Source organism: Kineococcus auxinigenes, from assembly GCF_050871525.1.
Taxonomy (GTDB): Bacteria; Actinomycetota; Actinomycetes; order Actinomycetales; family Kineococcaceae; genus Kineococcus.
On record NZ_JBKBCT010000013.1, the window covers coordinates 1 to 57110 of the forward strand.

Below are 57110 nucleotides of genomic sequence, written 5' to 3' on the forward strand. Positions count from 1 at the left end.
CCCGCACCAGGTCGATGGTGGCCTGGTGGGGCGGGCCGCGGCGGGGGACGAGGTTGATCAGGGGGGGGCTGCCGTGGGCGGTGGCCACCGCCGGGGTCAGCCCCACCACGTCGTCCAGGCCCTGGATCCGCTCCGCGGTCGTCGCCGCGGCCGCGGCGACGGTCTGCGGGTCGGCACCGGGCTCACCGTTCACGACGACGACGAGGGTGGACTGCGCCCCCTCGCCGAAACCGGCCACCAGCAGGTCGTAGGCCTGCCGGGCGGAGGAGGCGGGGTCCTCGTTCTCGGCCGAGGGCAGCGCGGTGCGCATGGAGGCGACCGGGACGGCGATCACGCCGACGGCGAGCACCGCCGCCAGCAGGGCGATCACCGGGTGGCGGGTCACACCGAGCGCCCAGCGGCCCAGCACGCCGGGGCCGGCGAGGGTCCGCTCGTCGGCGTCCTCGTCGTCGTGGGCGTGGGCCGCGGCCGACGCGCGCAGCTCGGCGGGGTCCAGGCCGCGCTGCGCCCTCGGCAGGACCCTGGCCCCGAGCACGGCCAGGAACGCCGGCACGGCGGTCAGCGCGACCAGGACGGCGACCGCGACGGTGACGGCCGCGGCCAGGCCCATCTGGGTCAGGAACGGGATGTTCACCACCGCCAGGCCCACCAGGGCGATGATCACGGTGGTGCCGGCGAAGACGACGGCGGTGCCGGCGGTGCCGGTGGCCTTGGCGATCGCCTGCTGCAGGGGGGCGCCGGCACGCAGCTCGGAGCGGGTGCGGGCGAAGACGAACAGCGCGTAGTCGATGCCCACCGCCAGGCCCAGCATCCCGGCCAGGGCCGGGGTGGTGGAGGACAGGGAGACGACCCTGCCCAGCGCGGTGATGCCCAGGACGCCGACGCCGACGCCGACCAGGGCGGTCAGCAGGTTCGCCCCGGCCGCCGCCAGTGAGCCGTAGGTCAGCACCAGCACCAGGAAGGCGACCGCCACGCCGATGGCCTCGCTGGTGTGACCGACCTCGGTGGTCACCAGCGGGGAGGTGACCTCCACGCGCACGTCCCCCCCGGCGGCGGCCAGGCCCTCCTCGACGGCCGGGTCCGTGGCCGCGGCGAACGCCTCGGCGGTCTCGTCGGAGACGTCACCGGCGGTGCCGTCGAAGGTCACGGTGGCCGCGGCGATGCTCTGGTCCGCCGACAGGCGCGGCGCCCGCGCGTCCAGCGGGTCCGACACCGAGACGATCCCCTCGACCGCGCGCACCTCGGCGAGCAGGCCCTGCAGCGCTTCGGCGTTGGCCCCGGTCAGCGTCTGCCCGGCAGGGGCCTGGAAGACGACGGTGGCGGTGGCGTTGTCCGCGCCCGCCGCCGAGAACTTCTGGCCCACCACGTCCAGGCCCTCGCTGGCCTGGGTGCCGGGGATGGAGAAGCTGGTGTCCTGCGCGGCGGTGCGCGGCAACCCCACGGCCAGCGCCGCCAGCACGGCGAGCAGCAGCGCCCACACGGACAGCACCAGCCAGTGGCGGCGGGCGCTGAACCTGCCCAATCGGTACAGCAGCGTGGCCATCGGGTACTCCTCGGTGGGGGCGGGTGCTGCACGCCGACGCCGCTGACGACCGTGCCTCCCGGTGCATCGACCGGGAACGCCCCGACGGTAAGCCTGCCGATCGGCTAGGCGCAACCCTGCCGATCGGCTAGTTCTCATGATGGGGATCGGACTACAGTCGGACCCGCGGCCGGTGCACGGGCCGGCACGGGTCGGCGACGGGAGGGCCATGGCGACCGCGCACGAGGAGCGGCACGGCGAACGGCACGCGGGCGCCGGGCGCGCCCGGCTGCACGAGGCCGCGCTGCGCCTGTTCGCCGAGCACGGCGTCAGCGGCACCTCCCTGCAGATGATCGCCGACGCGCTCGGGGTGACCAAGGCCGCTGTCTACTGGCACTACCGGACGAAGGACGAGATCGTCCTGGGGGTCCTGACACCCGTCGTCGAGGACCTCACCCGCGTGGTGGAGGCCGCCCGGGCCCGGCGCGGCCCGCGGGCACGCACCGAGGCGCTGATCACCGGCCTGGTCGACGTGGTCGTGCGCTCCCGCATGGTCTACGTCGTGCTCGCCGGCGACCCCTTCATCAGCGAACTGCTCGGCAAGGACGAGCGGCTGCGCGCGGTCGTGCAGGAGATGACCGACCTGGTGGCCGGGCCCGAGCGGGACGAGTCGCAGCGCGTCAGCGCCCTGATGTTCCTCGCCGGGCTCGTCGGCCCCCTGAACCACCCCGCCTGCGCGGTGATCGCTGACGACGACCTGCGACGGCACCTCGTCGACGGCGGGCGCCGACTGCTGCTGACCCGCGCGGTCGCGAAGGGCTGACGCTCCGCGTTCGCCGGTCCTGGTCGCAGCTGTTCCCCGAGACCTGGACTCGTTCTTGGGTGCAATTGGCCGCGATAATCGAATGTTCGCCCAGCACGGCGCGGAGAGGCGGGCCGGTGGCCGCCAGGTGGTGCTGGCGGACGGGGTCGCAGCCCGCACCGGCGAGGTCCCAGCCCACCGGGCCGCGGCACCCGCGGTCAGCTGGTGCCCTCCCCGCGCGCCGCGGCGTCCTCCTCGGCCGCCCGGTCCACCAGGGCGACGGCGTCCAGCAGGCTCAGGCGCCGATCGGCCCGGCGCAGCTGCCGGACCCGCTCCACCCGGGTCGCACCGGCGACGCCGGCGCCGGCCAGGACCTCACGCACCCGCGGCAGCGGCCACTCCTGCGCCGCGTCCAGTCCGCGGCGGCTCCGGCGCGCCGTGCTCAGCACGGCGACCCCGGCCAGCCACACGAGGACGCCGGGCGCCCAGTGCCCCTGGAGCACGAGCACCACGCCGGCCACGACGGCGAGCGCGGCCGCGACCCGCCCGGCCCGCTGCACCAGGAGCAGCGTGGTCGCCGGGGACACCACGGGATCACCTGCGCTGCGCCGGATCACGTCTTCGACCCCAGCGAGGGATGAGGCCGCTGGATGGACGAGGCCCTGAGCTGCACGGGGATCACCCGATCACGCCACCGTCGCGTCCGCATGTCTCAACAGCAGGCCGGTGCCTGCCGATGACCACCCGGGCGCCTCCACGGGGCGCCGTCGCCGTCCACCGCCTCGGGAGGGGTCCGCTCGTGCTCGTCCTCGTGGACCAGGACCAGACGCTCGCGGACTTCGGCGACGGCTTCGACCGCCGCTTCTCAGCGACCCACCCCGACGCCCCGCTGGCCCCGCGAGCGCAGGCGGGCTCGTACTGGATCGAGGACAGCTACCCCGCCCGGTGGCACGAGCGCGTCCGCTCCATCCCCACCCAGGAAGGCTTCTTCCGCGGCCTGAACCCTCTGCCCGGCGCTCGCCAGGCGCTGGAGGCGATGCTCGACGCAGGTCACGACGTGCGCATCTGCACCGCCCCGGTGCGCGCCTACCGGCACTGCGTGCGCGAGAAGTACGAGTGGGTCGAGGAGCACCTGGGGCTGCACTGGACGGAGCGCATGATCGTCACGCGGGACAAGACCCTGATCGCCGGTGACGTCCTCATCGACGACAAGCCGGAGGTGGTCGGAACCTTCGCCACGCCGAGCTGGACGCACGTGTACTACCGCACCGGCTACAACGAGCACCTTCCCGGAGCGCACCTGGACTGGTCGAGCTGGAGCGAGGTCCTCGACGCCGTCGAGGCGGAGCGCACCGCACGCAGCACCCTGGTGCTGCGACGCCTGGCCGACGCTCGCACCCCGGCCAGCACCCACCGACCGGAGCCGACGACCGAGCACCGGTGAGCAGCGCGCAGCCGGAGCCACCCCCGGGCGAGGAGCGATCGCCGGGTTGCCGGCGCCGACCGAGCGCGAGGCGGCCGCTCCCCCGGGTCGCGGCGCCGGAACGGGCCCTCCGGTGCTCGCCCAGCTTCCGCCGGCTCGCAGCGTTGGGGCTTCCGCTGACGAAAAAGGCCCTGACCTGCACGAATGCTGGTCAGGGCCGATCTCGTCGCTGTCTCAACGAGTGTCCGAGGGGGGACTTGAACCCCCACCCTCTATACGAGGACTAGCACCTCAAGCTAGCGCGTCTGCCTATTCCGCCACCCGGACGAGTGGTCCGCGCACACCTCTCGGCGCGCTCAGGACGAGGAAAACCGTAGCACGGCGCCGGACGGCGGCGAGCACCGCGCGATCCACCCCGTCGAGCGCCCCGGCACCCTCGGGGACGACCTCGGGAGGCGCACTCGCGCGAGACGGTTAACCTGATCCCTCGCCGCGACAGCCGCGCCGGCCGGTCCCCGCGGGGACCGAGGCGCCTGCCCACCGGGCGGCGCAGGACCGAGGATGTGGGGAAGCCCTTGAACGACACCACCGGCGGGGACGCGCTGGGCAATTCGACCTTCCGTCCGGCCAACGCGGCCCTGCTGTCGGTGTCGCACGTCGAAGCGCCGGTGGTCGTGCCGTCGTCGTACTTCGACGACGTGCTGGCCCCGACGCTGCAGCGGCTGCGCATGCAGCCCGGCCTGCTGGAGAAGGTCGCCGGCGTCAGCGAGCGGCGGTGGTGGGCCGAGGGGCAGAACGCCGCCGACGTCGCCGCGGAGTGCGGCGTCAAGGCCCTGTCCGAGGCGGGGGTGGACGCCAAGGACGTCGGGCTGGTCATCAGCACGACCGTCACGCGCCCGCACCTGGAACCGGCCATCGCCACCGCCGTGCACCACGGGATGGACCTGCCGCCGTCGGCGATGAACTTCGACCTCACCAACGCCTGCCTGGCGTGGGTGAACGGCGTGCAGGTCGCCTCGGCGATGATCGACGCCGGCGCGATCCGCTACGCGGTGGTGCTGGGCGCCGAGGACGTGCGCTCGATGCACGAGGGCACGATCGCGCGGCTGCAGCGCGACGGGATCACCCGCAAGGACTTCCTCAACGAGTTCGCCACGATGACCCTGGGCTGCGGCGCGGCCGCCGCCGTCATCGGCCGCGCCGACGAGCACCCCGAGGCGCACCGCGTCCTGGGCGGCGTGACGCGCGCCGGGACCGCGCACCACGAGCTGTGCATCGGCGACGCGAACCACATGCGCACCGACGCCAAGCTGATGCTCAACGAGGGCATCGAGATCGTCTCCGACGCTTTCGAGGGCGGGGACCGGCTGTGGGGGTGGCGGCAGGCCGACCGCTTCGTCATCCACCAGATCTCCAAGGTGCACACCCGGACCCTGGTGGACCGCATCGGCGTCGACCCGGCGAAGGTGCCGATGACGTTCCCCCGCTGGGGCAACGTCGGGCCGATCTCCCTGCCGATGACGCTGGCGGCCACGGCTCCCGAGCTGAGCCGCGGCGACCGGGTGATCGCCATGGGCGTCGGGTCTGGGCTGAACACCGCGATGCTCGAGCTGGCCTGGTGAGCACCACGTCCGCGGCTCTGCCGCTCGTGCCGGGGTGCCCCCGGTGGTGACCGCTCCGCTGCGCCCCGCGGCGCTGCCCCCTGCCGGGCTGCCGGGGCTGGACCCGTCCTGGTCGCGGCTGGTGCAGGCTCCCGACAGCGCCGGGGTGCTGCGGACGTGGCACCTGCTGGACACCGCCCCGGACGACTCCCCCGCTGCCGGCGACGTCGCCGGGACGCTGGTGTGCGTGCACGGCAACCCCACGTGGTCGTACCTGTGGCGGCACCTGGCCGCGGCGGCCTCCGCCGCCCCGGTGCCGTGGCGCGTCGTCGCGGTGGACCAGCTGGAGATGGGGTACTCCGAGCGCACCGGCGTGCACCGCACGCTGACGCAGCGCATCGGCGACCTGTCGAACCTGCTGGACGCGCTGGAGCTGAGCGGACCGGTGGTGGCCGTGGGGCAGGACTGGGGCGGCATCGTCGTCACCGGCTGGGCCGCGGCGGAGCTGGAGCGGGCCGGCAGCGGTGCCGGCCGCCACCGGGCGTCCTCGCCGGGCAGCCACCTGGCCGGGCTGGTGGTGGCGAACACCGCGGCCTCCTACCCCGCCGACGCCCCCGCGCCCGGGGCCCTGCGCCTGGCGACCCGCTCGGGCGTGCTGCCGCTGGTCACGCGCACCACGGAGGCGTTCCTGCGCACCACCCTGGCGCTGCCGAAGCCCGCCCTGCCCGCGGACGTGCGGGCGGCGTACCGGGCGCCGTACGGCACGGCGCCCGACCGCGCCGGCATCGAGGACTTCGTGGCGGACGTGCCGGTGGGTCACGACCACCCCAGCCGGCCGGCGCTGGACGCGGTGAGCGAGGGCGTGGAGCGGCTGCGCGCGGCGGGCGTGCCGGCGCTGGTGCTGTGGGGCCCGCGGGACCCCGTCTTCGGCGAGGGCTTCCTGCGGGACTGGCGCCGGCGGTTGCCGCACGCCGACGTGCACCGCCTGGCCGGCGCCAGCCACCTGACGCCGGAGGACCCCCGCTTCGCCCCCGCCCTCGTGCAGTGGCTGGGCGAGCGCGCCGCCGTCGAGGAGGGCGTGCCCGCCGAGCCCGGGGGCGCGCCGGCGGACGAGCAGGCGCTGCCGCGGTTGTGGGCGGCCCTGGAGGAGCGCTCCGGCGACGACGGGCCGGCGGTCGTGGAGGTCGCCGCCGACGGTTCCTCCCGCCCGATCAGCTGGTCGCTGCTGGCGCGGCGCACCCGCGAGCTGGCCGCGGGCCTGGACGCGATGGGCGTGCGGCCCGGGCAGCGGGTCTCGCTGCTGGTGCCGCCGGGCGCGGACCTGACCGCGGCGCTGTACGCGGTGCTGCGGGTGGGGGCGGTCGCGGTGGTCGCCGACGCCGGCCTGGGCGTGCGGGGCCTGACCCGCGCCGTCACCGGCAGCGGCGTGGACTGGGTCGTCGGGGTGCCGAAGGCGCTGGCCGCGGCGCGGGCGCTGCGCTGGCCGGGCCGGCGCATCGCCGCCGGGCCGGTGGGTGGGGCCGTGCTGCGCGCCACCGGCGCCGCGGCGACGCTGCTGGAGGTCGCCGAGCGCGGGCAGAACCGGCTGGCCACCGGTCTGGGCCTGCCGCCCGAGCCGGGTCCGGACGCCGAGGGCGCCATCCTGTTCACCTCCGGTTCCACCGGGCCGGCCAAGGGCGTGGTGTACACCCACGCGCAGCTGTCCCGGCTGGCCACGGCGATGGGCTCGGTCATCCGCACCGGCCCGGGTTCGCCCCTGGTCTCGGCGTTCGCGCCGTTCGCCCTGTTCGGCCCCGCGCTCGGCGCCACCTGCGTGGTGCCGGCGATGGACGTCACCAAGCCCGCGACCCTGACCGCGGCGGCGCTGGCCGACGCGGTCGCCGCCGGGTCTGCCACCTCGGCGTTCCTGTCGCCGGCGGCGGTCGTGAACGTGCTGGCCACCGCGGACGCGCTGGACGAGCGCCAGCGCGAGGCGCTGGCCGGCGTGCGGGTGCTGCTGTCGGCCGGTGCGCCGGTGCCCACGCCGCTGCTGCAGCGCGTGCGCGAGCTGATGCCGCTGACCGATCCCCGCACCCCGTACGGGGCCACGGAGGTCCTGCCGGCCACCGACGTCAGCCTCTCCGACGTCCTGGAGGCGGGCGAGGGCGAGGGCATCTGCGTGGGCCGTCCCGTGCCGGGCGTCGTGGTGGGCGTCGCCCCCCTGGACGCCGACGGGAACGCCGGCGAGGACGTCTCCGGGGAGCCGGGGGTCACCGGTGAGGTCGTCGTGGGCGGCGAGCACGTCAAGGACCACTACGACCAGCTGTGGGCCACGCACGCGGCCAGCGTGCGGGTGCGGCCCTCGGCGGAGCTGGCACGGGCGCTGGGGGCCGGGCGCTGGCACCGCACCGGCGACGTCGGGCACCTCGACGAGGCCGGGCGCGTGTGGGTCGAGGGCCGACTGGCGCACGTCGTGGTCACCGCGGACGAGGTGGTCACCCCCGTGGGGGTGGAGCAGCGCGCGGAGTCCGTCGACGGCGTGGCGCGGGCGGCGCTCGTCGGCGTCGGCCCGCGCGAGGCGCGCCAGCTCGTCGTCGTCGCCGAGGCGCAGGAGGCGGTGACCGGCCCGGTGCGGCGCACCACGGTCGCTCCCCCGTCGCTGGCCGAGGCGGTGCGCCGCGCCACCGGGCGCGACCTGGCCGCGGTGCTGCTGGTGCCGGCCCTGCCGACGGACGTGCGGCACAACTCCAAGATCGACCGGGTCCGCGTCGCCGCCTGGGCGGAGCGGGTCCTGGCCGGCGAGAAGGCCGGGAGGCTGTGATGGGAACGGCGTCGTGAAGATCCTCGTCACCGGTGCCAGCGGCATGCTGGGCCGCGAGACCGCCCTGGCCCTGGCGCGGCGGGGGGAGGACGTGCGCGTGCTGCAGCGCCGCCCCGCCGGCCTGGACGGCGTGCAGGAGGTGCTGGGGTCCGTCAGCGACGCCGCGGCGCTGGAACGCGCCTGCGAGGGCGTGGACGCCGTGGTGCACCTGGCGGCGAAGGTGTCCATCACCGGCCCGCACGAGGAGTACGTCGAGACGAACGTGCGCGGCACCGAGCGGCTGCTGGCCGCGGCCCGCGCCGCGGGGGCCCGTCGGTTCGTCATGGTGAGCTCGCCGTCGGTGGCGCACGGCGGCTCGGCGCTGGTGGGCGTGGGCACCACCCCCGCCGACCCGGGCGCCGCGCACGGCTCGTACGCGGTCACCAAGGCGCAGGCGGAGCTGGCGGCGCTTGCGGCGGACTCCCCCGGCTTCGCCGTGGTCGCGGTGCGCCCGCACATCGTCATCGGCCCGGGCGACACGCAGCTGGTGCAGCGCATCGCGGACCGGGCGCGGGCAGGGCGCCTGCCGCTGCTGGACGACGGCACGGCGCTGATCGACACCACGTACGTGGACAACGCCGTGGACGCGCTGGTCGCGGCGCTGGACCGCGCCGAGGACGTGCACGGGCAGGCGTTCGTCGTCACCAACGGCGAGCCGCGCACGGTGGCGGAGTGGCTGGCGAGCATCTGCGAGGCGGCCGGCGTGCCGGCCCCCACCCGCCGGGTGCCGTCAGCGGTGGCGAAGGTGGCCGGCAGCGTCGTGGAGCGCGCCTGGACGCGCCTGCGGGTGGCGGACGAGCCGCCGATGACGCGGTTCCTGGCCGAGCAGCTGTCCACCGCGCACTGGTTCGAGCAGCGCCGCACCCGCCAGGCGCTGGGCTGGGAGCCGCGGGTGCCGCTGGCCGAGGGCTTCCGCCGCCTCGCCGCGGGGTTCGAGCCCCGCTAGCGTGGGCCCCGTGATCACACGCGGGGTTCGATGACGGGCGGGGCGCGGGTGCGCCGGCGCGACGAGGCGCTGCGCGACCTCGAGGAGCTGCGCGGGCTGGACCTGACGCCGCGCCCAGGCGAGCACGGCCTGCACCGCGCGGCCCGCGTGGAGGACGCCGTCAAGGGCGTCGTCGGCTCCGGGTTGCGCCGGCGCGGCTACCACGCCCGGGCGGTGGCCTACCCCTGCTACGGCGGGCCCGGGTGGGTGCGGGTGCTGGGCAGGGTCCTGCTGGGGCGCGAGGGCGACGCGGCGGAGCTGGAGCGCGAGGCCGGGCGCAGCGTCCGCGGCTGGCGCAACTTCCTGACCGTGCCGGTGGCGGGTGCGGAGGTGACCGTGCAGCTGGGCGGCCGTCGGGTGCGGTTGCGCACCGACCGCGGCGGCTACCTGGACGAGGTCGTCGAGGTGGACCTGCCGCCGGGTGAGCACCCGATCACCCTCACCGTGGGACCGGACCACGAGGTGGACGAGCAGGCCCTGGACGAGGTGCTGGAGCGCGTCGACGACGACACCGAGGGCGGCGCGGAGCTGGCACCGGAGGCGGTGCGCGAGCACCACGGCACCTCCCGGGTGGTGGTCGTGGGACCGCAGCCGCAGCTGGGGCTGCTGTCCGACATCGACGACACCGTCGTCGTCACCCGCCTGCCGCGCCCGTTGCTGGCGGCTTACAACAGCTTCGTGCTCAACGAGAAGGCCCGCGTGCCGGTCAACGGCATGGCGGAGATGTACCGGCAGTTCGTCGCGGAGAACCCCGGCTCGCCGGTGCTGTACCTGTCGACGGGCGCGTGGAACGTCGCGCCGACGCTGACGCGGTTCCTGCGCCGCTCCGGCTACCCGGAGGGGCCGCTGCTGCTGACGGACTGGGGCCCGACGAACACCGGCTGGTTCCGCGACGGCAGCGCCCACAAGCGCGGCAGCCTGGCCCGCCTGGCGCGCGAGCTGCCGCAGGTGACGTGGCTGCTGGTGGGCGACGACGGCCAGCACGACCCGCAGCTGTACGCGGAGTTCGTCGCCGCGGCGCCCGAGCGGGTGGCGGGGGTCGCGATCCGGCGGCTGACCCCCGCGGAGCAGTTGCTGGCCGGCGGACGCCCCCTGACGGCCACGTCGGCGCCGCGGGACTCGCAGGTGCCGTGGGTGAGCGGGGACAACGGCTTCGAGCTGATGCACCGCTGGCACCGGGCGGGGCTGCTGCGGGACGCCTGAGCGCGCGCGGGTGGCCCTGCGGCGGCCGGGACGCGCGCGAGGCCGGTCCCGCGGGTGCGGGACCGGCCTCGGCGCGGGGTGCGGGACGTCAGAGGCGCACGCGGCGCGGGTTGGCGACGGTGGTCAGGTCGATCACGTCGCGGACGTCGACGACGTCGTTGTCCTGCACGGGGGTGGTCTGGTCCATCTCGTACCTCCTGGTCTCGGACGGTGACCGGCGCACCGCGCCGGTCCGCTGTTCTCGAGCCGCGGACAGCACTGTCCTCACACCTGCGGGTGGCGGATCGTTCCCGGTCACGCTGTGCCGACCGGTGCAGGGATTCTAGAGAGCCCGGCGCCGTCCGGGGCACTGCACGGAGCAGCGGATCGGCCAACTGCGGGTGATCTGCGTCACACCCGCCGGGTGCCCGCCCCCCTCACGTGCCCCGTGCCGCCTCACGCGCCGGAGCGGCGCACCAGGTCCTGCAGCGCGCTGACGGACTCCTCGCTGGCCGAGGCGGCGGCGAGGTTGGCCTCGCGCACGGCGTCGTACACCTCCTGCCGGTGCACCTGCACCTCGCGGGGCGCTTCGATGCCGACCCGGACGACGTCACCGCGCACCTCCAGGACGCGCACGACGATCTCGTCACCGATCACGACGGACTCTCCGGCCTTGCGCGTCAGGACGAGCATGGGGCCAGCATAGGTGACGATCCGTCGCTGCCCCTTCTCTGCGCGTCACTCCCCCGTGCGGACGGGGGACGGGCCCCGGGACGCCGCGACGCCCGCCCCCGCACGGGGACGGGCGTCGCGGGACGGCGGGAGCGACCCTCAGGCGTCCTCGCGCCGACGCGCGGGGTGCTCGTCCCCCTCGATCCCGGCAGCCGCCTCGGCAGCTGCGGCCTCGACGGAGTCCTGGTAGCGCAGCACCAGCGAGCGCACCGCGCGAGCGGCGACCGAGGACACCAGCAGCGCCAGGACCAGGTGCAGCAGCGCGGTGTCCACGCTGCCGGTCCCGCGCAGGGCCGAGGCGATCGAGGGGCCGGCCATGAGCAGGCTGGCGACGAGGACGAGGGCGGTCACGGTTCCTCCCGGCGGCGGTTGCGGATCTGCTCCTGCATGACGTGGCGGCGCAGGCGGTCGGCCGCGGCGACGGGTTCCACGAAGACGAGCACGAGGTCGTCGTGCTCCCCGGTGCCCGCCGGGTCCGGGACGAGCCGGACGACGTCGGCGAGCTGGTCGACCGGCCCGCCGGGGACCTCGAAGACGGTGCGGACCACGCGCCCCGGGGACAGCCAGCTCCCCCGGTGCACCCGCACGCACGCACCGCCCTCGCTGAGGTCGACGAAGGCGGCCGTCACGGCCGGCTCGGCGGCGGCACCGGCGTCCTGGTCACCGGCTCGCCGCGGTTCACCGGGAACGGCGTGCAGGCGCAGGCTCCCGGTCACGGGGACCCGCACGAACCGGCGCCGCTGCTGGACGCTCACCTCGCCGCAGGGGGCCAGGTCCCAGGAGGGCACCCGGTGCCGCACGACCTCGGCGATCAGGAAGTCCTGGCGCAGCTGGCCCCGGTGGCTGGCCCAGGTGACGGTCACGGGCATGCCGGGGGCCACCACGTGCAGGTCGCCGGTGAACCCGGGGGCGGCCACCACGAGCCGCCCCGGGCCGGTGTCCTCCACGCGGGTGGGCAGGTCCAGCAGCTCGCCGCCGAGGGCGTCGGGCAGCTGCACCCGCACGCGCACCCGGCCGTTGACCGCGGGCCACTGCGCCGGGGAGGCGGGGTTCACCACCTCGGCGGTCGTCCGCCTGGCCACGGGGTCAGCGCGCCGCGCCGCCGTGCTCGGACGTCGCGTCGAGCAGCAGACCCGCCCAGGCGCCGGAGGTGGCCGGCCGCCCGTCCAGGAAGCCGACGGGGACGTCGAGCGACAGCACGTCGAGGGGGTCGGGGCTCTCGGCGGCGCGGTGCACCGCGAGGCGGCGGGCCGGCACGCCGGCGTTCTCCAGGGCGCGCAGCTGCGCGGCCACGGCGTGGCTGCGGCGGGTGGCGTCCACGCAGACGACGACGGCGGAGGCGCCGACCTCGGCGGCCAGGCGCGCGGCGCGCTCGGCGTCCGCACCGGTCGGGCGGGCCGGGATCGCCACGGTCAGCGGCGCGCTCCAGCGGCGCGCCTGCTCCTGGCGGGCCGGCAGCTCGTCGGCGGTCACGGTGTTCTGCACGTCGGCGCGGCCCAGGACCAACGGCGCCTCCGAGCCGACCTCGTCGGCCACCAGCAGCGCGGCGGCCACGACGGCGTCGGCCTCGCCGACGACCACGACGAGCTCGCCGGAACCGACGCGCAGCGGCACCGGGACCTCGATCTCGCGGGCCAGGCGCAGGACGTCGCTGGAGTCGTGGGGCTCGCGGTAGGGCGCGCGCGCCGCCGGACGGTCGCTGTAGGTCGTCACAGAATCACGGTAAGTCAGGTCCATGTCAGCTGCCTCGTTGTCGTCCCCGTCGTGGGCGGCGCGCTCGCCGGCCACGCTGTGCATGCGCTCGGGCGCCTGCTGCACCCGCGCCTCGTGGCGCGGCTCGTCGCCGCGCTCCCCGCGAGGCTCCGCGTAGCCGCTCGGCGCCGCGTACGGGAAGGCCGCACGGCGCTCCCCCGCGGGCTCGAACGGCGCCTCGTGCTCGTCGTCGGCGTAACCGGGACCGGCGTCGAAGGCGGCCTGGTCCTCGTCGGCGAAGCGGTCGCCGAAGTGGTCCTCCAGGGGCGCCGGGCGGCGCAGCTCCGGGCGACGGGGCACGCCGCGGCGCACCTCGGGCCCCTCCGCGCGCAGGGGCGCCTGCTGACCCTCGCGCCCGCGGAGCTCACCGGGCCCCTCGCCCCGCTCCAGGCGGCGCGGGGCGGTGACGCCGTTGGCGGCACCGAACTGGTCAGGAGTCACGCGAACCTCCGTGGTGCGGGCGGGCAGGCCGCCGAACGGGGCGTCGGCGCCTGCTGCGGCAGCCGGCCGGCCCGGTCGGGTCCCCGTGGGACTCGGCGACTGCCTAGTGACCGAGCGTACATCAGAGGCCACGTTCGGTCCCGTGGTGCGCTCGGACGTCCCGAGGCCCCGCACGGCCGCCATCGTGGCCGCGAACCCCGTGCCCTCGGTGGAGATGGGCCGGTGCGGCTGCAGCGGGCGCTGGGGGGCGGCCTCGGGGCGACGGCGGCCGGCGGGGGTGCCGCGGCCGGCCGAGAGCATCGCCTGCAGCCGGTCGGCACCGTCGGCGGCGTCCGCGGCGGCGAGCAGGTCGCCGAGGCTGCGCTCGGAGGCCTGGGCCGGCACCGCAGCGCGCTCGACGCGCTCGGCCTGGCGGCGGCGGACCTCGCGGCGCGCGGCCTCCCGGCGCTCCTCCTCGCGCAGCTGCTCCTCACGGCGCACGGCCGCCTCCCGGCGCTCCGCCACCACACGTTCCTGCTGCACGCGCTCCGCCTCCCGACGCTCCGCTTCCGCGCGGGCGGCCTCTCGCCGCTCCGCTTCCGCGCGGGCGGCCTCTCGCCGCTCCGCTTCCGCACGGGCGGCCTCTCGCCGCTCCGCCTCCAGCTGCTCCGCCTCGACCCGCTCCGCCTCGCGACGGGCCGCCTCAGCGCGTTCCGCTTCCCTGCGCTCGGTCTCCCGGCGCTGCGCCTCCGCGCGCTCCACCTCGACCCGCTCGGCTTCGACCCGCTCGGCCTCCAGTCGGGCGGCCTCGGCCTGCTCGGCTTCGACCCGCTCCGCCTCGGCCCGCTGGGCCTCGACCCGCTCCGCCTCGATCCGCTCGGCGTCCAGTCGGCGTTCCTCCTCGCGTCGGGCCGCCTCGGCGAGCGCGGCGGCCAGGTCGACCTCCTCGACGACCTCGGGCCCGGCCTCGCCGGTGTCCCCGGCGGAGCCCGGGCCGTCGGAGCCCAGCAGCCCCGCGGCGCGGGCGCTGCTCACGGCACCGGAGGCCTGGAGCATCTGCACGAGGCCCTGCCGGGCCTCTTCGAAGTCATCGGCAGGTCCGGTCGCCGGCTGAAGGGCCTGTTCGGGCGAGGCGGCGGCGTGCCGACCGGCGGGGGCCGGCTCGGCGGCCTCGTGCGCCTCAGGGGCCTCGTCGGCCCCGGCCGCCTCGGCGGCGCGGGCCTCGGCGCGGTCCGCGGCGGCCAGCAGGGCCTCGAAGTCGGGCGCCGCGTCCTGGGCGTCCGCCCGGGCAGCGGGCTCGGGGGTCCGGTCGCCGGTGGCGCCGTCGCTCTGCATCTCGACCGTCACTTCGTAGCGCTCCTTGCTGAAGAATCCGGCGACGCCTCCGGAGCGGATGCGCTCGGCGCGGAGGACGCGGGCGGCGTCACCGTGGGTTTCGCGGACCTGGGCCAGGAGTTCCTGCAGGTCGGGGCCTTCAAGAAGCAAGTGCGTGGACACCGCTCACCGATCCAACCGTCTCGATCCGGGGGTGGTTGCTGACGTCGTCGTAGGAGAGGACGTGCAGGCGGCCGACGGCCACCTTCAGGAGCCGGCGCAGCGGGGCCCGCAGGGGCGGCGCGCACACCAGCACGGCGGAGATGCCCTGCTGTTCGGCACGTTCCAGGCAGGAACTTGAGGCCGTCACGAGGTGCTCGGCGGTGACCGCGTCCAGGGCGAGGCTGGCGCCGTGCTCGCCGGGGCGCAGGGCCTCGGCGAGGGTGTGCTCCAGCACCGGGTCCAGCGTGATGACGTGCAGGACGCCGTCCTGCTCGTGCACCGCCGCCACGGCCGGCCCGAGGGCGGCGCGGGACGCCTCCACGAGGCCGTCGAGGTCCGAGCCCTGCTTGGCCTTCAGGCTCAGGGCCTCGAAGACGCGGGCGAGGTCGCGGATCGGCACCGCCTCCTCCAGCAGGGCCTGCAGGACGCGCTGCACCTCCCCCAGCGTCAGCACGCTGGGCGTCAGCTCGTCCACGACGACCGGGTGGGTGCGCTTGAGCGCCTCCACCAGCGAGCGCACGTCCTCGCGGCCGAGCAGGCGCGGGGCGTGGGTGCGCACGAGCTCACCGAGGTGGGTGATGAGGACGCTGGCGCGGTCCACGACGGTGGCGCCCGTCAGCTGGGCCTGGTGGCGCAGCTCCGCCGGGATCCACTTGCCGTTCAGGCCGAACACCGGTTCCACGGTGGCGCGGCCGGGCAGGCCGTCGAGGTTGTCGCCCAGGGCGAGGACCTGGCCGGGCGGGGCGGTGCCGCGCGCCACCTCGACGCCGGAGATGCGCACCGCGTAGGTGGACATCGGCAGGTCGAGGGAGTCGCGGGTGCGCACCGGCGGCACGACCAGGCCCATCTCCAGGGCGATCTTGCGGCGCAGGGCGCGCACCCGCTCGAGCAGGTCGCCGCCGCCGGAGGTGTCCACGAGGTCCACCAGGTCGGGGGCGAGGACGACCTCCAGCGGGTCGACGCGCATCTCCTCCATCAGGGACTCCGCGGCCTCGTTCGGGTTGAGCGGCGCGGGTGCCAGCTCGGCCAGCTCGACGGCCCTGGCGTCGGCGGCGTCGCGCTTGCCGATGCGGCTGCCGGCCACGAAGCACAGGACGGCGACGACGAGGAAGGGCAGCTTGGGCATGGCGGGGATGAGCCCGAGCACGAGGGCGGCGGCACCGGCGATGTGCAGCACGAGCTTCTGCTGACCGAGCTGCTCGATGGCCTGCGAGCCCATGTCGCCGGAGCCGGCGCCGGTGGAGCGGGTGACGATGAGGCCGGTGCCGACGCTGAGCAGCAGCGCGGGCAGCTGCGAGGCCAGGCCGTCGCCGATGCTGAGCAGCGCGTACTGCTGGATCGACTCCGCCGGCCCCATGCCGTGCTGGATCATCCCGATGGCGAAGCCGCCGATGAGGTTGATCAGCACGATGATGATGCCGGCGATGGCGTCGCCCTTGACGAACTTCGTGCCACCGTCCATGGCGCCGTAGAAGTCGGCTTCCGCGGTGACGTCGCTGCGGCGGCGGCGGGCCTCGTCCTCGTCGATCAGGCCGGCGTTGAGGTCGGCGTCGATGGCCATCTGCTTGCCGGGCATCGCGTCGAGGGTGAAGCGCGCGCCGACCTCGGCGACGCGCTCAGCGCCCTTGGTGATGACGACGAACTGGATGACGACCAGGATCAGGAAGATCACCAGGCCGATGACGAGCGAGCCGGAGATCACGAAGTGTCCGAAGGCCTCGATGACCTTGCCGGCGTAGCCGTTCGAGAGCACCAGGCGCGTCGTCGCCACGTTCAGGCCCAGGCGGAACAGCGTCAGCACCAGGATGAGCGCGGGGAAGACGGAGAAGTCCAGCGGCCGCTTCACGAACATGCAGGTCAGCAGCGCGATGAGCGAGCAGACGATGTTCGTGGCGATGAGGAAGTCCAGCACCGGGGCCGGCAACGGCACGATGAGCAGCAGGATGATGCCGACGACGCCCACGGGCACCGCCATCTGCGTGAGGTTGCGAAAACGCACTGCACCGCCTGTCGTCCTGGTCACCCTGTCGGGTTCCCTCGTCCAGCGGCCCGTCCGTGGCCCTGCTGCGCCGTCCTGGCTACTGCCTCTTCGGCAGTCCGGGCCCGGGGCTTGAGCCTCCGGCCGGGTCAGGCGGGCAGGGTGTGGGCTTCGCCGAGGGGTGTCGTCGCCCCACGGGTGCGCAGGTTCATGACGAACGCCAGGACCTTGGCGACCGCGGCGAACAGCTCTGCGGGGATCTCCTGGCCGACCTTGACGCTCTTGTACATGGAGCGGGCCAGCTCGACGTCCTTGACCAGGGGGACGTCGTTCTCCTTCGCCCTCTCGCGGATCTTGGTGGCGATCGCGCCGGCGCCCTTGGCGACGACCTTGGGCGCGCCGCTGCCGGGCTCGTAGCGCAGGGCGACGGCGATGTGGGTGGGGTTGACCACGACGACGTCGGCGCTCGCGACGTCGGCCATCATGCGGTTGCGGGACATGGCCATCTGCTTGGAGCGGATCGCGCCCTTGAGCAGCGGGTCGCCCTCGGCGTTCTTGTGCTCCTGCTTGATGTCCTGCACGCTCATCCGCAGCTTCTTCATGATGCGCCGCCGGCTCATGGCGTAGTCGGCGGCGGCGATGACCAGGCCGACGAGGATCGTGACGACCAGCATGGAGCTGATCGCCGAACCGGTCGCCGAGAGCACGGACGACAGCGGCAGCACCCCCTGGCCGACGAGCTTCGGGGCCAGGCCCTTGGCCACGACCCACAGGGCGCCGCCGATGAGCAGGGTCTTCAGCAGCGACTTGGTGCCCTCCCACAGCGCTTGCGGGCCCCAGTGCTGCTTGAAGCCGTTGACGGGGTTGAGGGACTTGAAGCTGGGCTTGAGCTTCTTGGTGGCCGGCCGCAGGGTGCCCTGCACGCCGCCGGAGAGCACGACGGCGAGCACGGTGACGACGAGCAGGGGCCCGAGGATGCCCGGCAGGGCGCCGAAGGTCTCCCCCAGGACCGACAGCGCGCGAGCGGGCTCGGGGTCGGCGGCGACCTCGGTGACGCGGCGCAGGGCCACCTGGCCCGCCTCGCCGCACGCGTCGATGGTGCGGGGCACCAGCAGCGCACCGGCAGCGGTGCACAGCCACGCGGCGACGTCCCGCGACTGCGGGATGTTGCCCTCCTGGCGCGCCTCCTTGAGGCGCTTGGGAGTCGGCTTCTCGGTCTTCTCCCCGCTCACGCGCCGCCGCCCACCAGCCGCACGACCGTCTCGGCCATCGTCCCGGCGGAGGTGTCCACGACGCGGGGCAGGACGGCCAGGGCGAAGCCGCCCAGGGTCAGGGTGATCAGGATCTTCAGCGGGAAGCTCATCGCGAAGACGTTGAGCGCGGGGGCGACGCGCGAGAGCAGGCCCAGGCCGACGTCGGCGACGAAGAGCACGGCGACCAGGGGCGCGGCGATCTGCAGGGCGGAGAGCATGAGCTGCCCGATGCCGGTGGTGAAGACGGCTGCGACGGTGGACAGCGACAGCCCGGCGTCCAGCGGCAGCACCTCGTAGGTGCGCAGGAACCCCTTGAGCACCACCAGGTGCCCGCCGGAGAGCACCAGCAGGGCGGTGGCGGTCCAGTTGTAGAGCTTGCCGAACACGGCCGTCTGGTTCTGGCTGAGCGGATCGTAGGCGCTGGCCATCTGGAAGCCGCCGAAGAGGTCGATGAGGTCGCCGGCGGCCTGCACGGCCGCGAAGACGAGGGCGCAGAAGGCGCCGAGGGCGGCGCCGACGACGATCTGCTGCACGACGGCGGTGGCCAGGGCGGCGGGCTCGACGGCGGGGGCCTGCCCGCGCAGCCGGCCGGCCACCGGCAGGGCCAGGGCGAGGGACAGCATCGCCTTGACGCGGCCGTTGACGGCACGGGAGGCGAACGGCGGCGCCAGCATGAGGAACGACACCGCGCGCACGGAGGCCAGCAGCAGCGCCAGCAGCAGGTCGAGCCCGACGGTGGTGGACAGCCCCTGCACCGCCTCAGCCGCCGGTGGTCAGCAGGTCGGGGATCTGCTCGTACAGCTGGCTGGTGAAGGTGGTCAGCTCGTTGAGCATCCACTTGCCGCACACCACGATCGCGATGCCGACGGCGAGCGCCTTGGGCACGAAGGCGATGGTCTGCTCCTGCAGCTGGGTGACCGACTGGAACAGCGAGATGCCGAAGCCGACGGCCAGGGCGGTCAGGAGCAGGGGGGCGCTGAGCTTGGCGGCGAGGACGAGAGCGGTCATCACGAGGTGGATGACGGTCACGTCGGTCATCGCGGTGCCTTCCGGTCGAGGGGTGCGTCGGCAGGGGCATCGGCCGATCGGGGGAACGCCTTGAGCCGCCCGGGTGAGGGGCGGCCCCGGCTCAGCCGCCGTAGCTGCCGACGAGGGCCTTCACGATCAGGCCCCAGCCGTCGACCATGACGAACAGCAGGAGCTTGAAGGGCAGGGAGACCGTGACGGGGGGCAGCATCATCATGCCCAGGCTCATCAGCGCCCCGGAGACGACGATGTCGATCACCAGGAAGGGGATGAAGATGACGAAGCCGATGATGAACGCGGAGCGCAGCTCGGACAGGGCGAAGGCCGGCACGAGGGTGGTCAGCGGCGTGGCGGCGCAGTTCTCGGGCTTCTCGCGGTCGGCGGCCTTGGTCATCAGGGCCAGCTCGTCGCCGCGGGTCTGCTTGCACATGAAGTCCTTCAGCGGCGCCGAGCCGTCGGTGAAGGCGACCGTGGTCGTCTTCTCGCCCTTGAGGTAGGGCTGGACCGCGACGTCGTTGATGGCGCTGAAGGTGGGCGCCATGATGAACATCGTCAGGAACAGCGCCAGCCCGGCCAGGACCTGGTTGGGCGGGGTGCCCATCAGGCCCAGGGCGTTGCGGGTCAGTCCCAGCACCACGAGGATCTTGGTGAAGCTGGTGGTCAGCAGCAGCAGCGCGGGGGCCACCGACAGCACGGTGAGCGCGATGACGATCGTGATCGACTGGCTGGGCTTGCCGTCGACGCCGTTGATGCCGTTCACGCCGACGGTCACCGAGCCGGCGCCGGGGGCGGCGGGGTCCACGGGGGCCTGGGGCGCGACGGGCGCGGCGGCGGCGGGCAGGGCGGCGGCGGTGGAAGCGGGGGCCGCGGCGGTGATGGACGCGGCGGTGAACGACGCGGGGGCTGCGCTGGCGGTGCTCGCGGCGCCGGCCAGCAGGCCCCCGGCGAGCATCGCGGCGGCCGCGAACCTGCGGGCGGTACGGGTGCTCACCGGCGGGTCGTCCTCTCTCGCAGCACGTCGACTGCCTTGGTCCAGGTGGCCGGCGACAGGGCCGAACCGCTGATCGGGGTGGTGCGCGGCGCCGGCACGGTGGTGGGGCGCTCCGCGGTGGCGGTCGAGCTGGTGGTGGCGGTGGTGGCGGTGGTGGCGGTGGTGAGCGGGGCCGCGCCCGTGGCCGGCAGCTGGACGACCTCGCGCTCCTGCGGCGGGTGAGCCTCCTGCGGTGCGGGCAGCAGGTCCGCGGCGGGCGCCTCGGTCAGCAGGGTGATCTGCTGCTCCGTGACGCCGACCACGAGGGCCCGCTCCCCGATGCGCACGACGGCCACACCGGCCTTGGCGCCGACGCCGACCCGGCTGAGGACCTCCAGGCCCGTCTGGGCCGCGCCGACCGAGCGGGATCGGCGCAGCCAGCGGGCGATGAGCCACAGCAGCCCCAGGACGGCGACCAGCGAGACGGACATCCGTCCCAGTGCTGCGAGGGCGTCCATCAGGCACCGGCCTCCGTGCCGGGGGTGACGATCTCGGTGATGCGGATGGCGTAGTCCTCGTCGACGACGACGACCTCGCCGCGGGCGATGAGCTGGCCGTTGACCAGGACGTCGGCGGGGCTGCCGGCGGCGCGGTCCAGCTCCACGACGGAGCCGGGGGTCAGGGACAGCAGGTCCTGCACGGTCATGCTGGTGCGGCCCAGCTCGACGGTGACGTCCATCTGCACGTCGCGCAGCAGGTCCATGGTGCGGCGCGGGCCGCCGGCGGCGGGGGCGCTGCTGGTGCCGGGGCTGGCCATGACGGGCACGGCGACCTGCGGGGCCTCGGAGGAGAAGGTCAGGCCGATCAGGGCCAGGGTCTCCCCGCCGGCGCCGACGAGCGCCACGGCGCCACCGGCCAGGGCGGCCAGGGCCTCGGCGGGGTCGCCCTCGACGCCGACGTCGAGCGTGCACTGCCCGAGGCTGGCGACGACGGTCTCCAGCGCGGGACGCAGCGCGTCGACCGGGTCGAGCGCGCCCTCGGGGCTCATCAGGAGGGTGTTGAGGGTCTCCTCCCCCACGATGACGGCCACGCGGCCGCTGGAGGCGCCGGCGAAGCCCGCGGAGACCGCGGTGCCCTCCTCGCCCATGTCGGGGGCGGCGGAGGCGTCGACGAGCCCGGTGATCGTGCCGGGGGCGGACAGCGGCAGGACGGCCAGGGCGGCCTGGGCGGCCTCGGCGAGCAGGGCCTGCAGGTCGGCGTGGGTGACGGTGCTCATCGGGAGGACTCCTCGGGGGTGGGGACGATCAGGCAGGCGAGCCGGGATCCGCGGCTGCCGGCCACGGCGGAGGCGACGACGGTGTCGGAGGCGACGACCTCGAGGGGCGCCTCGGCCGCGTGCGGCAGGCGCAGGACGTCGCCGGGGACGAGGGCGAGGATCTCGTCGGGGCGCAGGTGGGTGGCGTTCAGGCGCACCGAGACGTCCACGGGGATGTGCTCGAGGTGGTCGTCCAGGCGGTCGCGCATGAGGCGGCGGATGCGCAGCTCCTCCGGGCTGGCCACGCGCAGCTCGGCGGCGCTGAGGGCCGCGGACAGCGGGTCCAGCGGCAGGGCCAGGGTGGCGGTGCCGGTGATCCGCTCCACCTGCAGGTGGAAGGACGAGACGATCATCACGTCGGTGGCGGCGGCGGCCTGCGCGAACTGCGGGTTCTGCTCGATGCTCGTCAGGTGCGGCTTGAGGTCCACGATCGTGGTGAGCGAGGCGGCCAGCTCGGCGAGGGTGCGCTCGACGAGCCCGCGGCACAGGACCGCCTCGATGTCGGTGAGCACGCGCTGCGGCTGCTCCCCCGCGCCGGTGCCGCCGAGCATGCGCTCCACGCAGGTCAGCACCAGCGGGGTGTCCAGGTGCAGCACGCCGGCGCCCACGAGCGGCTCGGGGTCGAACACCGTCATGATCGAGGGGGTCGCCAGCGTCGCGGCGTACTCGTCGTAGCTGTACTGCTGCACGCCGTCCAGCTCGACCTGCACGCTGGTGCGCAGGGTGGAGGACAGCAGCGTCGCCCACTGGCGGCAGAAGGTCTCGTAGGTGATCTCCAGCACGCGGGCGTGCTGGCGCGACAGCTTGGTGGGCCGCCGGAAGTCGTACGGGACGGGAACGCCGCGCCGCCGCGAGCGGCGGCCGCCGGTGCGCTCTGCGCTGGTCGAGGTCTCGGGTGCCACGCTGCACCTATCGGCACGAAGGGGTCTCACCCTTTAGCGCGCACCTGAACGGGTGACGCCGGGACCGGGACGCACGAGGGCGCGGCAGGCTGAGCCTGCCGCGCCCTGCGCGGTGGGGGTCGTGCACCCGAGCGTCACTGCATGACGAACTGGGTGAAGTAGATCCCCATGACCTCCTTGTGCTCCACGCCCTCGGTCTCGGTGACGTAGGCCTCGATGATCTTCTCCTGCAGCGTCTCCTTGTAGTGCTGGCGCTGCTCGGCGTTGGACAGGTCCGTCATGGACAGCCCGCTGAACTCGGCGATGGCCAGGTCCAGGGCCTTGCTGCCGTCGAGCCCGGTGGAGGCTCCGTGGCCGCCGCCCTCGCTGGCCACGCCCTGCAGGGCCAGGCCGAGCTTGAGGTAGTGCCCGTCGGCGAGGTTGAGGCTGATGGCGTCCAGCGTGGTGACGTCGCCGGGCTCCAGGTGCTCCTCGGTCTCGGCCGCCGCGGCGGTGTCGCCCTTGGTCAGCAGGAACACGCCGCCGCCGGTCCCGCCGGCCAGCAGCACCGCGCCGAGGACGGCGACGATGAGGAGCTTCTTCTTGCCGCCGGGGGCGGCTTCGGCGGTGTCGCCGTCCTTCTTGCCGGCCATGTCAGTGGCCTCCCGTCTCGGTCGCGGTGCTGGTGGTCTCGGTGGTGGTGTCGTGGCCGGCGGTCTCGGCGGCCGTCTCGGTCGCGGGCGTGCTCAGTTCCGCGGGGCCGTCCGTGGGGACGGCCTCGGCGACCTGCGGCAGCAGGGCCTTGACGGCCTCGGAGGACGGCGAGGCGACCACGAGGTCGACGCGGCGGTTGCCGGCCAGCGCGCGGTCGTCGCTGTCGGGGTACAGCGGGCGGGTCTGCCCGTACCCGGTGGAGGTCAGGCGCTCGGCGGGCAGGTGGTGCACGCCGATGAACCTGGTCACCACGCTGTTGGCCCGCGAGGTGGACAGGTCCCAGTTGTCGCGGTAGCGGGTGGTGGAGCTCAGGGGCAGGGAGTTGGTGTGCCCCTGGACGACCACGTCGTTGGGCAGGGCGCCCAGGATCGGGCCGACGGCGTCCAGGACCTCCAGGCCGACCTGCTCGACGTCGGCGCTGGCGTTGGCGAAGAACACGTTGTCGGCGACCAGGCCGACGACGAGGCCGTCGGAGGTGATGCGGTACGTCACCTGGTCCTGGTGGCCCTGCGGTGCCAGCGCGGCGTCGATCCGCTCGATGATCTCGCGGTAGTCGTCGACCTCGGCCCGAGCGGCGGCCAAGTGGCTGGCCGACTCGGCGGTCTCCTGGGCGGTGCGGGCCTCGGCGATGACCTGCTCGGTGGTCGGGGCCTGCATGGGGTCGGCGCCGGCCATGACGGCGATGTTGACCGGGTCGGCACCGTTGTCGATGTCGTTGACGCCCTGGTTGCCGCTGAGGACGAGGTTCGAGGATGAGGTGCCCTCGTTGAAGCCCTCCTTGAACTGCGCGAACTTCAGCTGGTCGATCTGCGACATGGCGAACAGGACGATGAACAGCGCCATGAGGACGGTCAGCATGTCCGCGTAGGACACCAGCCAGCGCTCGTGGTTGACGTGCTCGTCGTGCTCCTCGTGCTTGTGGCGCCTCTTGTGCGCCGAGGAGGACATCAGGCGGCCTTCTTGTCCGGCAGGGTGGTCCCCGGCGGCAGCAGGCTCTCCAGCTTCTTGGCGACCGAGCGGGGGTTGGAGCCGGCCTGGATGGCGAGGATGCCCTCGACGACCAGCTCCATGCGGGCGACCTCGAGGCCGGACAGGCGCATGAGGCGGCTCTGCACGGGCAGGAAGAAGAAGTTCGCGCTGGCCACGCCCCAGAAGGTGGCGACGAAGGCGCCGGCGATCATCGGGCCGAGGGCGGCGGCGTCGGAGAGGTTGGCCAGCACGACGACCAGGGAGATGACGGTGCCGCAGATGCCGACGGTGGGCGCGTAACCACCCATGTCACCGAAGATCTTCGCGGCCTGCTTGTCGGCGGCCTTCTTCGCCTGGATCTGCGCGGTGAGGATCTCGTAGAGCTCGTCGGGGTCGGTGCCGTCGATCGCGGTCTGCAGGCCGTCGCGCAGGAAGTCGTCGTCGACGGCCTTGATGGCGTCTTCGAGGGCCAGGAGCCCCTCGCGGCGGGCGCGCTCGGCCATCTTCACGATGGTCTGCACGGTGTCGCCGGCCTGGACGACCTTGCCGAACAGGGCCTTCTTGAGGGTGGCGATGGCGGCGGTGCCGTCCTTCATGATGCCGCCCATGAGGCCGACACCGAGCGTGCCGATGAACACCAGGACCAGGGGGCCGGGCAGCAGGATGCTCCCGATGGTGCCCCCCTCGTGGTTCTGCATCCACAGGGTTGCCGCGGCTGCGATGATCAGCCCGGCGATGGTGGCGAAGTCCATGGTCACGGCCTCCTGCGGTGCAGCGGGACCGGAGCGGGCAGTTCCCCGTCGGTGTCGCTGGTGGTGGTGTCGATGTGGGGGTGCGCCGGCAGCTCGAGGATCTCGGCGGTCCCCGTCTCCTCCAGGGAGTGCGCGGTGGCGACCACGCGGGCCCGGAACGCCATGACGCGCTCGACGACCTCGCTCAGCGGCTCGGTGACGACGAACTTGGCGCCGTCGACGAGCGTGATGACCGTGTCGGGCGTCGCTTCGACGCGCTGGATCAGATCGGGGTTCACGGCGAACACCGATCCGTTGAGGCGGGTCACGAGGATCACGGGCTTTCCGTCCTTGGGGTTGGAGTCGGGGCCCTTCCCTGGGCCGGCTTCACCGTTACCATCGGCGCGGTGGGGCGGGACCTGAGTGGGGGTTGCCTCATGCACCCGTTCGTGCTAATGGATGCGCGTTGATGTACGCAGAGTCACTGCGTTGCAACGAGAGACGCCCTCCCGGGCCGCGCACCACGCGGTCCGGGAGGGCGTCGATCGACAGCGCTACGGGGATCAGCGCTTGAGGTTGACGAGCTCCTGGAGGATGTCGTCGGAGGTGGAGATGATGCGGGAGTTCGCCTGGAAACCGCGCTGGGCGAGAATCAGGTTGGTGAACTCCGCGGACAGGTCGACGTTGGACATCTCCAGGCTGCCGGCGAGGATCGTGCCGCGGCCGGCGTCGCCGGCGATGCCGAAGACGGGGTTTCCGGAGTTCGTCGACACGCTGTAGAGGGAGTTGCCCTCCTTGACCAGGCCGGCCGAGTTGTTGAAGGTCGCGATGGCGACCTGGCCGAGGGTCTGCTTGTAGCCGTTGGAGTACGAGCCGGTGATGACACCGTCGGTGCCGAACGAGTAGCTGGTCAGGGTGCCGATCGGGGCACCGTTGCCCTTCGACTCGACGTTGCTCCTGCCGGTGGTGCCCACGAAACCGCTGAGGGCGCTGATGTCGACGGTGATGGGCTCCCCCGTGGGACTGTCACCTGCCAGGACCGTGATGCCCGCAGTGGTGGCCTTCTGGCCCTTGACGGTGGGGGGCGTGGCCGCCGTGTCGGCATTGAAGTTGAAGGTGCCGGCCGGCGCCCAGGTCGCCGGGTCCTCCTCGAGGTCCGTGGAGGAGGTCACGGTCCAGTTGTCGGTGCCGGCCTCGTTGACGAAACGCAGGTAGACCGTCTGGGCCACGCCCTGCTCGTCGTAGGCGGCGACCGACGTGACGATGCCCTTCGCCGCATCGCTGGCGCCGCTGGAGCTCTTGTCCAGGTTGCCGGTGACGTCGACCTCGTCGGTCTGCTTGGCAGGCATGACGGTGTCGGACGGGATGACGAGCTTCTCGACCTGTCCGTTGGTGTTCACGTTGCCGTTCGCGTCCGGCTTCCAGCCCATGACGTAGGCGCCGGCGTTGGTCACCACGGAGCCCTCGGCGTCGAGGGTGAAGGAGCCGTTGCGGGTGTAGAAGACGCCGTCGCCCTGCTGGACGGCGAACATGCCGTCGCCGCTGAGCATGAGGTCGGTCGACTTGCCGGTCGCCTGCGCCGAGCCCTGCGTCATGTTCTGGGCGATGGCGTCGACGCGGACACCCAGGCCGACCTGCGACGGGTTGGTGCCGCCGTTGGCGGCGGTGGGGGCACCGGCGGCCTTGGTCATCTGCGACAGCGTGTCGGCGAAGACGACGTTGGAGCTCTTGAAGCCGGACGTGTTGACGTTGGCGATGTTGTTGCCGACGACGTCCATCATCGTCTGGTGCGAGCGCAGGCCGCTGACGCCGGAGAACATGGAACGGAGCATGGTGCAGACCTTTCGAAGGGCTGAACGGGGACGGGAGGAGCGGTCAGGGGGGTCAGGCGGACGCCGCGGTCGGGTCCGGCTCGGTGGTCTCCGACGTGCCGGCCGCCGGGGTCGACGACTCGGTCGCGGGTGCGGTCGTCGGCGTGGTCGCGGGTGCGGTCGTGGACGCGGTCGTGGACGCGGTCGTGGACGCGGTCGCGGTGGTGGTCGCCGAGGTGGTGCTCGTGTCCCCGAAGGCGGTGACCTTCGACAGGACGACCTTGGTGCCGTTGACGTCGAGGACCGGTTCACCGCCCGTGCCGCCGGCCGAGGACGTGGTGAACGACGCGGAGCGCACGACCCCGGTGACCGTCGTTCCGTCGGTGCCCGTGTACGACACCGTCTGGCCGATCAGTGCGCTGGCCTGCAGCTTGTCCTGTCCGGAGAGCATCTGGGTGTAGCTCTTCGCCATGTCCTGCATGGCCTCCAGCGAGGAGAACTGCGCGGTCTGCGCGATGAACTGCGTCGAGTCGACCGGCTTGGACGGGTCCTGGTAGCGCAGCTGGGCGACCAGGAGCTTCAGGAACGTGTCCTTGTCCTCGGCGGTCTTGTCCGCCGCCTTCGCGCTGGTGTCGGACCTGCCAGCGTTCTTCGCCGACTCCGTCTGCGTCAGGGCGTCGGAGTTGGCGATCAGGGACGCGTACGGGTTCGATCCGCTGGCCGCATCGATGGTCATGCTCCTCCTTCGGTCGTTCGGGTGGCGGTCTGTAGCCCGTCCGGGCGGTTCACCGGTCCCCGGGATGAGATCCCCGGGGACCCCCGCTCAGACGCGCAGGTCCAGCCGGCCCTCGGCGGCGGCCGCAGCCGCCTGGCGGACGGACCGGGGCTCGTCGGCACCGAACAGCGTGCCGCGACGCCCCGGGGCTCCGGAGCCGTGCTGCTGCCCGGCACCGGAGCGGTTGCCGCCCTGGCCGCCGAACTGCGGCTCGCTCCCCTGCCGCTGCTGCGCGGCGCCGGAGTCGGCGCGCACCTCGACGGTGGTGGAGGTGAAGGAGGTGCCGGTCAGTTCGCGCTGCAGGTCGCCGGCGGCCTGGCGCAGCGCGTGGCGCGCTGCGTCGGAGGCGCCGGTGAGCTGCACGCTCAGGGCACCGTCGAGCACCTCGGCGCTGACCTGCACCGGACCGAGACCGAGCGGGTTCACCTCCACCGACATGCGGTGCACGGCGTCGGTGGCGGCGGGCAGCTTCTCCAGGCGGGCGCTGAGGCCCTGGGCGAAGGCGATCGGGTTCGTCAGCGGCAGCGGCGCGGGCGGCGTCGAGGTGGTCGCCACGGCGGGCGCGGCACCGGCCGTGGTGGCCGTGCCGGTGACCGGGGCATTCACCTGACCGACCGGTGCCGCGGGGACGTCCTGCGTCACCGGGGCGGCCACCGGCGCGCCGGAGGTGGTCGCGGGCTGGGGCACGACGGGACCGGCGGCCGGGGCCACCGGCTGCGGGGCGGCGGCCTCCGGGCGCGGCGGAGCCACGGACCCACCCGGCTGGCCACCGGGCTGGCCACCGGGCTGACCGGTGCCGCCACCGGCGGCGCCCTGACCGGCTGCGGCCGGCAGCGGCGCCCCGATCGCCGGGGCACCAGGCGCCGGGGCCGCGGTACCGGCCGCCTCACCGGCGGGTGCGGTGCTCACCGGCGACGCGGCCCCCTGCCCGTTGAGGGCGGCGGGCCGCAGCGCGGCGGTCGCCAGGACCGCCGGGGCAGCGGTGGTGGCGGGAGCCGTGGCCGCAGCAGCGGTGGACGCCTGCGCCGTGGCCGCGACCGCGTCGGCCGGGGCAGCGGCGGCCGGGGCAGCCGTGGCTGGCACCGCCGCGGCAGGCGCAGCTCCAGCGGGGACGGTGCCCGTGGGTGCGGCACCCGTGCCGGTGGCGGTGACCGCCGTGGTCGCCGCAGCGGTGACGGGCGCGGTGGACGGAGCCGGCGCGGCGGCAGGTGCGGACCCACCGGCGGCCGGAGCCGGTGCGGCGTGGGCGGGAGCACCCCCGGCGGGCACGTCCCCGGCCGCTGCGGCGGTCACCGCGGTCGGCGGCGCGGTCGGCGGCGCGGTCGGCAGCGCGGCCGTGGCCGGTGTCGCGGCGGTGGCCGTGGTGAGGGGTGCGCCGGTGGCGACCACGGGGGTCTCCCCCGCTCCCACCGGCGCACCGGTGGACGCGACGGCCACCGGTGCGCTCAGCGGAGCCGTGACGGGCGGCACCAGGCCGAGCAGCGCCGGGTCGACGAGCGCGTGGACCGGCACGTCGGTCGCCTGCGCTGCCGCAGCGCCGTCGGTGGTGGCCTCAACGGTGTCACCGGCACCAGCAGCACCACCGGTCGCACCGGCCGCGGCGGTCCCGGGGGTCCGGGCGGCGGTGCGCTGCCCGCTCCCGGTCTCCGCACGGCGCCGGTCGTCCGGGCGGCGCAGGGCGTCGGGGCGGTGGTGCTCGCGGCGCAGCGGCTCGGCGCACCGGCGGGCGTCGTCCGCGCCGCGCTCAGCGGTCCGGTCGGCCGCCCGCTCGGTGGAGCGCTCCGCGGTCCGCTCGGGCGTGCGGTGGGCGGAACGGTCGCGCTCGGGAGCGCGGCGGTCCAGGGGCTCGGCGGCGCGCTGGTCGAGGTCGTCGACGGCACGGCCGAAGGACCGGGCGAACTCGGCGCCGCCGTCGGTGCTGCCGCGGCGGTCCTCGCGGGCGGGCACCGGGCTCGCGCCGGTCAGCGTGGAGATGGTCTGCGTGCTCACGCGGCGCTCCCGAGGTTGGCCATGATCTTCTTGACGTAGTTCTGGGTCTCGTTGAACGGCGGGATGCCGCCGTACTTGCGCACGTTGCCCGGGCCGGCGTTGTAGGCGGCCAGCGCCTTCTCCAGCGAGCCGAAGGTCTTCAGGTGCGAGGCGAGGAGCTTGCCGGCGCCGTCGATGGCCTGCATCGGGTCACGGGGGTCGATGCCGACGTCCCGGGCGGTGCCGGGCATGAACTGCATCAGCCCGATCGCACCGGCGGGGCTCATGGCGTCGGGGTCGTACCCCGACTCCTGCTTGGCGACGGCGGACAGCAGCCCGGTGGGCAGGCCGTACCTGCCCTCGGCGGCGGTGAAGGCGGCGTCGTAGGGCGCGGACTTCGACGTCGTCAGGGACGCGGGCCGCACGTACGCGGTGCTGTCCGTGGCTGCGGCACCGGTGGTGCCCGTCACGAGGGCGGCCGCGGCCAGGCCGGCGGCGGCCGTGGTGGCGGCGGTGGTGCCCAGCCGGCGGATCGTCATGGGGGTTTCCCAGACCTTGGAGATCTTCACGACGTCCCCCGTCTTGGGTGCGTGCAGCATCTTGCCGTCGCCGACGTAGATGCCGATGTGGGAGCCGCCCTCGAGGACGACCAGGTCACCGGGCTTCGCCTGCGCCAGGCTCGGCACCTCGGTGCCGACCTTCGCCTGCTGAGCGGCGGTGCGGGGCAGGGAGATCCCGATCTGCTTGCCGGCGTACTGGATGAGCCCGGAGCAGTCGAACCCGGCCGGGGTGGTGCCGCCCCACACGTAGGGGACCCCGGTGTGCTTCTTCGCCACGGCGAGCAGCTGCTCCCCCGTGGTGCCCGAGGCGCCGGCGGCGCCCGTGGCGCCCCAGGCCGCGTTGACGGTGCGGGTACCGCGGGTCACGGTGCCGCCGGCGAGCACGTCGGCGAACTGCGTGGCGGAGGAGACGGAAGAGGCCGACGTGGCGGACGTGGTTGCCGTCGCCTGCAGCGCGGTGCTCGCCCGGGTGCCGTTGAAGGCGGCGATGCGGGACTCGATGTCGGCGATGCGGGCCTGCACCTCGGCGATGCCGCTCACGGGGTCCTCCCCTCGGTCTCGGCGCGCCTGCGGGCGCGGGCGGCGAACTCGGCGACCGTGCGGTCGTCCAGGGCGCGCTGGTCGGCGGCCAGCGCCGCCTGCTCCTGGGCCAGCTCGTGGCGCTCCACGACGCGCTCCAGGGACCGCTCGGCGCGGCGGGCGCGGGCCCAGGAGGCCTGCTTGGCGGTGACGTCCATCTCCAGGCGCCGGGTGAGCGCCCGGGCGGCGTCCAGGTCGGAGACCAGGGCGGCGCGGCGGGCCACGGAGGCGGTCCAGGCGGCCATCGTCTCGTCGCTCAGGTGCGCCTCGCCCAGGTCGCGGCGCACGCGGGCGGCGCGCTGCTGCTCGCGGCGCAGCACGGCGTTGGCGGCGGCCAGCTCGCCCTTGGCCTCGTCCTGCTGGACCTTGCGCAGCTTCAGCAGCGCGAGGATCGCCTTGGCGCTCACCGGGCACCGCCCAGGGTGGCGACCAGTTGCGCCAGGCGCGCCCACGCCTCGGGGCCGGGCGTGATGTCGTGGATGTCCTGGCGCAGGAACGCGTTGATGGCGGGCAGGCCGGCGACCGCGGCGTCGACCTCGGGGTTCGCGCCGGGCTGGTACGCGCCGACCTCGATGAGCTCCTTGGCGTCGCGGTGCGCGGCCAGCACGCGCCGCAGCGCGGTGGCCTGGGCGCGCTGCTCGGGCGTGGTGACCCGGCTGGCGACGCGGGAGACGGACTCCAGCACGTCGATGGTCGGGAAGTGCCCGGCGGTGGCCAGGCGGCGGTCCAGCACGACGTGGCCGTCGAGGATGGAGCGGGCGGCGTCGGCGATGGGCTCGTTGTGGTCGTCGCCGTCCACCAGCACCGTGTAAATGCCGGTGATGGAGCCGACGACGCCGGGCCCGGCGCGTTCCAGCAGCCGCGGCAGCAGCGCGAACACGCTCGGCGGGTAGCCGCGGGTGGCGGGGGGCTCACCGACGGACAGGCCCACCTCGCGCTGGGCCATCGCGGTGCGGGAGAGGGAGTCCATCATCAGGACGCAGTCGGCGCCGGTGTCGCGGAAGGACTCGGCGATCGCGGTGGCGGTGAACGCCGCGCGCAGTCGCACCACGGGCGCCTCGTCGCTGGTGGCGACGACGACGACGGAGCGGGCCAGGCCCTCCGGCCCCAGGTCGTCCTCCAGGAACTCGCGGACCTCCCGGCCGCGCTCGCCGACCAGGGCGAGCACGGACACGTCCGCCGAGGTGCCGCGGGCGATCATCGACAGCAGCGAGGACTTTCCGACGCCGGAGCCGGCGAAGATGCCGAAGCGCTGACCGCGCCCGGCGGGCACCAGGGTGTCCAGGGCCCGCACGCCCAGCCCGAGGGGCTGGTTCACCCGCTGGCGCTGCAGGGCGGGCGGCGGGGCGGCGTGCAGGGGGGTGCGCGGGGCGGCGTGCAGGGGCTCGCCGCCGTCGAGGGGGTTGCCCAGGGCGTCCACGACGCGGCCCAGCAGCGCGGCGCCCACCGGGACGGTGGGGGCGCGGCGGGTCGCCACCACGGGCGCGCCGGTGCCCAGGCCGGTCAGGTGGCCCAGGGGCAGGCAGCGCAGGCGGCCGCCCTCGGCGGCCACGACCTCGGCGGGCACCGCGGTGCGGCCCTCGCCGAGCACGACGGTCTCGCCGACGGCGGCCTCCAGGCCGGAGACCTCCACCGACAGCCCGACGATGGAGCTGACCCGGCCGCGCACGAGGGGGCGGGCGGCCTCGGCGGCGCGGCGCAGCTGCGGGCGCAGCAGGTCGCGCACGCCGTCGGCGAGCGCCGAGGAGACCAGGGGGGCGCTCACGCGCGCTGCCCGGTCACCTCGGCGCTCCCGGCGCCCCCGGCGGCCGGAGCACCGGCCAGCGCGTCGGGCGAGACCAGGGCCTCGAGGGCGCGCGCGACGCTGGCGCGCAGGCCGGCGTCCACGTCGGTGTCGCCCTGCCGGGCGATCGCGTCACCCGGGGAGACGGTGGGGTCGGGCAGGAAGCTCACGCGTCCTGCATCGGCGGCGCCGGGGCCCTCCTTGAGCGCTGCCCCGGTGGCGTCGTCACCCGTGTGGACGTCACCCGTCAGGGCGTCCAGGTCGTCGGGGTGCACGCGCACCGTGACGGGGCGCTCGTCGTCCAGGGGGCGCAGGGCCCGCTGGACGGCCTCGTGGACCGGGGAGGCCATGAGGGTGACCTCCCGGTCCAGGACGGCGCCGGCCAGTTCCAGGGCGAGCTCGAGCACCGTGTCGGCCAGCGCCGCCACGGCGGGCAGGCGCTGGGCGCTGATCGCGTCGGCGGCCTGCCGCACGGCCGACTCGGCGCGCGACAGGGCGGCAGCCTGCTGCGCCGCGTGGGCGCTGGCGGCCGCCTGGGCCGCCTGGCGGGCGGCCAGGCGGTCGGCGGCGGCCTCCTCGGCGGCCTGCCGCATGCCGGCGGCCCAGCCGGCCGCCCAGCCGGCGGTCCGGGCCGCTTCGCGCTCGGCGCGAAGGGCCTCGGTGCCCGCCGCGCTGCGCGGCAGCCGGATGCCGGTGAACTCCCGCGGCTGCGAGGCGCCGCCACCGCCGGGGGCGGTGACGAACGGGCGCGGGCCGGTGGACGGGGAGGTGTCCGCGGGCCGGAAGGCCCGGGTGGTGCCGGCGCGGGTCTCAGGCCACGAAGTCATCGTCACCGCCGCGCGTCAGCACGATCTGGCCGGACTCCTCCAGCTGGCGGATGACCTGCACGACCTTCTGCTGCGACTCCTCGACGGCGGAGGTGCGGACGGGCCCGAGCATCTCGATCTCGTCCATGAGGTTCTCGCGGGCGCGCTCGGAGACGTTGCGCAGGATCTTGTCGCGCACCGAGTCCTTGACGCCCTTGAGGGCGGTGGCCAGGTCGGCCGTCTCGACGCCGCGCAGTACGAGCTGGATGGCGCGGTCGTCGAGGGTGGTGATGTCCTCGAAGACGAACATGAGCGCGCGGATCTCCTCGGCCAGCGGGGCGTCCTTGGCGGCCAGGCCCTCCAGGATGCTGCGCTCGGTGCCGCGGTCGGCGCGGTTGATGATGTCCACCAGGGGCTGCACGCCGCCGACGGCGGTGTTCTGCTTGGCCTGCAGGACGGTGGAGGTGCGGCGCTGGACGACGTCCTCGATGAGGCGCACGTACTCGGTGCTGGTGGCCTCCATCGTGGCGATGCGGTAGGCGATGTCGGCCTGCATCTCCGGGGACAGCCCGCCCAGGATCATCGAGGACTGGTCGGGGCGCAGGTGCGCCACGACCAGGGCGATGGTCTGGGGGTGCTCACCGGTGAGGAAGGTGAGGATCTGCTGCGGGTCGGCCTGGTGCAGGAACTGGAAGGGCTGCACGACCTGGGACTCGGCGACGCGGCCGAGGACCTCGGCGGCGCCGTCGGCGCCCAGGGCGCCCTCGAGCAGGGCCTGGGCGAAGTCCATGCCGCCGGCGCCGCCGCGCAGCGGCGCGGCGATCATCGAGTGGAACTCCTCCAGGACCACGCCGGCGACCTCCGGGGACACCGAGCGCAGGCGCAGGATCTCGGCGGTCAGCTCCTCGATCTCGGCCGGGCGCATGAGGGAGAGCACCTTGGCGGCGTTCTCCTGGCCGACCTGCACGAGCAGGACTGCGGCCTTCTGCGCCCCGGTGAGGGGCGCGACCTCGAGCTCGGTGGACGTCACGGCTCAGGACCTCCGATCGGCGAGCCAGCCGCGGAGCAGTTCCGCGACCTCCTCGGGCTGGCGGGAGACGAGTTCGACGACCTCGGTGCGGCGGGCCGCCGCGGCCTCCAGGGCCGGGTCGACGGGTGCTGCTTCGAGCGCCACTGGACGTTCGGCAGGTGCGTCGAGCACCTTGAGCTCGTCGTCGGCGGTGATGTCGCCGAGCGCGATGGGGGCGACGTCCAGGACGTCCACGGTCTCGACCTTGCGGCGGCGGAAGGCCACCAGGACCACGATGAGCATGACCAGGACCAGCAGGGCCAGCGCGCCGGTCTTGGCGTAGCCGATGAGGGCGTCGCGCTCCTCCTGCGCCTGCTCGGCCGCCAGGGCCTCGGCGGCCGCGTCGGCGGCACCGGTGTCGAAGGCGATCTTCTGCACGGTGACGGTGTCGCCGCGGGCGGGGTCCAGGCCGGCGGCCTGGGTGACGAGCTGGGTGATCGCGTTGACGTCGGCGGCACCGGCGTCGCCGGCGTCGATGACGACGGCGACGGACTGGCGCTCGACCTGCCCGGGGGCTTCCTTGGTCGTGGTCTCGATGCGGTTGATCGAGTTGTTCAGGGTCTCGGAGGTCTTCTCGTACCCGCTGGTGCCGTTCTCGCCGGCGGGGACCTGGATGTTGTCCGGGCCCAGCACGCCGGTGGCCGCACCGGCGGTGCCGCCGGTGTACTTCTCGACGTCGGTGCTGCTGACGAGGGGGTCGATCTCCTCCGGCTGCTCGTACACCAGGGAGTTGCGGGTGGTGTCGTCGAAGTCCAGCGTCGCGTTGACGGTGGCCTTGACGTTGCCCTCGCCGAGGACGCTCTCCAGCATCTGCTGCAGGTTCGCGCTCTGGGCGGCGTTGTAGTCGCTGGTCTTCTCCTGCTGCGCGGAGCTGCCGGAGTCGTCGGTGGACAGGGTGCGGCCCTTGTCGTCCACGACGGAGACGTTCTCGGGGTCCATGCCCTCCACGCCGCCGGCGACGAGGTTGACGACGGAGGTGACCTGGTCGTTGGACAGCTGCTTGCCGGGCTTGAGCTTGACCAGGACCGATGCGGTGGTGGGGGCCTGGTCGTCGAGGAAGACGTCCTTCTTGGGGATCGCCAGGTTCACGACGGCGGACTCGACGCCGTCGATGGACTGGACCGTCTGCTCCAGCTCGTTGGCGAGGTCGCGCTGGTAGGCCTTCTGCTGCACAAACTCCGAGGTGGTGACCCCGGACTGCTCCAGCAGGGAGTAGCCGGACTCGGTGTCCGCGGGCAGGCCCTCGCCGGACATGGCCAGGCGCTCGTCGTAGACGAGCTCCTGCGGCACCATGATCGTGGTGCCGCTGTCGGCGAGCTCGTAGGCCACGCCGTCGGCCTTGAGCTTCTCGACGATGGCGCTGGCGTCGGTCCCCGAGAGGTTGGAGAACAGCGGCGCGTACGTCGGCGTGGACGCCCAGCGGGAGAACGCCAGCCCGCCGGCCACCAGAGCGACGAGCACCGCGATGACGACGGCCTTCTGGCCCGCGGAGAAGGTCTTGAAACCCTCTCCGAAGCGCTTGGCGCCGTCGACGATCGCCGCGGGCCCCTTGCTCTTCGCCATCAGATCTGCATCCTCATGATCTCGTTGAACGCCTCGACGGCCTTGTCACGGACCGCCACGGTCAGCTGGGTCGCCAGCTGCGCCTCGTTGCTGGCGATCATGTAGTCGTGCACGTTCGTCAGGTCGCCGGTGGCGGCCCTGACAGCCAGGTCATCGGCGTTCGACTGCACGGACTGGAGCTTGTCCAGGCCACCGGAGAGCAGCGTGGCGAAGTCGGTGCCGGAGGCGTCCCCGACCGCCCCGGTGCCGGTGGTGCCGGTGACACCGGCGAGGTTGGCGATGCCCGTGGTGCCGGCGACGACCTGGTTCCCGGTGGTGACCCCGCGGGTCATCTGGGCGTTGTCCGTGTTCTCCAGGCCCTGTCCCCAGCCGACCGCCTGGGTGCCGAGGGAGCCGCCGACGGCGCCGATCGATTCGATGCTCACCGCGCTCACCCCTTCCCGAGCTGCAGGGCGGACTGGTAGGCGTCCTTGGCCGCGGTGATGGTCTGCAGGTTCGCCTGGTAGGCGCGCTGAGCCATGATCAGGCTCGTCATCTGCGTGCTCATGTCGATGTCGGGGTACTTCACGTACCCGTTCTCGTCGGCCAGCGGGTGGTCCGGCTCGTGCACCATGCGGCCCTCGGGGCTGCCGGTGACGATGCCGGCGACCTGCGTGCCCTTGCCGTCACCGGCCTCGGTGGCCACCACGTAGCGCGCGGCGAACGCGTCCTCGTCGGTGCGCTTGGCGGTGTTGATGTTCGCCAGGTTGTCGCTGACGGCGTCCATCCACTTGCGGTTCACCGTGACGCCGGTGCCGGCGATGCCGATCGCGTCGAAAATGCTCATGTCTCGGGGGCTCCGGGTCAGGTGGCGGGGACGGGGAGGCGGGCGGCGGGGCGCGTCATCAGCGGCCCATCGCGGTGCGCAGCAGCGAGTACTTGGAGTTCAGCGCCGACAGCGCCGTCTGGTAGCTCAGCCCGGTGGAGATGTTGGAGATCGTCTCCTCGTCGAGGTTGACGTTGTTGCCGTCCTCGCGGGTGGGCTCCAGCGACTTGGCGGTGGTGATGCCGGAGGTCGCGGCGGCGCGGGCGTCGCCGGAGGAGACCGCCCGGGACAGGGACGCCTCGAAGGAGACCTTGTTGGCGGTGTAGCCGGGGGTGTTGATGTTGGCGATGTTGTCGGCGATGGCCCGCTGACGCGCCTGCAGACCGTCCAGCGCTGTGTGCAGCGCGACACTGGTGAGATCGGGCACGGGGCAACCCTCCGACGGGCCCGGCGGCACTGCTGCCACCCGGGGCGTTGAACTCGTACGTGGCCGTCCTGGCCGCTTCCCGGTGCTTCCTGCACCCGAGCACTCAATCGGCCCACCGGGCGATCCCCTTGAGGGCGCGGGCCCCGCGGAGGCCGGTTCCCGGGCCGATCGGCGCCTGCTCCACCCGTTCGGCCCAGCCCTCGCCGGCCGGTCACCGAGCGTGGGCGCCGGCGATCCGACCGGGTGACGTCGCTGCGCCCCGGTCCGCCCCGGCCGGAGCAACCGGTGCGCGCAGCGTGCTCAAGCCGCGCGCCGCGCGCGTCGAGAAGAGGGCAGCGATCGACCCGCCGCCGAGCGCGGCGAGCGCCGCCCACCCCGTCAGCCACCTGAGGCAGGACATGACGCTCATCGACGACCAGCCGAGCCCGCAGCAGTCCCCCGACGTCCCCGGCACCGCCGTGGACAGCACCGCCCTGGAGGGCACCGCTCTGGACGGCACCGCCCTGGACGAGGGCCTGCTGCACCTGGCCGGGCAGGCCCGTGCGCTGGCGGAGCAGGAGGCGCAGGAGCACCGCGCCGGCACCCTGCACGCCCTGGAGGGCGCGCTGCGCGCGCAGGACGACCTGGGCCGCTGGGCCGACTGCGACCTGTTCGCCGTCCTGGACGTCGACGGCCCCGGCGCCCCGGCGCGCGAGCGGCGCAGCGTGCTGCGCTCCGGTGCGCTGCGCACCGTGCTGGTCTTCGCGCCCGTCATGGTCACGTGGGCGGGCCTGCTGTTCGCGGGGCGCGCCTACGGGCAGATGACCGCCGCCGGCGAGGCCGAGCAGGGCCTGTCGTTCCTGCAGCTGTGGCTGGACGGCTTCGGCGGGCGCACCTTCTTCTCCCTGGACCGCGTCGCCGAGATCGCCGTGGCGCTCATCGCCGCCGCCATCGCGGTCAGCGTCGCCACGGACCGCCGCCACCGCGCCGACGACGAGGCGGCCGCCGCGGCCGACGCCGCGCACCGGCACCGCCTGCGCGCGCTGGCCTCGCGCACCACCCTGGCCCTGGCCCCGCACCGCAGCAACGCCGCCGAGCAGCTGGGTGCCCACTTCGAGCGCGGCCTGACCGAGCTGGGGCGCCTGGTCGCCGAGACGATCCGCCTGCACGCCGACACCAGCACCCTGGTGGGGCACGTGCGCGCCGCGAGCTCCACCGCGATCGAGGCGGCCGGCGCGGCGAGCACCGGCGGTGAGCGGGTCGCCGAGGCGGCGACCCGCCTGGAGTCCGCGGTCACCGAGGCGATGGGCAACCACCGCGAGCAGATCGCCGCCGACCGCGCCCAGCACAGCGCGGCGCTGCGCGACTCCACCGACCGCCTGGAGCGTTCGCTGGGCCAGCTGGAGAAGGCCAGCGCCGAGGCGCTGCGCGAGAGCTTCGCCAGCCGCGACCGGGTCCTGGGCGCGGTGGAGGGCGTCACCACCTCGGTGACGCTGCTGTCGACCGAGACCCGCGCGGCCATGGCGGACCTGGCCGCCTCGGCGCGCGACATGAGCAAGCACAGCGCCGACTTCGGCGAGCAGGTCACCGGCCACCTGCAGGCCCTGAGCACCACCGCCCGCGAGTCGGTGGAGAAGATCTCCACCGCCTCCGCGGAGGTCACCACGGAACTGACCCGCACGGCCGCCGCGCACGTGGAGCGCCTGCAGGGCACCGTGCTGGACTCGATCGAGAAGGTCACCGCGGTCACCGGTGACGCGTTCAGCGAGCACGTCGCGGCCTCGGCCGCGCAGGCGGCGCGGACGATGGAGACGCTGCGCGCGGACGTGCAGCGCACCTCCGAGGCCGCCGAGCGCGCCCTGGGCGCGGCGGTGCGCGGGCTGGACGACGCCGCCGACGAGCAGCAGCGCCGCTCGCGCCACGACGAGCGAATGGCGGCCCTGCTGGAGGCGCAGAACGCCGTGCTGGACACCTGGCGCGGGGTGGAGGCTCGCCTGGACGCCGCCGCGCACGACATGCGCGGGGTGCCGAGCTGGCTGGAGGCGGTGCAGCACGAGCACGCCGACGCCACCGGCCGGGCGCTGGCCAGCCTCGGCGCGGCGCTGGAGGACGCGGTCTCGTCGAACGTGCGCGAGACCCTGGCCATGGCGCAGGACGACCACGTGCGGCAGGTGAACCGCGCCTACCGCGACGCGAGCCGGATGATGCAGGAGGAGCTGACCGGCAGCATCGGCGCGATGCTGGAGGCCGTGCCGCAGCAGGCCGCCTCCCAGGCTGCGCAGCGCGCGGCGCGCGAGGCGGCCCGCGAGGCCGCTCACCACGCGGCGCACGAGGCTGCGCAGCAGGCCGTGCAGCACGCGGTGCGGCAGGTCGAGCAGCAGGTGGAGCGTCAGGTCGAGCGGGAGGTGGGGCGGCAGGTGGCGCAGCAGCGCAGCGCCGAGCCGCAGCCGGTGCGCCGGCCGGTGCGCCCCGCCGCTCAGACCGCGACCCAGCCCGCGGCGCGCCCCGCGGTGCGCCCCGCCGCTCAGCCGGTCGCCCAGTCCGCCGCCCAGCCCGTCCCGGCCCGTTCCACCGCCGCTGCCGCCGCACGGGTCGCCCCGGCGGCGCAGGCCGCGACGTCTGCGTCGCCGCAGCAGCGGGTGGCGGCGCGCTACGCCGCGAACGGCTACCCCTCGGACGGTTACCCGTCCGAGCGCCACGCGGGTGCGCCGCCGGCCGCCCGGGTCGGTGGGCGGGTGCCGCCCGCCCGCGGTGCGGACGCCGAGCCGCAGGAGGAGTTCGTGGCGGCCGCCGCCCGCACGCTGAGCCCGGCGGTCGCCCGCCGCTACCAGGGGGTGTCCTCGTGAGGCGCCGGGACACCTCGCACAGCTTCGCCGGCTGGGTCTTCGCGGACGCGCTGCTGGCCATGACGATCATCGGCCTGGCGGCCGGTGGTGCGGTCAGCGCCGGCGCGGAGCCGCCCGCCCCGGTCGCGGTGGTCGCTCCCACGCCGACCCCGGTGCCGACGCCCGAGCCGGCTCCGCCCGCCCCGCCGGCCCCCCCGGCCGACGGGGTGGCGCAGGCGCCGGTGGTGCTGGAGCTGCCGCTGCGGGACGCCTCGGACGAGGCGGTGCGCGCGGCGGTGGCCGGTGCGGTCGGCGACCTGGCGGCGCAGGGCCGCCGGGCGGCGTTCGTGCTGACGTTCGGCACGGCGTCGAACCCCGCGGCGGGCACGGCGCTGGCCCGGCGGGTCAACGCCCAGCTCGACACCGCCGCCGGCGAGGTGTTCGCCGGCTCGGCCAAGCGCGACTTCTGGCGCGCGGTCAACGCCAGCTCCCCCGAGGCCGGCGTGGTGCGCCTGGAGGTCTACCTCCTGCAGCAGTGACCTCCCCCACCCCCACCCCGTCGTGATCTTGCACGGTTGAACGCTCACGCGTGCAAGATCACGGCGGGGTGGAGGCGCGCGGGGCGGCGACCCGGCGCCCCGTGCGCGGGTCAGCCGGCGAAGGCGCGCCAGCTGGAGGTCAGCCAGGGCACCGCGATGGCCAGGGTCGGCACCCCGAGCACGCACCCGGCGGCGGTGTAGGCGGCCGCGGCCAGCCCGCGGTGCGGCGAGCGCCGCCCCGGGCGCTCGTCGGTGCCCTCCGGGGTCTCGTCGGCCAGCCGGCGCACCCGGGTGACGGCGTCGGCGCCCACCCGCAGCCCGCCCTGCCCGTCGGCGTCCTCCCCGCCGCCCTGGCCGGGCGCGGAGGCCAGCTGCACCAGGGCCCGGGCCAGCGGCAGCGAGCCGGTGCGGCGGCGGGCGGCGTCGTCGGCGAGCATCTCCACGAGCAGGCGCACGGTGTCCAGCGCGGTGCGGGAGGAGACCACGCGCGGGAACGCGGCGTGCAGGACGGTGAAGGCCTCCAGGACGAGGTCGTGGCGGGCGCGCAGGTGCGCCTGCTCGTGGGCCAGGACGGCGCCGACCTCCTCGGGGCTGAGCTCGCGCAGGACGGCGTCGCTGATGACGACGCGGTTGCCGCCCACGCCGGGCACGCAGTAGGCGACGCGGGCCGGGCCGGTGAGCACGCGCAGCACCCGGGCGCCGGCCTCGCCGAGCAGCGCGCGGTCCACGGCCGAAGCGGCGTCGCGGTGGTGCAGCAGGTCGACCATCTCGCGGTGGTGGCGCCGGCGGCGTCGGGTGCGCACGCCCACCAGGGCGGCCACGGCCCAGAAGCGCACGGTGACGACGGCGACGAGCGCGGTGCCCAGGCCGATGAGGGTGGTCTGGGCCAGGCCGTGCCGGGCCAGGAAGGGCAGGCCGGGCTGCTCGGTGAACAGCATCGTCAGCGACGACAGCCCCGCGCCCAGGGTGGCGAGCACGGCGGCCAGCGCGACGGACTGCCACAGGACCAGGGCGGCGCGCGGCACCCGCCACGTCCAGCGGGCGCGGGCCAGCAGGGCGGGCACGGGCCCGGCGAGCAGCACGGCCAGGGCCGCGAACCAGAAGGCGGTCACCGCCGGCTCACCACCCCGGGCCCGGTGCCCGCGCGGGGCGCCGGCACGGGCTCACGGAGCGGGGGCGGTCTCTCCCCCGCGCGGCGCCCCCTGGGACAGCGCGTCCAGCGCCTCGCGCAGGGCAGCCGCTTCGGCCGGTGAGACGCCACCGACGAAGTGCACCAGGGCGGCCTGGCGGGTGTCCACGGCCTCGACGTCGCCGAGGGCGTCGAGCATGAGGTCGGCGACCATCTGCTCGCGGCTGGCGGCGGGACTGTAGCGGAAGGCGCGGCCCTCGCGCTGCTGGCGCACGACGTTCTTCTTGGCAAGGCGGTCCAGGACCGTCATCACGGTGGTGTAGGCGATCTTGCGGTGGGCGGCGAGCTGCTCGTGGACCTCGCGCACGGTCAGCGGGGTGCCCGCCGACCACAACCGGTCCATGACGTCGCGCTCGAGCTCTCCCAGTGCCACGAGGGCATGGTACGCGAATCGCTGTGACGAACGCGACTCGTCGTACTACCTCCTGTCGTAGCGATTCCGGACCGACGGACCTATCCTGGACACATCTACGACAGCACGTAGTTGGCGGCCCGCCGCCCCCTCCGAGACCACCGAGGCACCCGCGTGGACACCGAGCTCCTGACCCGGCTGCAGTTCGCCGTCACGACGCTCTACCACTACCTGTTCGTCCCCCTCTCGATCAGCCTGTCGCTGTTCGCCGCCCTGCTGCAGACCGCCTCCGCGGTGCTCGCCCGGCGCGGCGCCGCCGAGCGCGCCGCCACCTTCGGCCGCCTGGCGCTGCTGACCGGCAAGCTGCTCATGGTCACCTTCGCCGTGGGCGTGGTCACCGGCCTGGTGCAGGAGTTCCAGTTCGGGCTGTCCTGGAGCGAGTTCGCGCGCTTCTACGGCGACGTGTTCGGCCCCACCCTGGCCGTGGAGGGGATGCTCGCCTTCTTCCTGGAGGCGACCTTCCTGGGGCTGTGGTGGTTCGGGCGCGACCGGCTGCCCGGCGCGGTGCACCTGGCCACCATCTGGGTGGTGGCCGTCGGCACGACGATCTCCGCGTTCGTCATCCTCGCCGCGAACTCCTTCATGCAGAACCCGGTCGCCTACACGATCGACGAGGCCACCGGCCGCGCCCGCCTGGGCAGCTTCCGCGACCTGCTGCTCAACGAGGTGAATCTCGCCGCGTTCCCGCACACCCTGGCCGGGGCCGTGATGGCCGGCGGCGCGCTGGTGATGGCCGTGGGCGTGTGGCACCTGCTGCGCGGCGGGCACGAGGCCGGCTCCGAGGGTTTCACCGCCTTCCGCACCTACTCGCGCTTCGGCGCCTGGGCCACCCTGGCCGGTGGCGCGCTCACCGCCGTCACCGGTGACCTGCTGGGAAAGGTCATCACCGTCGTGCAGCCGATGAAGATGGCCGCCGCCGAAGCCCTGTACGAGACGACGACCGCGGCACCGTTCTCGGTCTTCGCCTACGCCCCACCGGGATCGGACCGTCCCACGTTCAGCGTGGAGGTCCCCGGGCTGCTCTCGTTCCTGGCGAAGGGCTCCTTCACCGCCGAGGTCTCGGGCCTGAAGGAGCTCCAGGAGTCCTACGCCGCGCAGTTCGGCCCCGGCGACTACACGCCCTGGATCCCCGTGGCGTTCTGGAGCTTCCGGCTGATGATCGGCGTGGGGATGCTCGCCGCCGCCGTGGCGCTGGTGCACCTGTGGGTCACCCGCAAGGGGCGCCCGATCGCGGTGGACACCCGCCTGGCCTCCACCGTGCTGTGGTCGGTGCCGGTGCTGCCGCTGCTGCCGCTGGCGGCGAACTCCTTCGGGTGGATCTTCACCGAGACCGGCCGCCAGCCCTGGCTGGTGTTCGGCCTCTACCGCACCGCCGACGGCGTCTCCCCCGGCCTGAGCGCCGGCGAGGTCGCCCTCAGCCTGATCGCCTTCACCGCCGTGTACGGCGCGCTGGCCTGGGCGTGGACCGTCCTGGTGACGCGCCTGGTGCGCGGCGGACTGCCGGCCGCGCCGGTACCGCGCGAGCACGCCGCCGAGGACGACGACGCCGACGTCGCCCTCACCTACTGATCCTCACCTGCGCACCCTGGAACTGGAGCTTTCGTGGACCTGCCCGTCATCTGGTTCGGCATCGCCGTCCTGGCCTGGGTGCTGTTCTTCGTGCTGGAGGGTTTCGACTTCGGCGTGGGGTTCCTGGGCCCGCTGCTGGGCCGCACCGACGCCGAACGCGGCGCCGCCGTGCGCACCGTCGGCCCGGTGTGGGACGGCAACGAGGTGTGGCTGGTCGCCGCAATCGGGGTGATGTTCGCCGCGTTCCCCGACTGGTACGCCGCGCTGCTGTCGGGCCTGTACCTGCCGATGGTCGCCGTCCTGCTGCTGCTGGCGGTGCGCGGGGTGGCGCTGGAGTTCCGCGGCAAGCACGACTCGGCGAGCTGGCACGCGCGCTGCGACGCCTTCCTGGCCGCCTCCTCGCTGCTGCTGGCGGCCACCTGGGGCGCGGTGCTGGGGGTGCTGGTGGACGGCCTGGCCCTGGCCGCCGACGGCGAGGTGCACGCCGGGGCCGGCGCGCTGGGCGGCCTGACCCGGTCGCTGGAGCCGATGCTCAGCCCGTGGGCGGTGCTCGGCGGCCTGGCCGGGGTGCTGCTCGCCACGGTGCACGGCGCGACGTTCCTGTCCCTGCGCACCACCGGGGTGCTGCGGGTGCGCGCCCGGCGCCTGGCGGTGGCGAGCGCCCCGGCCCTGGCCACGTGCGCGGTCGCGGTGTTCGTGGCCGCCGGCCACCCCGCCGTCGCGGCCGCCGCCGTGCTGCTGGCCGTGGCCGCGCTCGCCGCGTGGCGGCGTGCGGAGGTGCTCGCCTTCACCGCCTCCAGCCTGGCGGTGGCGGTCGCGGTGGTCGCGGTCTTCACCGCCCACGTGCTCGGCGGCCCCGCGGTGCTGCTGCCCAGCACCCTGAGCGCGGCCGGCGACGTCACGCTGCGCGGTGCGGCCGCCTCCGAGGGCGCGCTGGAGCTGATCTCCGTGGTCGGCGTGGTCGTGCTGCCCGGTGTGGTGGCGTACCAGCTGTGGTCGTACTGGGTGTTCCGCCGCCGCGTCGCCAGCGGTCCCGGCACGCCCGCCGGCCGCCGCAGCCGCCCGGTGCCGGCCGCGGCGGGGCGGTGACGATCCCCACGTCCTCCACCGCCCCTTCCCCCGCGGGAACCATCGTTCCCGCCCCCGGAAGCGCCCCTGCAGCGGCGGAAACCAGTGTTCCCGCCCCGACGGGGAGCGATCGGCGCCGCCCGCGCGGCCCGGTCGACGCGCGCCTGCTGCGGCACGCCCGTCCCGCGCGCGCCGGCATCGCGGCCGTGACCGCCGCCGAGACCGCCGCGGCCGCCCTGCTGGTGGCGCAGGCGTTCGCGCTGGCCGACCTCGTCGTGTCGCTGTGGCGCGGTGCCGACGCCTCCCGCGCGCTGGTGCTGCTGGGCGCCGTGGTGGCCGCGCGCGCGGTGACGTCGTGGGCGGCGACCGCCCTGGCGCAGCGCACCGCGAGCGCGGTGCGCGCCGACCTGACCCGCCGCGCGGGTGAGCGGTCCCTGCAGCTGGGGCCGGACGGGGTGCAGCGCTTCGGCGCGGCCCGGCTGACGGCCCTGCTGGTGCAGGGTCTGCCCGCCCTGGACGGCTGGTTCACCCGTTACCTGCCGGCGCTGGTGCCCGGGGCGCTGCTGCCGCCGGTGGTGCTGGTGCTGCTGGCGCTGCTGGATCCCGGCTCGGCGCTGACGGTGGCGCTGACCCTGCCGCTGGTGCCGGTGTTCGCGGTGCTGCTGGGCCGCGCCACCCAGGCGCGCGCGCAGCGGCGCTGGCGGGCGGCGCGCACCCTGTCGGCGCACTTCCTGGACGTGGTGCGGGGTCTGCCGACGCTGCGCGCGCACCGCCGCGCCGGCCGGCAGGTCGAGGCGGTGGCGGCGACGACGGACGCGCACCGCCGCGCCACGCTGGGCGTGCTGCGGGTGGCGTTCCTGTCCTCCACGGCACTGGAGCTGGTGGGCACCCTGTCGGTGGGCCTGGTCGCGGTGACGGCCGGCATGCGGCTGGCCGGCGGCGCCCTGGACCTGCGCACGGCGCTGCTGGTGATCCTGCTGGCGCCGGAGGCGTACCGGCCGCTGCGGGAGGTGGGGGCCCGCTTCCACGACTCCGCCGACGCGGGCGCCGTCGTGGACGACGTCGACGCGCTGTTCACCGCGCCCACCGCCTCCCCGCGCGGTGGCCGGACGGACGGGCTGCGGCTGCGCGGGGTGCGGGTGCTGCGCGCCGACGGCACGGCCGTGGTGGGCGGGCTGCGGGGCGTGGACCTGGACGTGGCGCCGGGTGAGCTGGTGGCGCTGGCCGGGGTCAGCGGTGCCGGCAAGTCGACGCTGGCGCGGGTGGCGGCGGGCCTGCTGGTGCCCGACACCGGCAGCGTCGTGCACCCGCTGGGTGCGGACGCGCTGGCGCACCTGCCGCAGCGCCCCACGTTCCCGTTCGCCCGCACGGTCGCCGAGGCGGTGTGCGCCGGGCGCGACGCGAGCGCCGAGGAGGTGGTGCGGGCGCTGGTGATGGCCGCGGCGGCCGACCTGGACCCGGCGCGCGCTCTCGGTGAGGGTGGCAGCGGGCTGTCCGCGGGGCAGCGTCAGCGCCTGGCGCTGGCCCGCACGTTCCTGGGGGTGCTGCTGGGCGCTCGGCGCCTGGTGCTGGACGAGCCGACCGCCCACCTGGACGCCAACGCCGAGCGCGCCGTGGTCGCGACGCTGCGGGAGCTGGCGGGCTCCGGGTGCGCGGTGCTGGTGGTCGCGCACCGCCCCGCCCTGCTGGCGGCCGCTGACCGCGTCGTCCCCCTGACCCGTCCCCTCGCCGACCCCTCCCCCGCGGAAACCAGTGTTTCCGCCCCGTCGAGCACTCCCGCGAGGGCGGAAACGCTGGTTTCCGCCCCGGGGAGGTGGTGGGTGTCGTCGGTGCGGGTGCGCGCGGCGCTGGCCGTGGTGGCCGGGGCGACGGCCGTGCTGGCGGGTGCGGCGCTGACCGCGACGGCGACGTGGCTGATCGTCACGGCGGCGGACCGCCCGCCGGTGCTGACGCTGTCGGTGGCGGCTGTGGTGGTGCGCGCCAGTGCGACCGCCCGCCCGCTGCTGGTGCTGGCCGAGCGGCTGCTGTCGCACGACGCGGCGCTGTCGAAGCTGGCGCGGCTGCGCGCGGCGGTGGTGGCGGCGCTGGTGCCGCGACTGCCGGGGCCGTTGACGCGCCGGCGCGCGGGCAGGTCCGGGGACCTGCTGGTGCAGCTCGTGCACGACGTCGACGCCCGGGTGGACGCGCTGCTGCGCTGGCGGCACCCCGTGGCCGCCACCGCGCTGGCGCTGGCCGTCGCGCTGGGCGCCGCGGCACTGGCCGACCCGGTGCTGGCGCTGGCGGCGCTGCCGGGGCTGGTGGTGGCGGCCGTGGTGGCGCCGCTGGCCGCCGGGTGGGCGGAGCGGCGCGCCGAAGCGCACCGCGACGACGTGGCCGCCTTGGCGCAGGCGGGCACCGAGACGGCCGCGGGGGTGGAGGACCTGCTCGCCGTGGGCGCCCCGCACCCGCTGGAGCCGTTGCATCGCAGCGTGTCCGAGCTGGCCGCCGGCGAGCGCCGGCGAGCGTGGGCGGCGGCCGGCACCGCGGCCGTGCAGGCGCTGGGGGCCGGGCTGGCCGTGCTGGGCCCGGCGCTGCTCGCCGGGGACTCGGGCGCGGGTGCGGCGTGGGCGGCGGCGGTGGTGCTGGGTGCGGCCGTGGTGGTCGAGGCCACCCGCACCCTGCCGGACGCGGTGCGCGCCCGGCACCGCGCCGCCCAGGCCGCCCGGCGCAGCGCTGAGCTGCTGAGCGCCCCGCCTGCCGCGACCGAGCCCGCCGCCCCGCGCACCCTGCCGGACGGCGGTGCCCGGGTGCTGCGGTTGCGCGGGGTCGTGGCCGGCTGGGAGGAGCCGGCGCTGCGCGGTCTCGACCTGGACCTGGCGCCGGGCGAGGTCGTCGCCGTGCGGGGGGCCTCCGGCAGCGGGAAGTCGACCTTGGGGGCGGTGCTGATGCGGTTCCTGGACGTGCGCGCCGGCACCGTCGAGCTGGACGGGGTGCCGCTGGGCGAGGTCGCCGGGGACGACGTGCGCGCGGTGGTGGGCCTGGTCGCCGACGACGAGCACGTCTTCGCCACCAGTCTGCGCGAGAACCTGCTGCTCGCCGCCCCCGGGCGCGCCGACGCGGAGCTGCTCGACGTGCTGCACCGGGTGCGGCTGGGCGACTGGTTCGCGGCGCTTCCGGCGGGCCTGGACACCCGCCTCGGCGACGGCGGCGCGCCCGTCTCCGGCGGGGAGCGGCGCCGGCTGGCGATGGCGCGGGCGCTGCTCGCCGACGTGGCGGTGCTGGTGCTGGACGAGCCGTCCGAGGGCTTGGACGCCGAGATGGGCCGGGCGCTGGTCGCGGACCTGGTGGGTGCGCGCGGGAAGCGCTCGGTGCTGCTGTTGGCGCACCGGGACGAGGGCGTGGACCTGGCCGACCGCGTGCTGGAGCTGCGCGACGGGCGGCTGACGGCCGTGGTGCCCCCCGCGGCGGGCTGACGGGCGCTAGCGTGCGGTGATGCGCCCTGCACGCACCGTCGCCGTCCTCGCCGTGAGCGCCTTGCTGGCCGCCGGCGCCACCGCGTCCGCCTCCGGTGCCGCTCCCCCGGTCGGCGGCCGCGACCGGGCCGTGGCACCGGAGCTGGCGTTGTCCGGGCAGCCGTACGTCTCGGCGATCACCGCGGTGAGCGCGGCGGACCTGCACGCCTCGTGGCAGCCGGGCTGCCCGGTGCCGCCGGAGGACCTGCGCGCCGTCACCGTCACGCACATCGACTTCACCGGTGCGAGCCGGCTGGGGCGCATCGTCGTGCACGCCGACGTGGCGCAGGCCGTGGCCGACGTGTTCGCCGACCTGTACGCGCAGCGGTTCCCGATCACGTCGGTGCGGCCGGTGGAGGCGTTCGGCGGTTCCGACGACGCCTCGATGGCCGCGGACAACACCTCGGGGTTCAACTGCCGGGCCACCACCGGCGGGGGTGGGTTCTCCGAGCACTCGTACGGCACGGCGATCGACGTCAACCCGGTGGAGAACCCGTACGTGAGGGGCACCACCGTGCTGCCGGAGGCGGGGCGCGCGCACCTGGACCGCTCCCCCGCACCCGGGCGGATCACCGCCGGTGACGCGGTCGTGGAGGCGTTCGCGGCGCGCGGGTTCTCCTGGGGCGGGGACTGGAACTCGCTGAAGGACTACCAGCACTTCTCGGTCTCGGGCGACTGACCTCAGCCGAGGAGTGCGGCCACGTCGATCGTCACGGACGCCACGCCGAAGGACACCTCGGTGGGCGGGTCGTCGCGCCGCAGGGACACGCCCCGCTCGATGTCACCGCCTGCCCAGCGGAAGGCGTCGAAGGTGCCCTCCAGCGGGTCGAGGACCCAGTAGTGCTCCAGGCCGGCCACCGCGTAGCGGCCGGAGGCGGTGACCAGGTCGTCGGCCCTGACGTCGATGACGTCGACCGCGAGGACGGGCGTGCTCGCGAGAGCTTGAGCGTCATGGGCCAGGTCGTCGTCGACCCGGTGCACCAGGACGTCCGGCACCAGTTCACCGGCGGAGGTCGTCCACGCCCACGACACGGTGGCCTCGTACCCGGTAGGCACGGCGTGCTGCAGGGCGCAGGCGGTGCGCAGCAGCGCCCGCTGGTGTCCTCGGGTGGGGCGTCGGGCCCCGTGCTGTCCCGGTACCGGTGTGCTCGTCACTGACCGCACCTCCTCGGCTCGGGAGCGAGCGTACGCACCGCGTGCGCCGGGGCCGCCGCACCACGGCGGCCCCGGCGGGCGCGCGGGCTCACACCCGGTCGAACACCCCGCGCTGGCGCGGCACGCTGGCGGTGGTGGTCACGGGCTGCTCGACCGTCAGCAGCCGGCTGGGCACCTCGGTCAGCCCGTCGACCGGCCGGCACACCGCGCCGGGCAGGACGCTGTCCTTGTGCAGCAGCCGCGCGGAGCGGTGGGTGCCGCGCACGACGTCGTCCACCCGCACCGCCATCGCCGGCACGTCCCCGGCCTCGCCGAGCAGACGGCGCAGCTCGTCGGTGTCGGCGCGCACCTTCTCCCCCGGCAGCACGCACAGCGCCCAGTCGGCCTCGACGTGGGCGAGGGCGGCCCGCTTGGCGCGCTCGCGGTCCTCGGCCCAGAAGCCGCTGACGACGGTGACCGCCGGGTGCAGGGTCGCGTCGAAGGCGGCGGTGCCGGGCGCGATGTGAGCGGCGGTGTCGTAGACGACGACCTCGTCGACGACGTCGACAAGGTCGCGCAGGTCGGCGTCCAGGGCGGGCGGGGTGGTGCTGCCCTGCAGGACCAGGCAGGCGGCGAGGCTGGGGCGGGTGCTCGGCATGGCTGTCTCCTCGGGCGTGAGCGTCATCACCAGGAGCATCGGTCGGGATCATGGAAGGGTTACGCGCCACGCCGCGGTCTTTACACACTGTTGACATGTGTTTTGCGATCGCGTGACGGCCTGCACGAACCCCGGACACCGTTCGCACCGGGCGCTCAAGACCGGCACGGGCCGCGCCGAGGAACCCGAGGTGGTGACGAACTCGACGGCGACGACGCCGCTGCCCGCTCCCCGGCAGGCGCGCCCCTCCCCGCTGGAGGCGCTGCTGGAGACGACGCGGCGCCAGATGGGCGCCGACCTGACGTACGTCGCCGCGCTCGGCGCCGACCCGGACGGCTCGCAGCGCCGGCTGCGCGCCGTCGTCACGCCGCTGCCGCTGCCGGTGCGCGCCGGGGACGCCGAACCCCTGGCGGGGACCCTGTGCGAGCGGGTGGTGCGCTCCAGCGCCCCCGTGATCGTTCCGGACACCACCGCCGACGCCGGTGCGGCCGGTGCACGAGCGCGCGGCATCGGCGCCTACGTGGGGGTGCCGCTGCACCGCCGCGACGGGTCCGTGTACGGGACGCTGTGCTCGCTGTCCGCGCGCCCCGACCCCGCGCTGCGCGAACGCGACGCGCAGGTGCTGCAGGTGATCGCCGGGATCGTCATGGACCTGGTCGAGGACGAGGACACCGTCCAGCGGCAGCAGCGCGCCGTGCTGGACCGCCTGGAGGCGCTGGACGCCACCGGCGGCCCGCACGTCGTGTACCAGCCGGTCGTGGAGCTGGCGACATCGCGGCACGCGGGCGCCGAAGCGCTCAGCCGTTTCCCGGCCGGCACCCCCGGCCCGGACGTGTGGTTCGCCGACGCCGCCGCCGTGGGGCGCGGCGCAGACCTGGAGCTGCGCGCGGTGCGCCGCGCGCTGGCCGGGCTGCTGCACCTGCCGGGGTTCCTCTCCGTGAACCTCTCCCCCGCCACCATCGCCGGGCCCGGGTTCGCCGAGGTGCTGACCGGTGTCCCGCTGGACCGCGTCGTCGTGGAGATCACCGAGCACGCCGCGATCGACGACTACGCGTGCCTGCTCGCGGCGCTCGCCCCGCTGCGCGACGCGGGGCTGCGGGTGGCGGTTGACGACACCGGCGCCGGGTACGCCAGCCTGCGGCACGTCCTGGCGATCCTGCCGGACTTCGTCAAGCTCGACATCAGCCTCGTGCGCGGCATCGACGCCGACCGGTCACGGCGTGCGCTGGCGGCCGGGCTGGTGACGTTCGCGGAGGCGAGCGGTGCGGCGATCATCGCCGAGGGCATCGAGACCGCCGAGGAACTGGCGGTGCTGCGCGAGCTGGGGGTCTCGCACGGGCGGGGGTACCACCTGGCGCGGCCGGCGCCGCTGGTGGTGCAGACCGCGAGTTGAGGCGCCGCCCCGCCGGGAACGACGAACGCCCCGGACCCGTGGGGGGTCCGGGGCGTTCGTCGTTCCCAGGTGCGTCAGAGCGCCTTGTCGATGAAGACGGGCGGGCGCTCGGCCCGGTCCAGCTTCGCCAGCCCGCGCCGCTGCGAACGGATCTGCACCATCGCCTCGGCGAGGCGCTCGGTGACGTCGGCCTGGCGCTGCAGCAGCGCGCGGGCGCGGTCGGCGAACTCCGCGGGGACGGGGCCCAGCAGGCTGGGGGCGACCCAGTCACCGACGGGTGCCTGCTCGGGAACGTCCTCGTCCTCGTGGTGTAGACGGTGGATGAGGTCCTCGGCGGCGTCGGCGTCGAGCTCCACGGCGCGCAGCGCGGAGCGCCACGCGTCGCGCCAGTGGTCCTCCGCGGTACCGGAGGCGTGCACGGCCGCGACGGGTGCGATGCCGGTCACGCGACCCCGTGGCCGGTGGCGGGCGTGGAGCTGAGGTGCTCCAGCGCCGCCTGGCGCCACGCCTCCGCGAGCGGCTCGACGGTGGTGGTGCGGCACGCCGCGGTGCGCTCGGCGTCACCGGCGACGTTCGCGCTCGACAGTTCCTGCAGGAGCCACGTGTAGAGGGCACGCAGCCCGGAGCCGCCCTCCCACTTCTCAACCTCGAGGCTGCTAAGCAGCTCGCGGATGATGTCCTGCGCGTGGACGAGGTTGACGTGCGCGGTCTCGCGGTCGCCGTCGCGCTGCGCCTGTTCGGCGCGCTGCAGGTCCAGGACGAGACGGTCGTACAGCATGACGAGGAGGGTGGCGGGGCTCGCGGTGGACAGGCTGTCCGCCAGGTAGCGGTTCGCCCGGGGGCGTCGGCCGTACGTCGTCGCGGTCATCTCAGGGGTCCTCCGGGTCTGTCGGGGTACTACCTGTCCATCGGCGCGAGACGCTGGGAATGCAGGGAACCGGCCGGCGATTTCGGGTTGCAGTGCTCAGCGGCAGGAACGGTCAACGGAAACGAGGAACGGGCTGGTGGAGTGCAGTCGCCCCCCACCAGCCCGTTCCTCGGGATTCCGCTCAGCCGTTGCTCGGCAGGCTGCCGAGCTGCCCGGCCAGCCAGGTGGACTGGCTCTGCAGCTTGCCAAGAGCGGTCTCCAGGGCACCGTAGTACTTCTGGTACCGCTCCTTCTTCGCGTCGAGCCGGGTGTCCCAATCCGCGATGCGGCTCGTCAGGTCCTTGATCGACGAGTTCTGCCCGTCGATCACGGACGTGAGCGTGCCGGTGGCTGCGCTCGACAGCTTGAGGTCGCCGATGGCTCCGACGGTCACCTCGCGCAGCCGCTCGACGACGCCCTTGCTCGTAGCCGTCGAGTCGGTGGCCTTGGCGGACACCAAGGCCTGCACCCCGGCAGGGTCCTTCGCGTAAGCCTCCAGGAACTTCGTCTTGTCGAACGTCAGCTCACCGTCGCGGGTGGACTGCAACCCGAAGGTCGCCGCCGAGGCTTGGGAATTACCCACGGCCGAGGTGACAGCGCTGAGGATCTGCGACTTCAGTGCCCGCAAGGTGCTGTCGCCGCGCAGGGTGCCACCCCCGGTGACCTTGCCGTCCGAGCCGACGACGCCGGCCCGGGACTGCAGGGTGATGTCCTTCAGCGCCGCGTTGGCGGCGTCCACGAGGGACTGAACCGCCGACGCAACGGCGTTGGAGTCGCGCCCGACGGACACGGTGGCAGCATCAGCCGTCCTCGCGGAGACGGTCAGGCTGACACCCGGCATGACGTCCGTGAACGTGTTCGAGGGCGACGTGAGGGTGATCTTGTCAGCCCCGAGCTCGAGCTTGGCGTCGGTCGCCGCCGAGAGCACCTCGTAGCCGGCAGGTTGTGCAGCCATGGTGGCGTAGTTGGCCCTGTAGGCCGCTCTGCCGTCGGCGGTCGGCTCGGACACCAGCTTGAAGTCGCCCTTCGTGGCACCGGTGTCCGCGGAGGTGATTTGGAGACGGTAGGTGTTGTCGCTGACGCGGATCGCCACCGCCTTGATCCCTGCGTTCTCCGCCTTGTTGATGGCGTCGACGACCTGGCTGAGCGTGCCGACCTGCGGCTGCAGGGTGACGTAGGAGCCGTCGGACCGAACGACGTCCAGCGGGAAGCCGAGCGTCGCGGTGTCGATCTCGCCGTCGGTGTTGAGCGTGAATGTGCCGCTGACGACCGATCGGGCCGATGCGAGGTCGGCGACCTTCACGTTGAGCGTTCCCGCTGTGGCGGAACTGCTCGCGGTCACGGTCACCGCACTGCTGGACGAGGTGGCCTTGGCCGGCGTCCACGCGGCGGCCTTCTGCAGGTTGTCCGCAGCGCTCTGTAGCGCCGACATTCTGGAGTTGACCGACTGGTAGGCGGTCACCTTCAACTGCGCGGTGCTGACGCTGCTCTGCAGGCGCGCCTTCGGCGCGGAGTCGACGGCGATGAGCTGCGAAATGATGCTCGTCGTGTCCATGCCGCTGACGAGCCCATCGACAGAAGCCATGATCCCCCTCCTTTCATGGGTAGGATCGGATGCAAAAAGGGACGGGGGGCACCGGGGTTCCCGGTGCCCCCCGCCTGGTGAGGTTCGGCTGGCTAGCTCATGTCAGCCGGCCTCGTAGCTCCGATGCTCAGCCGCGGAGCAGGGAGAGGATGTTCTGCGACGCGGAGTTCGCCTGCGCCAGCATGCTGGTGCCAGCCTGGGACAGGATCTGGTTCTTGGTGAACTTCGTCATCTCAGCAGCCATGTCGGTGTCGCGGATGGCCGACTCCGACGCGGTGATGTTCTCGATGGAGACGTTCAGGCTGCTCACCGCGTGCTCGAAGCGGTTCTGCACCGCACCGATGGTGGCGCGAGCGGTGGAGACACCCTTGAGCGCGTTGTCAACGTAGCGGATTGCCTTCTGAGCCTCGTCCACGTTCTCCGCGATGGTCGCAGTGTTGGACTTGATCAGGTTGATGTCATCCAGGTTGAGGCCAGCGGCGTTGAAGCCGGAAGCGCTACCCAGGACCTCGGTGGCACCCGGCGTCGCGGCAGTGCCCACGGTCACACCGGAAGCAGTACCCGAGCCCTCGGTGAACGCCAGGTCATAGGTGTCATCAACAGCCGTCTTCGCCTCAATGGCGATGTTGGTGCCCGTGACGGTGACGGTGAAGTTGTCGGTACCGATGGCAGAAACGATCGAGGCACCGATCTCGGCCGCCGTCGGCGTAGCGTCCAGGGTGATCGGGTGATCAGTCGCACCCACCGTCAGCTTGAAGTTCCCGCTGGCGGTCAGGGTGTCAGCGTCCAGAGTGATCTTCGCCTTGGCAGCAGGCACCGCGGTCACTGCGGCACCGAAGACCGTGTCATCCAGAGCCACGGAAATCTGCTCACCAGAGTTGGCGCCGACCTGGAACTGGCCCGTGTAGGAGCCGTCGAGGAGCTTCTGACCGCCGAAAGCGGTGGTCTCGGCGATGCGGGACAGCTCAGCCTTCAGCTGGCCGAACTCGAGGTTGGCAGCCTTCTGCGCGTCGGAGTCCTGCGAACCACCGTTCGACGCCTGAACCGCCAGGTCGCGCATGCGCTGAAGGATAGAGGTCGTAACACCCAGCGCACCATCGGCGGTCTGGGCGACGTTGACGCCGTCCTGAGCGTTGCGGACGGCCTGAGACATGCCGTTGATCTGCGAGCGCAGACCCTCGGAGACGACCAGGCCGGCCGAGTCGTCGGCGGCCTTGTTGATGCGGAAACCGGAGGACAGCTTCTCCAGCGAGCCGTTGAGCTGCTTGTCGGTCGCCTGCAGGTTGCGGTAGGAGTTGAACGCCGCGATGTTGTTGTTGACGCGAAGACCCATGATGACGATTCCTCCGTGAGTGGGGTCTGACTGGTTTACCTAACCGGTCCGTCCGTGGCCCGGCCCGTCAGGCTGTCGTGCCCGCCTGACACTCAATTCATCGGCCCGCAGCCGCCGGACCTGAGCGGGTCTTCGCGTGGCAAACGGGTGACGTGGGCGCCCCAGGAGCACCCCTCGTCACAAGAGCCCCAGAAGTGGCCTGGATGGCTGCAGCGAGGCGACCCGCGCACCGCGTCCGGTGTCCCCGGGGCATCTCGCTGCAGAGTCCCGGCCCGGCATTCCCCCGGGTGCGTCCACACCCCGCCCGGCGCGACCTGCACGGCCACCGCGTGTGGACAGCAGCTGGCGGACCCGCCCGACTGGGCACGCTGTCGCCCGTGGACCCCGTCACCGCCCCGGAGCGCCTCGGCGGCGCCGCCCGCAGCGTCGCGCTCCTGGGGCGCACCACCCGCCGGGCGCTCACGGCCGCGGTGCGTTCCGGCGAGGTGCTGCAGCCGGCACGCCGTCTGTACGTGCTGCCCTCCGCCGAGCCGGACGCCGTCGCCCGCGCCGCTGTCGACGAGGTGCTGTCCCGCGCCCCAGCGGCGTGAGCCTACGGGCTGCCCTTGTTCGTGCCCCTGCGGATCCCGCACGTCACCGCTCCCCGCGGCAGCGAGCGCACCTGGCCGGGTGTCGTGGTCAACCGCCGGCTCGTGCCGTCCGACGGCCACCGCACCGACGTGCTGCGCACCGTCCTGGACAGCCTGCACTGCCTGCCCCTCGCGGACGGCGTCACCGTCGCCGACGCCGCGCTGCACCGGGGCCTGGTGCTCCCCGGCGACCTGGCAGCGGCTCGCGACGCCCTGCACCCCAGCACCCTGCGCCGGAAGCACCTGCTCCTCGTCGACCCGCTGGCGATGTCACCGTTGGATTCGCTGGTGCGCGTCCACCTGGTCACCGCGGGCCTGCGGGTGCGTTCGCAGCTGCACCTGTCGGGCGTGGGGCGTGTCGACCCCCTCGTCGACGGCTGGCGGACCGTCGAACTCGACGGGCACGCCCACCACTCCCGCGAGGGCGCCTACAGGGAGGACCGCCGCCGTGACCGGACCGCGCTGCGGCAGGGTGCCGTGGTGCTGCGGTTCACCTATGAGGACGTGGCGCAGCGCGGTTCCCGCATCGCCGAGGACGTCAACCGCGTGCAGCGGCTCGGCCCACCGTGGCGGCCGCGGACTGGAACTCTGCACTGAGACGCCTCATCCACCACACCTGCGACACCCGAGTCGTCCCGGTGGAGAGTTTCAGCCCCGGCAACGACGGAGCGCCCCGCCACGAGGTGGCGGGGCGCTCCGGGGTGACGCAGACGCGGGTGGGTTCAGGCAGTGCGGGCGGCGACGGGCGCCGGCGCGGCGAAGGCGCCGAACGCCGACAGCGCCAAGCGCGCCTTGAAGTCGGACTGCGTGCCGACAGCGGCGTAGTACGCCTCCTTGCGCTTGACCGCAGGGGCCGAGCCGGTGACCGGCTGGACCATCTCCGGCGACAGGTGCGTGTTCATGCCGTCGCGCAGCATGGCCAGCGCCTCGGCGCGCATCTGTGAGATGCGGGACTCGGTGACGCCCAGCTCCTCGGCGAGCTCCGCCATGGGCCGCTCGGCGATGAAGTACCCCTCCACCACGATCCGCAGGCGCTCGGGCAGCGCGGCGATCGCGGAGCGCAGGTAGCCCAGGCGCTCGCGGTGCAGCAGCTCGGCCTCGGGGCCGGGGGTGTGGGTGGGCAGGTGGTCGTCGATGGAGCCGCCGTCGGCGGTGAAGCCCTGCATCGACAGCACCATGGCGCGCTGCGACTCGTCGCGGGTCTCGGTGAGCTCGCGCACCGACACGCCCAGCGCCGCGGCCAGCTCCACGGGGGTGGGGGTGCGGCCCAGCTGGGTGGTGAGCTGGTCCTCGGTGGCGTTGAGCTTGCGAGCGCGGGAGCGCACCCCGCGGGAGGCCCAGTCGGCGCCGCGCAGGTCGTCGAGGATGGCGCCGCGGATGCGGGTGTTGGCGTAGCGGGCGAACGGCACCCCGGTGGTGGGGTCGTAGCCGCGCGAGGCCTGGAACAGCGCCATGAGGCCCGCCGACGTCAGGTCGTCCCGGCTCACGTGGGAGGGCAGCCGGCCGATGAACTCGCTGGTAATGTAGCCGACGATCGGCAGGTGCTTCTCGACGAGCTCGGCGCGCTCGGCGTCGGTGAGCTGCACGGGGGTGCTGGCGGCGTCTGCGGTCACACCCGTTGT

General features: G+C 74.4%; 54 protein-coding genes and 1 tRNA gene. 15 read left to right on the top strand and 40 right to left on the bottom strand.

Annotated features, from left to right (window positions below):
* Positions 1–1543 (bottom strand): MMPL family transporter (locus tag ACRYR9_RS06185; protein ID WP_432540182.1); only part of this gene is annotated, 1543 nt, incomplete at its 3' end.
* Between the two features lie 208 nt (positions 1544–1751).
* On the opposite strand from ACRYR9_RS06185, the gene ACRYR9_RS06190 reads away from it, so the two are divergent.
* Positions 1752–2345 carry a TetR/AcrR family transcriptional regulator gene (locus ACRYR9_RS06190; protein WP_432491047.1) on the top strand — a complete coding sequence of 198 codons (594 nt, stop codon included), beginning with the start codon at positions 1752–1754 and terminating at the stop codon, positions 2343–2345.
* A 197-nt stretch (positions 2346–2542) separates the two neighbouring features.
* Here ACRYR9_RS06190 and ACRYR9_RS06195 read toward each other — a convergent pair whose 3' ends face one another.
* Positions 2543–2914, bottom strand: a complete 372-nt coding sequence (locus ACRYR9_RS06195; protein ID WP_432508930.1) for a hypothetical protein — start codon at positions 2912–2914, stop codon at positions 2543–2545.
* Positions 2915–3123: 209 nt separating this feature from the next.
* On the opposite strand from ACRYR9_RS06195, the gene ACRYR9_RS06200 reads away from it, so the two are divergent.
* Positions 3124–3768 carry a 5' nucleotidase, NT5C type gene (locus ACRYR9_RS06200; protein WP_432491051.1) on the top strand — a complete coding sequence of 215 codons (645 nt, stop codon included), beginning with the start codon at positions 3124–3126 and terminating at the stop codon, positions 3766–3768.
* Between the two features lie 221 nt (positions 3769–3989).
* Here ACRYR9_RS06200 and ACRYR9_RS06205 read toward each other — a convergent pair.
* A tRNA-Leu gene (locus ACRYR9_RS06205) sits at positions 3990–4074 on the bottom strand.
* A 248-nt stretch (positions 4075–4322) separates the two neighbouring features.
* Here ACRYR9_RS06205 and ACRYR9_RS06210 point away from each other — a divergent pair.
* The 4 genes from ACRYR9_RS06210 to ACRYR9_RS06225 are packed head-to-tail and all read left to right on the top strand — an operon-like array spanning position 4323 to position 10375.
* Positions 4323–5369, top strand: coding sequence for a 3-oxoacyl-ACP synthase III (locus ACRYR9_RS06210; RefSeq protein ID WP_432491053.1), 1047 nt, complete (start codon positions 4323–4325; stop codon positions 5367–5369).
* Positions 5370–5412: 43 nt separating this feature from the next.
* The gene (locus ACRYR9_RS06215) at positions 5413–8148 is read left to right on the top strand and encodes an alpha/beta fold hydrolase (protein ID WP_432491055.1); all 2736 of its coding nucleotides are present in this window, start codon (positions 5413–5415) and stop codon (positions 8146–8148) included.
* Positions 8149–8161: 13 nt separating this feature from the next.
* The gene (locus tag ACRYR9_RS06220) at positions 8162–9133 is read left to right on the top strand and encodes an NAD-dependent epimerase/dehydratase family protein (protein WP_432491057.1); all 972 of its coding nucleotides are present in this window, start codon (positions 8162–8164) and stop codon (positions 9131–9133) included.
* Positions 9134–9163: 30 nt separating this feature from the next.
* Complete coding sequence (locus ACRYR9_RS06225; protein ID WP_432491059.1) at positions 9164–10375, top strand: App1 family protein; 1212 nt, start codon at positions 9164–9166, stop codon at positions 10373–10375.
* A gap of 435 nt (positions 10376–10810) precedes the next feature.
* Here the strand turns inward: ACRYR9_RS06225 and csrA are convergent, their stop codons facing one another.
* From csrA to ACRYR9_RS06365, 28 genes are all read right to left on the bottom strand, one after another.
* Complete coding sequence (gene csrA, locus ACRYR9_RS06230) at positions 10811–11047, bottom strand: carbon storage regulator CsrA (protein ID WP_432491061.1); 237 nt, start codon at positions 11045–11047, stop codon at positions 10811–10813.
* A 138-nt stretch (positions 11048–11185) separates the two neighbouring features.
* On the bottom strand, positions 11186–11437 hold the full coding sequence (locus ACRYR9_RS06235) for a hypothetical protein (RefSeq protein WP_432491063.1): 252 nt from the start codon (positions 11435–11437) through the stop codon (positions 11186–11188).
* On the bottom strand, positions 11434–12168 hold the full coding sequence (locus tag ACRYR9_RS06240; protein WP_432491065.1) for a PilZ domain-containing protein: 735 nt from the start codon (positions 12166–12168) through the stop codon (positions 11434–11436). The genes ACRYR9_RS06235 and ACRYR9_RS06240 overlap by 4 nt, the downstream gene beginning before the upstream one ends.
* Positions 12169–12172: 4 nt before the next feature.
* The gene (locus ACRYR9_RS06245; RefSeq protein WP_432491067.1) at positions 12173–14755 is read right to left on the bottom strand and encodes a hypothetical protein; all 2583 of its coding nucleotides are present in this window, start codon (positions 14753–14755) and stop codon (positions 12173–12175) included.
* Complete coding sequence (flhA, locus tag ACRYR9_RS06250) at positions 14733–16769, bottom strand: flagellar biosynthesis protein FlhA (RefSeq protein WP_432491069.1); 2037 nt, start codon at positions 16767–16769, stop codon at positions 14733–14735. Before flhA ends, ACRYR9_RS06245 begins: the two co-directional genes overlap by 23 nt.
* A 152-nt stretch (positions 16770–16921) precedes the next feature.
* Positions 16922–18004, bottom strand: a complete 1083-nt coding sequence (locus ACRYR9_RS06255; protein ID WP_432491071.1) for an EscU/YscU/HrcU family type III secretion system export apparatus switch protein — start codon at positions 18002–18004, stop codon at positions 16922–16924.
* A complete protein-coding gene (locus tag ACRYR9_RS06260) occupies positions 18001–18780 on the bottom strand; it encodes a flagellar biosynthetic protein FliR (RefSeq protein WP_432491073.1) in 780 nt (259 codons plus the stop codon). Before ACRYR9_RS06260 ends, ACRYR9_RS06255 begins: the two co-directional genes overlap by 4 nt.
* A gap of 4 nt (positions 18781–18784) precedes the next feature.
* Positions 18785–19063 (bottom strand): flagellar biosynthetic protein FliQ, encoded by a 279-nt coding sequence (locus ACRYR9_RS06265; RefSeq protein WP_432491075.1) that lies wholly within the window; start codon positions 19061–19063, stop codon positions 18785–18787.
* Between the two features lie 91 nt (positions 19064–19154).
* Positions 19155–20003: a flagellar type III secretion system pore protein FliP gene (fliP, locus tag ACRYR9_RS06270; RefSeq protein WP_432491184.1), complete on the bottom strand. Its 849-nt coding sequence runs from the start codon at positions 20001–20003 to the stop codon at positions 19155–19157.
* A gap of 35 nt (positions 20004–20038) precedes the next feature.
* Positions 20039–20539: a flagellar biosynthetic protein FliO gene (fliO, locus tag ACRYR9_RS06275; protein WP_432491077.1), complete on the bottom strand. Its 501-nt coding sequence runs from the start codon at positions 20537–20539 to the stop codon at positions 20039–20041.
* The gene (gene fliN, locus ACRYR9_RS06280) at positions 20539–21297 is read right to left on the bottom strand and encodes a flagellar motor switch protein FliN (protein ID WP_432491079.1); all 759 of its coding nucleotides are present in this window, start codon (positions 21295–21297) and stop codon (positions 20539–20541) included. Before fliN ends, fliO begins: the two co-directional genes overlap by 1 nt.
* Positions 21294–22238: a flagellar motor switch protein FliM gene (locus tag ACRYR9_RS06285; protein ID WP_432491081.1), complete on the bottom strand. Its 945-nt coding sequence runs from the start codon at positions 22236–22238 to the stop codon at positions 21294–21296. The genes fliN and ACRYR9_RS06285 overlap by 4 nt, the downstream gene beginning before the upstream one ends.
* A gap of 134 nt (positions 22239–22372) precedes the next feature.
* Positions 22373–22870, bottom strand: coding sequence for a flagellar basal body-associated FliL family protein (locus tag ACRYR9_RS06290; protein ID WP_432491083.1), 498 nt, complete (start codon positions 22868–22870; stop codon positions 22373–22375).
* A 1-nt stretch (position 22871) separates the two neighbouring features.
* Positions 22872–23879, bottom strand: coding sequence for a flagellar motor protein MotB (locus tag ACRYR9_RS06295; RefSeq protein WP_432491085.1), 1008 nt, complete (start codon positions 23877–23879; stop codon positions 22872–22874).
* Positions 23879–24652 (bottom strand): motility protein A, encoded by a 774-nt coding sequence (locus ACRYR9_RS06300; RefSeq protein ID WP_432491186.1) that lies wholly within the window; start codon positions 24650–24652, stop codon positions 23879–23881. The genes ACRYR9_RS06295 and ACRYR9_RS06300 overlap by 1 nt, the downstream gene beginning before the upstream one ends.
* Before the next feature lie 2 nt (positions 24653–24654).
* On the bottom strand, positions 24655–24969 hold the full coding sequence (locus ACRYR9_RS06305; protein WP_432491087.1) for a flagellar FlbD family protein: 315 nt from the start codon (positions 24967–24969) through the stop codon (positions 24655–24657).
* 225 nt (positions 24970–25194) lie between these two features.
* A complete protein-coding gene (locus tag ACRYR9_RS06310; protein ID WP_432491089.1) occupies positions 25195–26463 on the bottom strand; it encodes a flagellar hook protein FlgE in 1269 nt (422 codons plus the stop codon).
* A 52-nt stretch (positions 26464–26515) separates the two neighbouring features.
* Positions 26516–27178 (bottom strand): flagellar hook capping FlgD N-terminal domain-containing protein, encoded by a 663-nt coding sequence (locus ACRYR9_RS06315; protein ID WP_432491091.1) that lies wholly within the window; start codon positions 27176–27178, stop codon positions 26516–26518.
* Positions 27179–27265: 87 nt separating this feature from the next.
* A complete protein-coding gene (locus tag ACRYR9_RS06320; protein WP_432491093.1) occupies positions 27266–29206 on the bottom strand; it encodes a flagellar hook-length control protein FliK in 1941 nt (646 codons plus the stop codon).
* Positions 29203–30285, bottom strand: coding sequence for an NlpC/P60 family protein (locus ACRYR9_RS06325; RefSeq protein ID WP_432491095.1), 1083 nt, complete (start codon positions 30283–30285; stop codon positions 29203–29205). The genes ACRYR9_RS06320 and ACRYR9_RS06325 overlap by 4 nt, the downstream gene beginning before the upstream one ends.
* A complete protein-coding gene (locus ACRYR9_RS06330) occupies positions 30282–30731 on the bottom strand; it encodes a hypothetical protein (protein ID WP_432491097.1) in 450 nt (149 codons plus the stop codon). The genes ACRYR9_RS06325 and ACRYR9_RS06330 overlap by 4 nt, the downstream gene beginning before the upstream one ends.
* Entirely contained in the window at positions 30728–32050 is a 1323-nt protein-coding gene (locus tag ACRYR9_RS06335; RefSeq protein ID WP_432491188.1) for a FliI/YscN family ATPase, read from the bottom strand. Before ACRYR9_RS06335 ends, ACRYR9_RS06330 begins: the two co-directional genes overlap by 4 nt.
* A gap of 35 nt (positions 32051–32085) precedes the next feature.
* Positions 32086–32934, bottom strand: coding sequence for a FliH/SctL family protein (locus ACRYR9_RS06340; RefSeq protein ID WP_432491099.1), 849 nt, complete (start codon positions 32932–32934; stop codon positions 32086–32088).
* A complete protein-coding gene (fliG, locus tag ACRYR9_RS06345) occupies positions 32918–33943 on the bottom strand; it encodes a flagellar motor switch protein FliG (RefSeq protein WP_432491101.1) in 1026 nt (341 codons plus the stop codon). Before fliG ends, ACRYR9_RS06340 begins: the two co-directional genes overlap by 17 nt.
* A 3-nt stretch (positions 33944–33946) precedes the next feature.
* Positions 33947–35545, bottom strand: a complete 1599-nt coding sequence (gene fliF / locus ACRYR9_RS06350) for a flagellar basal-body MS-ring/collar protein FliF (RefSeq protein ID WP_432491103.1) — start codon at positions 35543–35545, stop codon at positions 33947–33949.
* The gene (fliE, locus tag ACRYR9_RS06355; protein WP_432491105.1) at positions 35545–35970 is read right to left on the bottom strand and encodes a flagellar hook-basal body complex protein FliE; all 426 of its coding nucleotides are present in this window, start codon (positions 35968–35970) and stop codon (positions 35545–35547) included. Before fliE ends, fliF begins: the two co-directional genes overlap by 1 nt.
* Before the next feature lie 5 nt (positions 35971–35975).
* Positions 35976–36371, bottom strand: coding sequence for a flagellar basal body rod protein FlgC (gene flgC, locus ACRYR9_RS06360; RefSeq protein ID WP_432491107.1), 396 nt, complete (start codon positions 36369–36371; stop codon positions 35976–35978).
* A 58-nt stretch (positions 36372–36429) separates the two neighbouring features.
* On the bottom strand, positions 36430–36777 hold the full coding sequence (locus ACRYR9_RS06365) for a flagellar basal body rod protein FlgB (RefSeq protein WP_432491109.1): 348 nt from the start codon (positions 36775–36777) through the stop codon (positions 36430–36432).
* Positions 36778–37073: 296 nt separating this feature from the next.
* On the opposite strand from ACRYR9_RS06365, the gene ACRYR9_RS06370 reads away from it, so the two are divergent.
* Both ACRYR9_RS06370 and ACRYR9_RS06375 read left to right on the top strand, forming a co-directional pair.
* Positions 37074–39602: a coiled-coil domain-containing protein gene (locus ACRYR9_RS06370; RefSeq protein ID WP_432491111.1), complete on the top strand. Its 2529-nt coding sequence runs from the start codon at positions 37074–37076 to the stop codon at positions 39600–39602.
* Positions 39599–40120 carry a hypothetical protein gene (locus ACRYR9_RS06375; RefSeq protein WP_432491113.1) on the top strand — a complete coding sequence of 174 codons (522 nt, stop codon included), beginning with the start codon at positions 39599–39601 and terminating at the stop codon, positions 40118–40120. The genes ACRYR9_RS06370 and ACRYR9_RS06375 overlap by 4 nt, the downstream gene beginning before the upstream one ends.
* A 110-nt stretch (positions 40121–40230) precedes the next feature.
* Here the strand turns inward: ACRYR9_RS06375 and ACRYR9_RS06380 are convergent, their stop codons facing one another.
* Positions 40231–41232, bottom strand: a complete 1002-nt coding sequence (locus ACRYR9_RS06380) for a M56 family metallopeptidase (protein WP_432491115.1) — start codon at positions 41230–41232, stop codon at positions 40231–40233.
* 51 nt (positions 41233–41283) lie between these two features.
* On the bottom strand, positions 41284–41682 hold the full coding sequence (locus ACRYR9_RS06385; protein ID WP_432491117.1) for a BlaI/MecI/CopY family transcriptional regulator: 399 nt from the start codon (positions 41680–41682) through the stop codon (positions 41284–41286).
* A gap of 153 nt (positions 41683–41835) precedes the next feature.
* Between ACRYR9_RS06385 and ACRYR9_RS06390 the strand changes: the two genes are divergently transcribed.
* From ACRYR9_RS06390 to ACRYR9_RS06405, 4 genes are all read left to right on the top strand, one after another.
* Positions 41836–43290: a cytochrome ubiquinol oxidase subunit I gene (locus tag ACRYR9_RS06390; protein WP_432491119.1), complete on the top strand. Its 1455-nt coding sequence runs from the start codon at positions 41836–41838 to the stop codon at positions 43288–43290.
* A gap of 33 nt (positions 43291–43323) precedes the next feature.
* Entirely contained in the window at positions 43324–44379 is a 1056-nt protein-coding gene (cydB, locus tag ACRYR9_RS06395) for a cytochrome d ubiquinol oxidase subunit II (RefSeq protein WP_432491121.1), read from the top strand.
* Between the two features lie 185 nt (positions 44380–44564).
* Complete coding sequence (gene cydC, locus ACRYR9_RS06400) at positions 44565–47810, top strand: thiol reductant ABC exporter subunit CydC (protein ID WP_432491123.1); 3246 nt, start codon at positions 44565–44567, stop codon at positions 47808–47810.
* Between the two features lie 19 nt (positions 47811–47829).
* Complete coding sequence (locus tag ACRYR9_RS06405) at positions 47830–48528, top strand: M15 family metallopeptidase (RefSeq protein ID WP_432491125.1); 699 nt, start codon at positions 47830–47832, stop codon at positions 48526–48528.
* Between the two features lie 2 nt (positions 48529–48530).
* Here the strand turns inward: ACRYR9_RS06405 and ACRYR9_RS06410 are convergent, their stop codons facing one another.
* On the bottom strand, positions 48531–49004 hold the full coding sequence (locus ACRYR9_RS06410) for a Uma2 family endonuclease (RefSeq protein WP_432491127.1): 474 nt from the start codon (positions 49002–49004) through the stop codon (positions 48531–48533).
* Between the two features lie 88 nt (positions 49005–49092).
* Positions 49093–49641, bottom strand: coding sequence for a hypothetical protein (locus ACRYR9_RS06415; protein WP_432491129.1), 549 nt, complete (start codon positions 49639–49641; stop codon positions 49093–49095).
* A 193-nt stretch (positions 49642–49834) separates the two neighbouring features.
* On the opposite strand from ACRYR9_RS06415, the gene ACRYR9_RS06420 reads away from it, so the two are divergent.
* A complete protein-coding gene (locus ACRYR9_RS06420) occupies positions 49835–51034 on the top strand; it encodes an EAL domain-containing protein (protein ID WP_432491131.1) in 1200 nt (399 codons plus the stop codon).
* A 74-nt stretch (positions 51035–51108) separates the two neighbouring features.
* On the opposite strand, the gene ACRYR9_RS06425 is transcribed toward ACRYR9_RS06420, so the two are convergent.
* From ACRYR9_RS06425 to ACRYR9_RS06440, 4 genes are all read right to left on the bottom strand, one after another.
* Positions 51109–51480 carry a hypothetical protein gene (locus ACRYR9_RS06425; RefSeq protein ID WP_432491133.1) on the bottom strand — a complete coding sequence of 124 codons (372 nt, stop codon included), beginning with the start codon at positions 51478–51480 and terminating at the stop codon, positions 51109–51111.
* Positions 51477–51902 carry a flagellar export chaperone FliS gene (gene fliS / locus ACRYR9_RS06430; RefSeq protein ID WP_432491135.1) on the bottom strand — a complete coding sequence of 142 codons (426 nt, stop codon included), beginning with the start codon at positions 51900–51902 and terminating at the stop codon, positions 51477–51479. The genes ACRYR9_RS06425 and fliS overlap by 4 nt, the downstream gene beginning before the upstream one ends.
* A gap of 181 nt (positions 51903–52083) precedes the next feature.
* Positions 52084–53526, bottom strand: a complete 1443-nt coding sequence (gene fliD, locus ACRYR9_RS06435) for a flagellar filament capping protein FliD (protein ID WP_432491137.1) — start codon at positions 53524–53526, stop codon at positions 52084–52086.
* A 127-nt stretch (positions 53527–53653) separates the two neighbouring features.
* Complete coding sequence (locus ACRYR9_RS06440; RefSeq protein WP_432491139.1) at positions 53654–54859, bottom strand: flagellin N-terminal helical domain-containing protein; 1206 nt, start codon at positions 54857–54859, stop codon at positions 53654–53656.
* 377 nt (positions 54860–55236) lie between these two features.
* On the opposite strand from ACRYR9_RS06440, the gene ACRYR9_RS06445 reads away from it, so the two are divergent.
* Positions 55237–55449 carry a hypothetical protein gene (locus ACRYR9_RS06445; protein WP_432491141.1) on the top strand — a complete coding sequence of 71 codons (213 nt, stop codon included), beginning with the start codon at positions 55237–55239 and terminating at the stop codon, positions 55447–55449.
* Positions 55450–55470: 21 nt separating this feature from the next.
* Positions 55471–56085 (top strand): DUF559 domain-containing protein, encoded by a 615-nt coding sequence (locus tag ACRYR9_RS06450; RefSeq protein WP_432491190.1) that lies wholly within the window; start codon positions 55471–55473, stop codon positions 56083–56085.
* A 125-nt stretch (positions 56086–56210) separates the two neighbouring features.
* On the opposite strand, the gene ACRYR9_RS06455 is transcribed toward ACRYR9_RS06450, so the two are convergent.
* Positions 56211–57101 (bottom strand): sigma-70 family RNA polymerase sigma factor, encoded by an 891-nt coding sequence (locus ACRYR9_RS06455; RefSeq protein ID WP_432491143.1) that lies wholly within the window; start codon positions 57099–57101, stop codon positions 56211–56213.
* Positions 57102–57110 lie beyond the last annotated feature (9 nt).

What these genes read in the sequence shown, in the direction of transcription:
- ACRYR9_RS06290 (WP_432491083.1), bottom strand. Translation starts at nt 22,870, where the DNA reads ATGGCCGGCAAGAAGGACGGCGACACCGCCGAAGCCGCCCCCGGCGGC.
- ACRYR9_RS06295 (WP_432491085.1), bottom strand. Translation starts at nt 23,879, where the DNA reads ATGTCCTCCTCGGCGCACAAGAGGCGCCACAAGCACGAGGAGCACGAC.
- ACRYR9_RS06265 (WP_432491075.1), bottom strand. Translation starts at nt 19,063, where the DNA reads ATGACCGACGTGACCGTCATCCACCTCGTGATGACCGCTCTCGTCCTC.
- flhA (WP_432491069.1), bottom strand. Translation starts at nt 16,769, where the DNA reads ATGGCGGTGCCCGTGGGCGTCGTCGGCATCATCCTGCTGCTCATCGTG.
- fliS (WP_432491135.1), bottom strand. Translation starts at nt 51,902, where the DNA reads ATGACCGCGACGACGTACGGCCGACGCCCCCGGGCGAACCGCTACCTG.
- ACRYR9_RS06300 (WP_432491186.1), bottom strand. Translation starts at nt 24,652, where the DNA reads ATGGACTTCGCCACCATCGCCGGGCTGATCATCGCAGCCGCGGCAACC.
- fliP (WP_432491184.1), bottom strand. Translation starts at nt 20,003, where the DNA reads ATGCTCGCCGGGGGCCTGCTGGCCGGCGCCGCGAGCACCGCCAGCGCA.
- ACRYR9_RS06440 (WP_432491139.1), bottom strand. Translation starts at nt 54,859, where the DNA reads ATGGGTCTTCGCGTCAACAACAACATCGCGGCGTTCAACTCCTACCGC.
- ACRYR9_RS06310 (WP_432491089.1), bottom strand. Translation starts at nt 26,463, where the DNA reads ATGCTCCGTTCCATGTTCTCCGGCGTCAGCGGCCTGCGCTCGCACCAG.
- fliD (WP_432491137.1), bottom strand. Translation starts at nt 53,526, where the DNA reads ATGGCTTCTGTCGATGGGCTCGTCAGCGGCATGGACACGACGAGCATC.
- fliF (WP_432491103.1), bottom strand. Translation starts at nt 35,545, where the DNA reads ATGGCGAAGAGCAAGGGGCCCGCGGCGATCGTCGACGGCGCCAAGCGC.
- csrA (WP_432491061.1), bottom strand. Translation starts at nt 11,047, where the DNA reads ATGCTCGTCCTGACGCGCAAGGCCGGAGAGTCCGTCGTGATCGGTGAC.
- ACRYR9_RS06315 (WP_432491091.1), bottom strand. Translation starts at nt 27,178, where the DNA reads ATGACCATCGATGCGGCCAGCGGATCGAACCCGTACGCGTCCCTGATC.
- ACRYR9_RS06405 (WP_432491125.1), top strand. Translation starts at nt 47,830, where the DNA reads ATGCGCCCTGCACGCACCGTCGCCGTCCTCGCCGTGAGCGCCTTGCTG.
- flgC (WP_432491107.1), bottom strand. Translation starts at nt 36,371, where the DNA reads ATGAGCATTTTCGACGCGATCGGCATCGCCGGCACCGGCGTCACGGTG.
- ACRYR9_RS06415 (WP_432491129.1), bottom strand. Translation starts at nt 49,641, where the DNA reads ATGCCGAGCACCCGCCCCAGCCTCGCCGCCTGCCTGGTCCTGCAGGGC.
- fliO (WP_432491077.1), bottom strand. Translation starts at nt 20,539, where the DNA reads ATGGACGCCCTCGCAGCACTGGGACGGATGTCCGTCTCGCTGGTCGCC.
- ACRYR9_RS06190 (WP_432491047.1), top strand. Translation starts at nt 1,752, where the DNA reads ATGGCGACCGCGCACGAGGAGCGGCACGGCGAACGGCACGCGGGCGCC.
- ACRYR9_RS06225 (WP_432491059.1), top strand. Translation starts at nt 9,164, where the DNA reads ATGACGGGCGGGGCGCGGGTGCGCCGGCGCGACGAGGCGCTGCGCGAC.
- fliN (WP_432491079.1), bottom strand. Translation starts at nt 21,297, where the DNA reads ATGAGCACCGTCACCCACGCCGACCTGCAGGCCCTGCTCGCCGAGGCC.
- ACRYR9_RS06340 (WP_432491099.1), bottom strand. Translation starts at nt 32,934, where the DNA reads ATGACTTCGTGGCCTGAGACCCGCGCCGGCACCACCCGGGCCTTCCGG.